The sequence below is a fragment of the Streptomyces sp. NPDC107471 genome, from assembly GCF_055582845.1.
On the sequence record NZ_JBVJPC010000007.1, the window covers coordinates 112,698 to 170,063 of the forward strand.

General features: G+C 71.0%; 49 protein-coding genes and 1 tRNA gene (1 of these 50 cut by a window edge). 12 read left to right on the top strand and 38 right to left on the bottom strand.

What is annotated here, in order from left to right; all coding sequences use genetic code 11:
• Positions 1 to 162 precede the first annotated feature (162 nt).
• From aroB to ACZ66S_RS24045, 9 genes are all read right to left on the bottom strand, one after another.
• Positions 163 to 1,254 (bottom strand): 3-dehydroquinate synthase, encoded by a 1,092-nt coding sequence (gene aroB / locus ACZ66S_RS24005; RefSeq protein ID WP_469903575.1) that lies wholly within the window; start codon positions 1,252 to 1,254, stop codon positions 163 to 165.
• Positions 1,251 to 1,763 (bottom strand): shikimate kinase, encoded by a 513-nt coding sequence (locus tag ACZ66S_RS24010; protein ID WP_469903576.1) that lies wholly within the window; start codon positions 1,761 to 1,763, stop codon positions 1,251 to 1,253. Before ACZ66S_RS24010 ends, aroB begins: the two co-directional genes overlap by 4 nt.
• The gene (gene aroC / locus ACZ66S_RS24015) at positions 1,760 to 2,944 is read right to left on the bottom strand and encodes a chorismate synthase (RefSeq protein WP_469903577.1); all 1,185 of its coding nucleotides are present in this window, start codon (positions 2,942 to 2,944) and stop codon (positions 1,760 to 1,762) included. Before aroC ends, ACZ66S_RS24010 begins: the two co-directional genes overlap by 4 nt.
• 241 nt (positions 2,945 to 3,185) lie before the next feature.
• On the bottom strand, positions 3,186 to 4,025 hold the full coding sequence (locus tag ACZ66S_RS24020; protein WP_469903578.1) for a shikimate dehydrogenase: 840 nt from the start codon (positions 4,023 to 4,025) through the stop codon (positions 3,186 to 3,188).
• Between the two features lie 60 nt (positions 4,026 to 4,085).
• Positions 4,086 to 5,789: an endolytic transglycosylase MltG gene (gene mltG / locus ACZ66S_RS24025; RefSeq protein ID WP_469903579.1), complete on the bottom strand. Its 1,704-nt coding sequence runs from the start codon at positions 5,787 to 5,789 to the stop codon at positions 4,086 to 4,088.
• A 122-nt stretch (positions 5,790 to 5,911) separates the two neighbouring features.
• A complete protein-coding gene (gene ruvX, locus ACZ66S_RS24030; protein ID WP_469903580.1) occupies positions 5,912 to 6,376 on the bottom strand; it encodes a Holliday junction resolvase RuvX in 465 nt (154 codons plus the stop codon).
• A complete protein-coding gene (gene alaS, locus ACZ66S_RS24035; RefSeq protein WP_469903581.1) occupies positions 6,376 to 9,048 on the bottom strand; it encodes an alanine--tRNA ligase in 2,673 nt (890 codons plus the stop codon). The genes ruvX and alaS overlap by 1 nt, the downstream gene beginning before the upstream one ends.
• A complete protein-coding gene (locus ACZ66S_RS24040) occupies positions 9,048 to 9,389 on the bottom strand; it encodes a hypothetical protein (protein WP_469903582.1) in 342 nt (113 codons plus the stop codon). The genes alaS and ACZ66S_RS24040 overlap by 1 nt, the downstream gene beginning before the upstream one ends.
• A gap of 10 nt (positions 9,390 to 9,399) precedes the next feature.
• Positions 9,400 to 9,834, bottom strand: coding sequence for a DUF948 domain-containing protein (locus ACZ66S_RS24045; RefSeq protein ID WP_469903583.1), 435 nt, complete (start codon positions 9,832 to 9,834; stop codon positions 9,400 to 9,402).
• Between the two features lie 152 nt (positions 9,835 to 9,986).
• On the opposite strand from ACZ66S_RS24045, the gene ACZ66S_RS24050 reads away from it, so the two are divergent.
• Positions 9,987 to 12,149: an ATP-binding protein gene (locus ACZ66S_RS24050; RefSeq protein WP_469903584.1), complete on the top strand. Its 2,163-nt coding sequence runs from the start codon at positions 9,987 to 9,989 to the stop codon at positions 12,147 to 12,149.
• A gap of 30 nt (positions 12,150 to 12,179) precedes the next feature.
• On the opposite strand, the gene rpsD is transcribed toward ACZ66S_RS24050, so the two are convergent.
• The 3 genes from rpsD to ACZ66S_RS24065 form a co-directional block, all read right to left on the bottom strand.
• On the bottom strand, positions 12,180 to 12,794 hold the full coding sequence (rpsD, locus tag ACZ66S_RS24055; protein ID WP_020138086.1) for a 30S ribosomal protein S4: 615 nt from the start codon (positions 12,792 to 12,794) through the stop codon (positions 12,180 to 12,182).
• A gap of 295 nt (positions 12,795 to 13,089) precedes the next feature.
• Positions 13,090 to 14,445: a replication-associated recombination protein A gene (locus tag ACZ66S_RS24060; protein WP_469903585.1), complete on the bottom strand. Its 1,356-nt coding sequence runs from the start codon at positions 14,443 to 14,445 to the stop codon at positions 13,090 to 13,092.
• A 42-nt stretch (positions 14,446 to 14,487) separates the two neighbouring features.
• The gene (locus ACZ66S_RS24065; RefSeq protein ID WP_469903586.1) at positions 14,488 to 15,150 is read right to left on the bottom strand and encodes a vitamin K epoxide reductase family protein; all 663 of its coding nucleotides are present in this window, start codon (positions 15,148 to 15,150) and stop codon (positions 14,488 to 14,490) included.
• 145 nt (positions 15,151 to 15,295) lie between these two features.
• Between ACZ66S_RS24065 and ACZ66S_RS24070 the strand changes: the two genes are divergently transcribed.
• From ACZ66S_RS24070 to ACZ66S_RS24085, 4 genes are read left to right on the top strand one after another with little or no spacing between them, the layout of a single operon-like run.
• A complete protein-coding gene (locus ACZ66S_RS24070) occupies positions 15,296 to 16,159 on the top strand; it encodes an ABC transporter ATP-binding protein (protein WP_469903587.1) in 864 nt (287 codons plus the stop codon).
• Entirely contained in the window at positions 16,159 to 16,992 is an 834-nt protein-coding gene (locus ACZ66S_RS24075) for an ABC transporter permease (RefSeq protein ID WP_469903588.1), read from the top strand. Before ACZ66S_RS24070 ends, ACZ66S_RS24075 begins: the two co-directional genes overlap by 1 nt.
• Positions 16,989 to 18,188, top strand: coding sequence for a sensor histidine kinase (locus ACZ66S_RS24080; protein ID WP_469903589.1), 1,200 nt, complete (start codon positions 16,989 to 16,991; stop codon positions 18,186 to 18,188). Before ACZ66S_RS24075 ends, ACZ66S_RS24080 begins: the two co-directional genes overlap by 4 nt.
• Complete coding sequence (locus ACZ66S_RS24085) at positions 18,185 to 18,808, top strand: response regulator (protein ID WP_469903590.1); 624 nt, start codon at positions 18,185 to 18,187, stop codon at positions 18,806 to 18,808. Before ACZ66S_RS24080 ends, ACZ66S_RS24085 begins: the two co-directional genes overlap by 4 nt.
• Positions 18,809 to 18,838: 30 nt before the next feature.
• On the opposite strand, the gene hisS is transcribed toward ACZ66S_RS24085, so the two are convergent.
• A complete protein-coding gene (gene hisS / locus ACZ66S_RS24090; protein WP_469903591.1) occupies positions 18,839 to 20,101 on the bottom strand; it encodes a histidine--tRNA ligase in 1,263 nt (420 codons plus the stop codon).
• An 11-nt stretch (positions 20,102 to 20,112) separates the two neighbouring features.
• Positions 20,113 to 20,820, bottom strand: a complete 708-nt coding sequence (locus ACZ66S_RS24095) for an MBL fold metallo-hydrolase (RefSeq protein WP_469903592.1) — start codon at positions 20,818 to 20,820, stop codon at positions 20,113 to 20,115.
• Positions 20,821 to 20,997: 177 nt separating this feature from the next.
• On the opposite strand from ACZ66S_RS24095, the gene ACZ66S_RS24100 reads away from it, so the two are divergent.
• On the top strand, positions 20,998 to 21,816 hold the full coding sequence (locus ACZ66S_RS24100) for a peptidylprolyl isomerase (protein WP_469903593.1): 819 nt from the start codon (positions 20,998 to 21,000) through the stop codon (positions 21,814 to 21,816).
• Between the two features lie 135 nt (positions 21,817 to 21,951).
• Positions 21,952 to 23,181, top strand: coding sequence for a DUF349 domain-containing protein (locus ACZ66S_RS24105; RefSeq protein WP_469903594.1), 1,230 nt, complete (start codon positions 21,952 to 21,954; stop codon positions 23,179 to 23,181).
• Positions 23,182 to 23,236: 55 nt separating this feature from the next.
• Here the strand turns inward: ACZ66S_RS24105 and ACZ66S_RS24110 are convergent, their stop codons facing one another.
• The 15 genes from ACZ66S_RS24110 to pgsA form a co-directional block, all read right to left on the bottom strand.
• Complete coding sequence (locus tag ACZ66S_RS24110; RefSeq protein WP_469903595.1) at positions 23,237 to 25,765, bottom strand: RelA/SpoT family protein; 2,529 nt, start codon at positions 25,763 to 25,765, stop codon at positions 23,237 to 23,239.
• A 281-nt stretch (positions 25,766 to 26,046) separates the two neighbouring features.
• On the bottom strand, positions 26,047 to 26,586 hold the full coding sequence (locus ACZ66S_RS24115) for an adenine phosphoribosyltransferase (RefSeq protein ID WP_469903596.1): 540 nt from the start codon (positions 26,584 to 26,586) through the stop codon (positions 26,047 to 26,049).
• Entirely contained in the window at positions 26,583 to 27,695 is a 1,113-nt protein-coding gene (gene secF, locus ACZ66S_RS24120) for a protein translocase subunit SecF (protein WP_469903597.1), read from the bottom strand. Before secF ends, ACZ66S_RS24115 begins: the two co-directional genes overlap by 4 nt.
• 2 nt (positions 27,696 to 27,697) lie before the next feature.
• A complete protein-coding gene (secD, locus tag ACZ66S_RS24125; protein WP_469903598.1) occupies positions 27,698 to 29,461 on the bottom strand; it encodes a protein translocase subunit SecD in 1,764 nt (587 codons plus the stop codon).
• A 132-nt stretch (positions 29,462 to 29,593) separates the two neighbouring features.
• Positions 29,594 to 30,103 (bottom strand): preprotein translocase subunit YajC, encoded by a 510-nt coding sequence (gene yajC, locus ACZ66S_RS24130; RefSeq protein ID WP_469903599.1) that lies wholly within the window; start codon positions 30,101 to 30,103, stop codon positions 29,594 to 29,596.
• A gap of 174 nt (positions 30,104 to 30,277) precedes the next feature.
• On the bottom strand, positions 30,278 to 31,348 hold the full coding sequence (ruvB, locus tag ACZ66S_RS24135; RefSeq protein ID WP_365461646.1) for a Holliday junction branch migration DNA helicase RuvB: 1,071 nt from the start codon (positions 31,346 to 31,348) through the stop codon (positions 30,278 to 30,280).
• Between the two features lie 25 nt (positions 31,349 to 31,373).
• On the bottom strand, positions 31,374 to 31,979 hold the full coding sequence (gene ruvA, locus ACZ66S_RS24140; RefSeq protein WP_053849912.1) for a Holliday junction branch migration protein RuvA: 606 nt from the start codon (positions 31,977 to 31,979) through the stop codon (positions 31,374 to 31,376).
• Positions 31,976 to 32,527, bottom strand: a complete 552-nt coding sequence (gene ruvC, locus ACZ66S_RS24145) for a crossover junction endodeoxyribonuclease RuvC (RefSeq protein WP_329261226.1) — start codon at positions 32,525 to 32,527, stop codon at positions 31,976 to 31,978. The genes ruvA and ruvC overlap by 4 nt, the downstream gene beginning before the upstream one ends.
• A 153-nt stretch (positions 32,528 to 32,680) precedes the next feature.
• On the bottom strand, positions 32,681 to 33,433 hold the full coding sequence (locus ACZ66S_RS24150) for a YebC/PmpR family DNA-binding transcriptional regulator (RefSeq protein ID WP_007380718.1): 753 nt from the start codon (positions 33,431 to 33,433) through the stop codon (positions 32,681 to 32,683).
• 49 nt (positions 33,434 to 33,482) lie between these two features.
• Positions 33,483 to 34,088 (bottom strand): pyridoxal 5'-phosphate synthase glutaminase subunit PdxT, encoded by a 606-nt coding sequence (pdxT, locus tag ACZ66S_RS24155; protein ID WP_469903600.1) that lies wholly within the window; start codon positions 34,086 to 34,088, stop codon positions 33,483 to 33,485.
• Positions 34,089 to 34,094: 6 nt separating this feature from the next.
• Positions 34,095 to 35,000, bottom strand: coding sequence for a pyridoxal 5'-phosphate synthase lyase subunit PdxS (gene pdxS, locus ACZ66S_RS24160; RefSeq protein ID WP_351097265.1), 906 nt, complete (start codon positions 34,998 to 35,000; stop codon positions 34,095 to 34,097).
• A 160-nt stretch (positions 35,001 to 35,160) separates the two neighbouring features.
• Complete coding sequence (locus tag ACZ66S_RS24165) at positions 35,161 to 35,703, bottom strand: LemA family protein (protein WP_053851779.1); 543 nt, start codon at positions 35,701 to 35,703, stop codon at positions 35,161 to 35,163.
• 241 nt (positions 35,704 to 35,944) lie between these two features.
• Positions 35,945 to 37,114: a glycosyltransferase family 4 protein gene (locus ACZ66S_RS24170; protein WP_469903601.1), complete on the bottom strand. Its 1,170-nt coding sequence runs from the start codon at positions 37,112 to 37,114 to the stop codon at positions 35,945 to 35,947.
• The gene (locus tag ACZ66S_RS24175) at positions 37,111 to 38,028 is read right to left on the bottom strand and encodes a phosphatidylinositol mannoside acyltransferase (protein WP_469903602.1); all 918 of its coding nucleotides are present in this window, start codon (positions 38,026 to 38,028) and stop codon (positions 37,111 to 37,113) included. Before ACZ66S_RS24175 ends, ACZ66S_RS24170 begins: the two co-directional genes overlap by 4 nt.
• Positions 38,025 to 38,786 (bottom strand): phosphatidylinositol phosphate synthase, encoded by a 762-nt coding sequence (gene pgsA / locus ACZ66S_RS24180; RefSeq protein WP_469903603.1) that lies wholly within the window; start codon positions 38,784 to 38,786, stop codon positions 38,025 to 38,027. The genes ACZ66S_RS24175 and pgsA overlap by 4 nt, the downstream gene beginning before the upstream one ends.
• 273 nt (positions 38,787 to 39,059) lie before the next feature.
• Here pgsA and ACZ66S_RS24185 point away from each other — a divergent pair, with 273 nt between their 5' ends.
• Together ACZ66S_RS24185 and ACZ66S_RS24190 are read left to right on the top strand one after the other, a co-directional pair.
• Entirely contained in the window at positions 39,060 to 41,258 is a 2,199-nt protein-coding gene (locus ACZ66S_RS24185) for an elongation factor G-like protein EF-G2 (protein ID WP_469903604.1), read from the top strand.
• Positions 41,259 to 41,464: 206 nt separating this feature from the next.
• A complete protein-coding gene (locus ACZ66S_RS24190) occupies positions 41,465 to 43,129 on the top strand; it encodes a hypothetical protein (RefSeq protein WP_469903605.1) in 1,665 nt (554 codons plus the stop codon).
• 139 nt (positions 43,130 to 43,268) lie between these two features.
• Here ACZ66S_RS24190 and ACZ66S_RS24195 read toward each other — a convergent pair whose 3' ends face one another.
• Entirely contained in the window at positions 43,269 to 43,829 is a 561-nt protein-coding gene (locus tag ACZ66S_RS24195; RefSeq protein ID WP_469903606.1) for an HIT family protein, read from the bottom strand.
• Between the two features lie 694 nt (positions 43,830 to 44,523).
• Between ACZ66S_RS24195 and ACZ66S_RS24200 the strand changes: the two genes are divergently transcribed.
• Positions 44,524 to 45,135, top strand: a complete 612-nt coding sequence (locus tag ACZ66S_RS24200; RefSeq protein ID WP_469903893.1) for a potassium channel family protein — start codon at positions 44,524 to 44,526, stop codon at positions 45,133 to 45,135.
• A gap of 28 nt (positions 45,136 to 45,163) precedes the next feature.
• Here the strand turns inward: ACZ66S_RS24200 and thrS are convergent, their stop codons facing one another.
• The 3 genes from thrS to ACZ66S_RS24215 form a co-directional block, all read right to left on the bottom strand.
• The gene (gene thrS, locus ACZ66S_RS24205; protein WP_469903607.1) at positions 45,164 to 47,140 is read right to left on the bottom strand and encodes a threonine--tRNA ligase; all 1,977 of its coding nucleotides are present in this window, start codon (positions 47,138 to 47,140) and stop codon (positions 45,164 to 45,166) included.
• Between the two features lie 90 nt (positions 47,141 to 47,230).
• Positions 47,231 to 48,457 carry a serine/threonine-protein kinase gene (locus tag ACZ66S_RS24210; RefSeq protein ID WP_469903608.1) on the bottom strand — a complete coding sequence of 409 codons (1,227 nt, stop codon included), beginning with the start codon at positions 48,455 to 48,457 and terminating at the stop codon, positions 47,231 to 47,233.
• A complete protein-coding gene (locus tag ACZ66S_RS24215) occupies positions 48,454 to 49,020 on the bottom strand; it encodes a DUF4365 domain-containing protein (protein ID WP_469903609.1) in 567 nt (188 codons plus the stop codon). The genes ACZ66S_RS24210 and ACZ66S_RS24215 overlap by 4 nt, the downstream gene beginning before the upstream one ends.
• A 190-nt stretch (positions 49,021 to 49,210) precedes the next feature.
• Between ACZ66S_RS24215 and ACZ66S_RS24220 the strand changes: the two genes are divergently transcribed.
• Positions 49,211 to 49,936, top strand: coding sequence for an exonuclease domain-containing protein (locus ACZ66S_RS24220; RefSeq protein WP_469903610.1), 726 nt, complete (start codon positions 49,211 to 49,213; stop codon positions 49,934 to 49,936).
• 53 nt (positions 49,937 to 49,989) lie between these two features.
• Here ACZ66S_RS24220 and ACZ66S_RS24225 read toward each other — a convergent pair.
• Positions 49,990 to 50,061, bottom strand: a tRNA-Val gene (locus ACZ66S_RS24225).
• Between the two features lie 39 nt (positions 50,062 to 50,100).
• A complete protein-coding gene (locus ACZ66S_RS24230; protein ID WP_469903611.1) occupies positions 50,101 to 50,547 on the bottom strand; it encodes an SRPBCC family protein in 447 nt (148 codons plus the stop codon).
• Between the two features lie 84 nt (positions 50,548 to 50,631).
• Here ACZ66S_RS24230 and ACZ66S_RS24235 point away from each other — a divergent pair, with 84 nt between their 5' ends.
• Positions 50,632 to 53,034 carry an SCO7613 C-terminal domain-containing membrane protein gene (locus ACZ66S_RS24235; protein WP_469903612.1) on the top strand — a complete coding sequence of 801 codons (2,403 nt, stop codon included), beginning with the start codon at positions 50,632 to 50,634 and terminating at the stop codon, positions 53,032 to 53,034.
• Between the two features lie 67 nt (positions 53,035 to 53,101).
• On the opposite strand, the gene ACZ66S_RS24240 is transcribed toward ACZ66S_RS24235, so the two are convergent.
• The 3 genes from ACZ66S_RS24240 to ACZ66S_RS24250 form a co-directional block, all read right to left on the bottom strand.
• Complete coding sequence (locus ACZ66S_RS24240; protein ID WP_469903613.1) at positions 53,102 to 55,837, bottom strand: exo-rhamnogalacturonan lyase family protein; 2,736 nt, start codon at positions 55,835 to 55,837, stop codon at positions 53,102 to 53,104.
• 92 nt (positions 55,838 to 55,929) lie between these two features.
• A complete protein-coding gene (locus ACZ66S_RS24245; protein WP_469903614.1) occupies positions 55,930 to 56,523 on the bottom strand; it encodes a hypothetical protein in 594 nt (197 codons plus the stop codon).
• 10 nt (positions 56,524 to 56,533) lie between these two features.
• A protein-coding gene (locus tag ACZ66S_RS24250) for a carbohydrate ABC transporter permease (RefSeq protein WP_469903615.1) crosses the window boundary here: on the bottom strand, positions 56,534 to 57,366 show its 3' portion. The gene runs 40 nt beyond the window's last position; only the last 833 of its 873 coding nucleotides appear in the window; the start codon falls outside the window, past its right edge; its stop codon occupies positions 56,534 to 56,536.

The window sequence follows — 57,366 nt, forward strand, 5'->3', positions numbered from 1 at the left end:
CGGCTCACTCGCGTCAGGCTGATCGGCGCTGGTTACGGGGTGGTGCATACCCCGTTCGCCATCGAACGGTACCGCCCCCGGCCCATGTTTGGTGAAACGACCGGGGGCGCCCCGAAGTGCCCCTGGGGCAAGGCGAATCAGGCGGAACGCCCGTCGCGGGACTTACTGGCCGACCTCGCCGTACGCGGCGAGCAGGACGGCCGGGTCCGGGCCCTCCAGGACGGTGGGCTTGCCCAGTCCGTCGAGGACGATGAACCGCAGCAGGTTGCCCCGGGACTTCTTGTCGACCTTCATGGTCTCCAGCAACTTGGGCCACTGGTCGTAGCGGTAGTGCAGCGGCAGACCGACCGACTCCAGGACCGTGCGGTGGCGGTCGGCGGTCGCGTCGTCCAACCGGCCCGCCAGACGGCCCAGTTCGGCGGCGAAGTGCATGCCTACGGCGACGGCGGCGCCGTGCCGCCACTTGTACCGTTCGTTCTTCTCGATGGCGTGGGCCAGCGTGTGGCCGTAGTTGAGGATCTCCCGAAGGCCCGACTCCTTGAGGTCGGAGGAGACCACCTCGGCCTTGACCCGGATCGAGCGCTCGATGAGCTCGGCGGTGTGCGGGCCCGCCGGGGTGCGCGCGGCCTGCGGGTCGGACTCGATGAGCTCCAGGATCACCGGGTCGGCGATGAAGCCGGCCTTGATGATCTCGGCGAGTCCGGAGACGTAGTCGTTGACCGGGAGGGAGTCCAGCGCGGCCAGGTCGCACAGGACGCCGGCGGGCGGGTGGAAGGCGCCGACGAGGTTCTTGCCCTCCGCGGTGTTGATGCCGGTCTTGCCGCCGACGGCCGCGTCGACCATGGCGAGCACGGTGGTCGGGATGGCGATCCAGCGCACCCCGCGCAGCCAGGTGGCGGCCACGAACCCGGCGAGGTCGGTGGTGGCGCCGCCGCCGACGCCGACCACGACGTCGGAGCGGGTGAAGCCGGACTGGCCGAGGGCCTTCCAGCAGTAGGCGGCGACCTCGGCGGTCTTGGCCTCCTCGGCGTTCGGCACCTGGATGGCGACGGCCTCGAAGCCCTGCTCGGCGAGGTCGGCGCGCAGCGCGTCACCGGTGTCGGCGAGCGCCTCGGGGTGGATGACGGCGACCCGCTGGGCCTTCTCCCCCACCAACGCACCGAGTTCACCCAGGAGTTGACGTCCCACCAGGACCTCGTACGGCTCGCTGCCCGCGGTGCCGCCGACCTGGATGCGCGTCACTGCCTCGCTCATGCTTCCTTCAACTCCAGTGCGTCCAGCGCGATGTCGGTGACTTCTTCGGGGGTGCGGCCGTCGGTGGCGACGACCGCCGTGGCGATCGACTCGTACAGATGGCGGCGGGCCTCCATCAGCTCGCGCCACTGCTTGCGCGGGTTGACGGCGAGCAGCGGCCGGGCGGCGTTCAGGCCGGTGCGCTTGACCGCCTCCTCGACGTCCATCGACAGGTACAGCACCCGCTGCCCGGCCAGCAGGGCACGGGTGTCCTCGTCGAGGACCGAGCCGCCGCCGAGGGCGAGGACGCCCTCGTGTCCGGCCAGCGCCCGTCGTACGGCGGTCTTCTCGATCGCGCGGAAGGCCTGCTCGCCCTCGTCGACGAAGATCTCCGCGATGGCGCGGCCCTGCTCGGCGACGATGTCGTCGTCGGTGTCCCGGTAGCCCACCGCGAGCCGCTCGGCCAGCAGCCGCCCGACGGTGGACTTGCCCACGCCCATCGGACCGACGAGGACGACCACCGGGCTCATCGGATGGCCAGGTTGTCGAGGTACGACTGCACGTTGCGGCGGGTCTCGGGCACGCTGTCGCCGCCGAACTTCTCGGCCACCGCGTCCGCCAGGACCAGCGCGACCATCGCCTCGGCGACGATGCCGGCGGCCGGGACCGCGGAGACGTCGGAGCGCTGGTGGTGCGCCTGCGCGGCCTCGCCGGTGGTCACGTCCACGGTCTGCAGGGCCCGCGGCACGGTCGCAATGGGCTTCATCGCGGCCCGCACCCGCAGCAGCTCGCCCGTGCTCAGGCCGCCCTCGGTGCCGCCGGAGCGCCCGGAGACGCGCCGGATGCCCTCGGGCGAGTTCACGATCTCGTCGTGCGCCTTCGAGCCCGGCACCCGCGCCAGCTCGAAACCGTCACCCAGCTCGACGCCCTTGATCGCCTGGATGCCCATGAGGGCACCCGCGAGACGGGCGTCCAGCTTGCGGTCCCAGTGGACGTGGGAGCCGAGGCCCACGGGCACGCCGTACGCCAGGATCTCCACCACACCACCGAGGGTGTCGCCGTCCTTGTGGGCCTGGTCGACCTCGGCCACCATCGCCTTCGAGGTGTCCGCGTCCAGGCAGCGCAGCGGGTCGGCGTCCAGCTTCTCGACGTCGGCCGGGGTCGGGTACACCCCGGCGGGGGCCTTCACCGAGCACAGCTCGACGACATGGCTGACGATCTCGACACCGGCCGTCTCCTTCAGGTACGACCGGGCCACCGCGCCCAGCGCCACCCGGGCCGCGGTCTCCCGCGCGGAGGCGCGCTCCAGGATCGGCCGGGCCTCGTCGAAGCCGTACTTCTGCATGCCCGCGAGGTCGGCGTGGCCGGGGCGCGGGCGGGTCAGCGGGGCGTTGCGCGCGAGGCCCGCCAGGATCTCCGGGTCGACGGGGTCGGCCGACATGACCTGGTCCCACTTCGGCCACTCGGTGTTGCCCACCATGATCGCGACCGGGGAACCGAGGGACAGACCGTGCCGGACGCCGCCGAGGAAGGTGACCTGGTCCTGCTCGAACTTCATCCGGGCACCGCGGCCATAGCCCAGCCGACGCCTCGCCAGGTGGTCCGCCACCAGCTCCGTGGTGATGGGCACGCCGGCGGGAAGGCCCTCCAGCGTCGCGACGAGTGCGGGACCGTGGGACTCCCCCGCGGTCAGCCAGCGCAACCTGCTCAACGGTGCTCCTCAGTGCTCGCGCCCTGGTACTGCCCTGCTTACGCGCGTCCTCGCGTGCGGCAACGGCGCGACCAGGTGCGCGGCCCCGGCCGGCCACCTCCGATCCTCCCACGTCCGACGGCGACCACCGGTCACAGGTCCAGCAGACGGACGTCCCGGGCCCGCCGGCCGGTCAGGCCATCCGCTCGGCCGCGCTCCTGATCGCCTGCGGGATCGCCATGTCCCGCTCGGTCACCACACGTCAGCGGGCCGTCAAGGCGTGCTCGCCCGCCGCGCGCATGGCCTCCACGGGCGCGGGACCCAGGCCCGTCATCTGCTCGACCTGGAGCACCGCCTGGTGCACGAGCAGGTCGAGGCCGCTGACCACGGCTCCGCCGATCATCGACCAGCGGGCCGCGAGCTCGGTCGGCCAGGGGTCGTAGAGCACGTCGAAGAGGGCGGCGGGGCGCTCCGGTACGGCGTGGGCGAGGGCGTCCGTGGCCCCTGCGGGGGTGGTCGCGATCACCAGCGGGGCGCGCAGGGCCTCGGCCGCGTCCGCCCAGTCCTCGGTGCGCACCTCGACGTCGAGACGCTCGCCCCACTGCCGCATCTCGGCGGCCCGGGCGTCGCTGCGCACATAGGCGACGACCTCGCCGGTGCAGATCCGGGCGAGCGCGGCGAGCGCCGAGGAGGCGGTGGCGCCGGCGCCGAGGATCGCCGCGGAGTCGACCTGTTCGATGCCCCGCTCGCGGAGGGCGGCGACCATTCCCGGGATGTCGGTGTTGTCGCCGAGGCGGCGGCCGTCCTCGGTGCACACGACCGTGTTGACCGCCTCCACCGAGGCGGCCGTGTCGCTGATCCCGTCCAGCAGCGGGATGACCGCCCGCTTGAGCGGCATGGTCACCGACAGCCCGGCCCACTCGGGGCCGAGTTCCTCGACGAACCCGGGCAGCGCGGCCTCGTCGAGCTCGAACCGGTCGTACGACCAGCCCGTGAGCCCCAGCTCCCGGTAGGCGGCCCGGTGCAGGACCGGCGAGAGCGAGTGGGCGATGGGCTTGCCGAGGACGGCGGCCCGGCGGGCGTCGGTGGCCCGAGCTGTCATGGAATCTTTCCTTGATCCGTTGTCACACGAGGACCACGGCCCGGCTGCGGCCTCCGGTCCTCAGTCCTTCTTCCGTGACGCGTTGAACTCCTGCACGAGCCGGTCGTGCTCGGCGAGCGTCTTCGTGAACTTGCTCGTCGTACCGTCCAGCGAGATGAAGTAGTACCAGCCGTCGTGCGTCGGGTTGAGCGCCCCCTTGATGGCCTCTTCACCGGGGTTGTCGATCGGCCCGGGCGGCAGACCCTTCACGTAGTACGTGTTGTAGGGGTTGTCGTACTGCTTGAGCTCGGCGATCGTCAGGTCGATCTTGCTCTGGTTCTTGACGTAGTTGTAGGTGGAGTCGAACTCCAGGGAGCCGTACGTCTGGGGGTTGCCCGGCTTCAGGCGGTTGTAGACGACCTCGGCCATCTTGCGGAAGTCGTCGTGGCTCGTGCCCTCGGCCTGCGCGAGGCTCGCGACGGTGAGCAGTTGCCAGGGACCGTCCAGGCCCAGCCCCTCGGCCTTCTCCTCAAGCCCCATGGCCTCGTACTTGTCCTTGGCGCGGCTGACCATGTCCTTGAGCACGGCCTCCGGCTTGTCCCCCTTGCTGACCGCGTAGGCGGAGGGGTACAGGAACCCTTCGAGCGGGTCCTTCAGATCGGGGTGACCGAGCGCCCACTCGGGCAGCCCGAGGTCCTTGTACTTCTGCTTCGCGACCTTCGCCGTGGTGCCCTTCGACAGCTTCAGCCGCTCGTCGAGCGCCTTGTAGACATCCGTGTTGCGCTCGCCCTCGCGGATGATCAGGTTGTTCTGGCTCTTGGGGTCGAGCATCAGCGCCACGGCGCTCTCGGCGGACATCTCCTTGTTCAGGAGGTACGAGCCGGCCTGGATCTTGCCCGATTCACCGTTGCGGGCGAAGGCGGCCACGAACGCGTCGACGCTCTTGACGACACCCGCCGCCTTGAGCAGCCGTCCCATCTCCGCTCCGTTGGCGCCCGAGGGGACGGTGATGGCCACCTTCTCGCCGGTGCCGTCGCCCGCGTAGTCCGGCGCCGAGACGAAACGATTTTGGTAGAACTGGTAGCCGAAATACCCGACCGTGCCGATGCCGCCGCCGAACACCAGCACGACCACCAGGCAGGCGCATCCGCTGCGCCGCTTCTTCGGTTTCTTGCCGCCACGGCCCCGTCGGTCGCCCCGGCCGCCCTCGTCGTCGTCGACGTCCTCGTCGTCGCCGCCCGCGAAGAAGGCGTGCTCGCCCTCGTCGGGGCCGGGATCCCAGTCGGTCTGCTGCGGTTCCGGCTCGGCCCGGCGACGGCTCGGCGTCTCCGGCGGCGGATACGCGTCAGGGGTGCCGTAGTAGTCGGGCTGCTCCCCCGTGTTGTAGGCCGCCGCCTGCTGACCGTACGGGTCGGAGGGGTCCGGGTACGGGACGTGCGTGCCGGTGCCCCAGCCGTTGTTGTCGTACTGCTGGTACTGCTGCTGGTGTTGCTGCTGGGGGTACTGCTGCTCGGGGTACTGCTGCTCCGGGTACTGCTGCTGGCCGTAGCCCTGGTTCGGGTCGTACTGCTGCTGCTGCTGCGCCTGACCGTAGTCGCCCTGCTGGCCGGTGCCCCAGTCGCCGTACTGCTCCTGCTGCGCCTGCGGATGGTGCTGCGGCTGGCCGCCGTAGGCAGCTTGCCGGCCCGGGTGAGCCTGCTGCCCTTCCCATCCGCCGTCCCCGTAGTACGGGTCCTGCGGATGCCACGGTTCGGAGCCTTCCTGGCCCCGGCCATACTCAGTCATCGATCCCCTAGAGCCGCGAGGCGGCGGTCGCGCGGCGTGTGGCCCGGCATCCGATCCGCCTCTCTCTGTGCGGCACCTGTTCGAACAGTGTCGCAGTCGCGCGGAACGTTACCGTATCGCGATCAGATGACCACTTCGACGCCCTCGCCGGGTGCTTTGCCTGACACCCGTTCGGATTCCAGGGCCTGCTGGAGAATGATCACGGCCGCTGCCTGGTCGATGACCGATCTGCCCTTCTTGGATTTCACCCCGGACGCGCGCAGTCCCTGACTGGCCGTCACGGTCGTCATCCGTTCGTCGACGAGCCGGACCGGCACGGGCGCGATCCCCTGGGCGAGCTCCTGGGCGAAGCCGCGGACCTTGACCGCGGCCGGCCCCTCGCCCCCCTTGAGGGAGCGAGGCAGACCGACGACGACCTCGATCGGTTCGTACTCCTCGACGAGCTGCTTCAGCCGACGCCGCGCCGCCGGGACGTCCCGGCCCGGGACCGTCTCCACCGGGGTGGCGAGAATCCCGTCGGGGTCGCACGAGGCGACCCCGATCCGGGCGTCCCCGACGTCGATCGCGAGCCTGCGGCCTCTGCGCATTACTTCGCCGACTCCCCGACCGTGCGCTCCACGGCGGCCACGGCCTCACCGATCGCGGCCGGGTTCTGGCCGCCGCCCTGGGCGACGTCCGGCTTGCCGCCACCGCCGCCGCCGAGGGTCTTGGCGGCCGTACGGACCAGGTCGCCGGCCTTGAGACCGCGCTCGCGGGCGGACTCGTTGGTGGCGATGACCGTGAGCGGCTTGCCGTTGTTGACGGTGAACAGGGCGACCACGGCGGCCCGGCCGCCCTGGATGCGGCCGCGCACGTCGAGGACCAGCTTGCGCAGGTCGTCCGGGGTGGTGCCGTCCGGGACCTGACCGGTGACGACGGCGATCCCGCGGACGTCCTTGGCGGACTCGGCGAGACCGGCGGCGGCCTGGAGGACCTTCTCCGCGCGGAACTTCTCGATCTCCTTCTCGGCGTCCTTCAGCTTGCCGAGCATGGCGGAGACCTTCTCCGGAAGCTCCTCGGGACGGCCCTTGATCAGCTCCTGGAGCTGGGCGACGACGGTGTGCTCGCGGGCGAGGAAGTTGTACGCGTCGACACCGACGAGCGCCTCGATACGGCGGACCCCGGAGCCGATGGACGACTCGCCGAGCAGCTTGACCAGGCCGAGCTGCGAGGTGTTGTGGACGTGGGTGCCGCCGCACAGCTCCTTGGAGAAGTCGCCGATGGTCACCACGCGGACCCGCTCGCCGTACTTCTCGCCGAACTCGGCGATGGCGCCCTGCTTCTTGGCCTCGTCGATGCCCATGACGTCGGCGCGGACGTCGAGGTCGCGGGCGAGCACCTCGTTGATCTTCTGCTCGACGTCGGTCATCACGGCCGTGGGCACGGCGGACGGCGAACCGAAGTCGAAGCGGAAACGGCCGGGCTGGTTCTCGGAACCGGCCTGGGCGGCCGTCGGGCCGAGCGCGTCCCGCAGCGCCTGGTGGGTGAGGTGGGTGGCCGAGTGGGCGCGGGCGATGGCGGTACGCCGGCGGCTGTCGATGGAGGCGTGGGCCTTGGCCCCGACGGTCACCTCGCCGAACTGCACGACGCCCTTGTGGACGTAGACGCCCGGGACCGGCTTCTGGCAGTCGCGGATCTCGATGACGGCACCGGAGTCGACCTTGATCCGGCCGGTGTCGCCGATCTGGCCGCCGCCCTCGGCGTAGAACGGGGTGCGGTCCAGGACGATCTCGACCTCGTCGCCCTCGGTGGCGGCCGGGGAGGAGGCGCCGTCGACGAGGATGCCGACGATGGTGGACTCGCTCTCGGTGTCCGAGTAACCGAGGAACTCGGTCTCGCCCGCCTGGTCGGCGATCGCACGGTAGGCGCCCGCGCCGGCGTGGCCGGTCTTCTTGCCCTGGGCGTCGGCCTTGGCGCGCTCCCGCTGCTCCTTCATCAGGCGGCGGAAGCCGTCCTCGTCCACGGACAGCCCCTGTTCGGCGGCCATCTCCAGGGTGAGGTCGATCGGGAAGCCCCAGGTGTCGTGGAGCAGGAACGCCTTGTCACCGGCGAGGACCTTGCCACCGGCCTGCTTGGTCTCGGTGACGGCGGTGTCGAGGATGTTGGTGCCGGCCTTCAGTGTCTTGAGGAAGGCGTTCTCCTCGGCGACGGCGACCTTCTCGATGCGCTCGCGGTCGGTGACGAGCTCGGGGTACTGCTGGCCCATCATGGCGATCACGGTGTCGACCAGGTCCAGCACGACCGGGCCGGTGGCACCGAGCAGGCGCATGTTGCGGATGGCCCGGCGCATGATGCGGCGCAGGACGTAACCGCGGCCCTCGTTGCCGGGGGTGACGCCGTCGCCGATGAGCATGACGGAGGTACGCATGTGGTCGGTGACCACGCGCAGGGAGACGTCCGAGTCGTGGGCGTCGCCGTAGGCCACCCCGGTCAGTTCGGTGGCCTTCTTGATGACGGCCATCGAGGTGTCGATCTCGTACATGTTCTGCACGCCCTGCAGGATCATCGCCAGGCGCTCGAGTCCGAGACCGGTGTCGATGTTCTTGCTGGGGAGCTCGCCGAGGATCTCGAAGTTGTCCTTGCCGATGCCCTCGCCGCGCTCGTACTGCATGAAGACGAGGTTCCAGATCTCCACGTACCGCTCGTCGTTGACGGCGGGGCCGCCCTCGACGCCGAACTCGGGGCCGCGGTCGTAGTTGATCTCGGAACAGGGGCCGCAGGGTCCGGGGACGCCCATGGACCAGTAGTTGTCCTTCATGCCGAGGCGCTGGATGCGCTCCTTCGGCACCCCGACGACCTCGTGCCAGATGCGCTCGGCCTCGTCGTCGTCCTTGTAGACGGTGATCCACAGACGATCGGCCTCAAGGCCGTAACCACCCTTGTCCTGGGGGCTGGTGAGCAGCTCCCAGGCGTACTTGATGGCGCCTTCCTTGAAGTAGTCGCCGAAGGAGAAGTTGCCGCACATCTGGAAGAACGTGCCGTGCCGGGTGGTCTTGCCGACCTCTTCGATGTCCGGCGTGCGCACGCACTTCTGGACACTGGTGGCGCGGTCGAAGGGCGGCTTGACCTCACCCAGGAAGTAGGGCTTGAAGGGCACCATGCCGGCGGGGACGAGGAGCAGAGTCGGGTCGTCCGCGATGAGCGACGCCGAAGGGACGACGGTGTGCCCGCGCTCCTCGAAGAAGCTCAGCCAGCGGCGGCGAATCTCGGCCGACTCCATCAGTGGTCCTCATTCCGGTTGTACGAGTGCGTCTTGTGCGACTTCGTCGGGTACGTCGTGTTCTCGATGGCGGCGATGCGCCGGGGGGCGGGAAGCTCGGGATCCTCGCGGATGCCCAGGGCGTCCGTCAGTTCGGCCTCCCGCTGGGCCATGTTGTCGCGCACGTCGAGGGCGAAGCCGACCGCGCGGTCCCTGAGGCGGCCGCCCGTCTCGATCGCCTTGTTGGCCGCGGTGACGGCGAGGTTCTCGGGGCTGAGCTGCTTCAGCTTGCGGTTCACCTTGGTGGTGGCCCAGACACCCGCGGCCACGCCTGTGGAGAACCAGAAAGTACGGCGGAACATCTCTTGAGCCTCAGTCCTTCTTGCCTCGGCCCCGGGAGACCGCCCGACCCACGATCACGGTACGCCGGGAGGGTTTCGCGGGCACGTCGTCCTTGCGGCCGGTGATCGCGCGGCGCACGCCATAGCCGAAGGCCGCGACCTTGACCAGGGGGCCGCCGAAGGTGGAGGCGACGGTGGTCGACAGCGCGGAGGCGTTCGACGTGACCTCCTGGACGTCCGAGGCGATCGCGTCGACCCGCTCGATCTGGGTCTGCGCGGAGCGCACCGCGGTGGAGGCCTCGGCCAGCAGCGGGACGGCCTGGTCGGTCACGTCCGCCACGAGCTTGGTGGTCGCCTTGAGCGTCTGGACCAGCCTCGCCAGCGCGACGGCGAGGAAGGAGACCAGGATCGCCCAGAAGACGGCCACCAGGATCCCGGCAACCTCTCCACCGGACACTGTGTGCACCCGCTCCCTGAATCCGTGCTGTCTATGGAAAAAGTCTCCGCCGAGCCTATCGCGCCGGGGACGGCGGTCCGCACCGGATCACCCCTTGCCCGCACCCGAGTTGTCCATGACGATTGTACGGAGTGCATACGCTTCAGTACGCTCCGTGTTCCATGCGCAGTCATCAGCCCGACGGCACCGAGGTGCACGGCAATCTCCCGCTGGAGCTCGACGGCTTCGTGGGCCGGCGCGCGGAACTCTCGGCACTGGCACGCGCGCTCGACACCGCACGGCTGGTGACGGTGACGGGACCCGGCGGCATCGGGAAGTCACGGCTCGCGGCACGGGCGGCGGGGGGCCGGTGCGCGCCGCCCGACGGGGTGTGGCGCGTGGAGCTGGCCGCCGTACGCGATCCGGAGTTCGTCGACTACGCCGTCACGGAGGCGCTGGGTCTGACGGACCACACCACGCGGTCGCCCCGCGAGACGCTCCTGGCCCACCTGGCCGGGCGTCGGCTCCTGTTGGTCCTGGACGGTTTCGAGCATCTGGTGGAAGCGTGCGCGGCCCTGGTCGTGGACCTGCTGGGGCGGGTGCCGGGTCTGGCCGTCCTCGCGGTGGGGCGCCGGCCGCTGGCCGTCGCCGGGGAGCGGGTCTTCGCGCTGGGTCCGCTGGACGAGGACGAGGCCGTCGAGCTGTTCGCGGAGCGGGCCGGTCGGCAGGGGGTGACGGCCGGGGACGATCCGCGGACACGGGAGCTGTGCCGGCGCCTGGACGGCATCCCGCTGGCGATCGAACTGGCCGCGGGCCGGCTGGGGGCCCTGTCCCCCGGGCAGTTGCTGGAGCGGCTCGACGACCGGTTCCGGCTGCTGACGGGCGGCGGCCGGGACACGCTCGCCCGCCATCGGACGCTGCGCACGGCGATCGGCTGGAGCCATGAACTGTGCACCCCCGAGGAGCGGTTGCTGTGGTCACGGCTGTCGGTGTTCGCGGGACAGTTCGACCTGGAGGCCGCGGAGTACGTGTGCAGCGGCGGCGGGCTGCACTCCGACGACGTCCTCGACGTGCTGTCCGCGCTGCTCGCCCAGTCGGTGGTGGCCCGCGAGGAGACCGCGACCGGCGTGCGCTACCGGATGCTGGACACGGTCCGGGCGTACGGCGCCGAGTGGCTGGAGGCGACGGGCGACGCGGTGCGGCTACGCCGGCGGCACCGCGACTGGTACGTGGGCCTGGCCACCTGGTGCGAGCTGGACTGGTTCTCGCCGCGCCAGAACGAGGTGGCCGCGCGCATCGAGACCGAGCTGCCGAACCTGCGGTGCGCCCTGGAGTACTGCCTGACCGAGCCGGACGGGGCGGAACTGGCCCGGCATCTCGCGGGCTCCCTCTGGTTCTGCTGGGTCGGCTGCGGCCGGCTCTCGGAGGGGCGGCACTGGCTGGAGCGCAGCGTCGAACTGGAGCCGGGGCATGAGGACGCCCGTCTGAAGGCCCTGTGGGTCCTCGGCTATGTGGCGATCCTCCAGGGCGACACCGTGGCCGCGCTGTCGGCGCTGCACGAGTGCCGCAAGGAGGCGGAGCGGTCCGCGAACGCGACGGCGGTGGCGTACGCCGAGCACCGCACCGGCTGTCTGGCGCTCGTGTCGGACGACATGCCCCGCGCGGAGCGGCTGCTGCGCTCGTCGCTGGAGCGCTACCAGGAGATCGGCGAGCTCAACAGCAATGTGCTGATGGGCCAGGTCGAGCTGGCGATGGCCCGCGCCTTCCTGGGCGATCTGCCGGAGGCGGTGGGGCTGTGCGAGGACGTGCGCCGGGTGTGCGAGGACCACGGCGAGCGGTGGGCCCGGTCGTACGCGCTGTACGTCCTGGCGTACGCGGCCTGGCGCGAGGGGGACCCGGCACGCGCGCGTGAGCTGCTCACCGACTGTCTGACCTGCGCGCACGCCTTCCACGACCTGCTGGGCTCGGTGCTGTCGATCGAGCTCCTCGCCCTGGTCACGGTGACCCAGGGCGATCCGGCCGAGGCCGCGGTGCTCCAGGGCGCGGCGGCCTCGCTGTGGCCGTCGGTGGGCCTGCCCCTGTTCGGCTCGGCCTACTACAACGCCCCGCACGAGCTGTGCGAGGCGACCGTCCGGGAGCGACTGGGCGACCAGCGGTACGAGGAGTGCGTACGGCAGGGCCGGGCGCTCGGGCGGGAGGCCGCGGTGGCCAGGGCGCTGGGCCGGGCCCGTCCGCTCGACGGGCTGCCGGCGCCGCGGGAGTCCGTGCGGCCCGCCGAGGTGTCCCGCGACATGCAACGGCCCGCCGCCTCGCCCACCCGGAAGGGCGGGGAGACGGCGGGCTGAAGTGGTGCGGGTGCTACGGCCTGCCGGTGATCAGCGGGCGTAGTACTCGACGACGAGCTGCTCGTCGCAGATCACCGGGATCTCCTTGCGGTTCGGCTCGCGGTCCAGGCGGAACGCCAGGGCGCCGAGGTTCACCTGGAGGTAGCGCGGGGTCTCACCGTCGGGGGCGAAGCCACCGGCGCGGGCGACCTCGAACAGCGTCTTGCTGCGGCTGCGCTCGCGGACCATCACGACGTCGTCGGGACGGACACGGAAGGACGGCTTGTCGACCTTCTGGCCGTTGACCTCGATGTGGCCGTGGACGACCATCTGCCGGGCCTGGTAGATCGTGCGGGCGATGCCCGAACGCAGGACCAGCGCGTCGAGACGACGCTCGAGCTCGATGATCAGGGCCTCACCGGTCTTGCCCTGAACCTTGGAGGCACGCTCGTAGGCGCGGACGAGCTGACGCTCGGACACGTCGTACTGCGCACGCAGACGCTGCTTCTCGAGCAGACGGACCTTGTAGTCCGAGTTCTGCTTGCGGCCACGGCCGTGCTCACCCGGGGGGTAGGGACGGGCCTCGAAGTACTTGACGGCCTTCGGGGTCAGCGCGATGCCGAGGGCACGCGACTTCTTGACCTTGGGGCGGGACTGGTTCGCCACGATCTCTCATCTCTTGGTGTTCGGCTCGTCAGAGTTATGGGAGGTCGCATCCGCAGCCGGGGAAACCCGCCGGGTCCTCGCGAGGACCTGATGGGCAGCCGCTCCCTGGTCTGGGCACATACGTGCAGCACGCGAGTGGCCCACCGACCGGGTCCGTCGTAGGACGGGGGGTGGTGGGCTGCCCGCGACACCTTTCGAACGGTGCGCGACGCTCCTGGAACCCGCTGGGGGTTCCGGCTGACCGTCCCGTTCTGACTGCACGGGACACAGCACTTCGAGGGATTCTACAGGCTGCTCAGGACCGCTTGCGACCGAGGTGCTTGCGGGTCCACTCCACGGCGTCCGCGTACCGGGCCTCGGCGCCGTGCCGGGTGGGTTCGTAGTACTCGCGGTCCTTGATGGCGTCCGGGGCGTACTGCTGCTCGGCGATCCCCTCGGGCAGGTCGTGCGGGTAGACGTACCCCTGCGCGTGCCCGAGTTTGGCGGCGCCCTTGTAGTGCCCGTCGCGCAGGTGCGGCGGGACCGGACCGGCGAGCCCCTTGCGCACGTCCTCCATGGCGGCGCCGATCGCCGTGGTCGCGGCGTTGGACTTCGGGGCCAGGGCGAGGGCGATGGTGGCGTGGCTCAGCGTCAGCGCGGCCTCCGGGAAGCCGATCATGGCGACGGCCTGGGCGGCGGCGACGGCTGTGGGCAGTGCGGTGGGGTCCGCGAGGCCGATGTCCTCGCTGGCCGAGATCATCAGGCGGCGGGCGATGAAGCGCGGATCCTCGCCGGCCTCGATCATGCGGGCCAGGTAGTGCAGGGCCGCGTCGACGTCGGAGCCCCTGATCGACTTGATGAGGGCGCTGGCCACGTCGTAGTGCTGGTCGCCGTCGCGGTCGTACTTCACGGCCGCGCGGTCGACCGTCTCCTCCAGTGTGGTGAGGGAGATCTCCGGCTCGCCCTTGTCGAGCGCGGCGCCGGCGGCGGCCTCCAGGGCGGTCAGGGCGCGGCGGGCGTCACCGCCGGCGATCCGCAGGAGGTGGTCCTCGGTGTCCTCGGGGAGGGTGACGGCGTCCTTCAGACCCCGCTCGTCGCTCAGCGCCCGCTTGAGGAGTCCTCTGAGGTCGTCGTCGGTGAGGGGTTCGAGGGTCAGCAGGAGGGAGCGGGACAGCAACGGGGAGATGACCGAGAAGTAGGGGTTCTCGGTGGTCGCCGCGATCAGGGTCACCCAGCGGTTCTCCACCGCGGGGAGCAGGGAGTCCTGCTGGGCCTTGCTGAAGCGGTGGATCTCGTCGAGGAAGAGGACGGTCTCCTTGCCGAAGCCACCGGTGGCGCGGCGGGCGCCGTCGATGACCGCGCGGACCTCCTTGACGCCGGCGGTGATCGCGGAGAGCTCCACGAAACGCTTGTTGGTGGCCTTGGAGACGACGTACGCCAGGGTGGTCTTGCCGGTGCCGGGCGGGCCCCAGAGGATCACCGAGGAGGGTCCGGCGGGACCGCCGCTGCCCTCTCCGACGAGTCGGCGCAGCGGTGAGCCGGGCTTGAGCAGGTGCTGCTGGCCCACCACCTCGTCGAGGGTGCGCGGGCGCATCCGGACCGCCAGGGGGCTGCCTGCCGGGTCCTTCTCCTGGCGCTCTTCCGCCGCGGCGGTGAACAGATCGGGCTCCACGTTCAAAACCCTATGTCACCGCACTGACAACGCACCGGGGCCTCAGGCCCAGAGGCTGGAGCCCCAGCGGGTCAGGATCATCATCGCGATGATGCCGCAGTGGGTGACCGGCAGGACCCAGGTGAACTCGGAGAGGAAGCGCTTGAGCCAGCCCGGGGACGCCAGCAGGTCGTTGCGGATGTTGAACGAGGTGACGTACCAGAACATGGTGATCGTGGCGACCCAGGCCAGCGAGCACCACAGGCACAGGGCGTTGATCCGGTACAGCGACTGGAACTGGAGCCAGGTGACGAAGGCCACGCCGAAGAGCGTGCCGAAGTTGAAGGTGAGCCAGTACCAGCGCGGGAAGGTGGCGCGGGCCAGCAGGCTCATGCCGACGCAGATCACGATGCCGTAGGCGACCAGGCCCAGCATCGGGTTGGGGAACCCGAAGGCGGCGGCCTGCTTGCTCTCCATGACGCTGCCGCAGGAGACGATCGGGTTCAGGGAGCAGCTCGGCGTGAACGTCTTGCCGCTGACCTTCCCCTCGAGGATCTTGAACTTGTCGATCGTGATGACCCACGCGGCGAGCAGACCGGCGGCGCCGGTGATCACCAGCAGCAGCGCGAAGGCACGGCTGCCGCCCACGGTCCGGGGCGCGGCACCCGCGCTCGCCGACGAGGGCTCGGGCTCCGTGGAGACGTCTTTCACTGTGGTCTTGCTCATCACGCCGATCCGTCTGCTTGAGAGTTGGACCTTCTTCGGGCAGGGGCCATTGTGCCGCACGCGGGGGCTTGTCCACCGTTCGGTGGACATAAGGAAGTACGCGCGGTGGTCCCCGAGCGTTCGGTTCCGGCCGAGGCTCAAGGGCATGGCCACACACGCGAACGAACCGGCGGTGGACGTTCGAGGACTGCGCAAGCGCTACGGCGACGTGACCGCGGTCGACGGGATCGATCTCGGTATCCGCCGGGGCGAGGTCTTCGGCCTGCTCGGACCCAACGGCGCGGGCAAGAGCACGACCGTGGAGATCCTCCAGGGCAACCGGGACCGGGACGCCGGCGAGGTGCTGGTGCTCGGCGCGGACCCGGCGCACGGCACGCGCGCGTGGCGATCCCGTGTGGGAATCGTCTGGCAGGACGAATCCGCGCCCGCCGAGTTGACGGTCGCGGAGACCGTCCGGCATTTCGCCCGCTACTACCCGCGGCCGCGCGATCCCGAGGAGGTCATCGCCCTGGTGGGCCTGGAGGCCAGGGCCGGCAGCCGGATCAAGGCCCTGTCGGGCGGGCAGCGCCGGCGCCTGGACGTGGCGCTCGGCGTGATCGGCGACCCCGAACTGCTGCTCCTGGACGAGCCGACGACCGGTTTCGACCCGGCGGCCCGGCGGCGGTTCTGGGAGCTGATCCGCAAGCTGTCCGCCGAGGGCACCACGATCCTGCTCACCACGCACTACCTGGAGGAGGCCGAGGCGCTCGCCGACCGGCTGGCCGTCGTCTCGCGGGGCAGGGTGGTCGCCGAGGGCGAGCCGGCCGTGCTGCGGGAACGGCACGGCACCGGTGCCACCGTCGAGTGGACCGGCCCCGACGGCGGCCCGCGCGCGGTGCACACGGACACCCCGACCAGGACGGTCGCCGAGCTGGCGAGTCGCTTCGACGGCGAGATCCCGGGGCTCCGGGTCCGCCGACCCACGCTGGAGGACGTCTATCTCCGGCTCACGGGACAGGAGGACGTGTGATGACCAGGGACACGCACCGGCACGTCGAGGCGCGGCTGCCCGGGGCGTGGGGGCTCGGACTCCGACGGGGCGCCCTGGAGATCAGGCTGTTCTTCCGCCAGCGCGACCACGTGGTGTTCACCTTCGCCTTCCCGGTGGTCCTCCTGTTCCTGTTCGCGTCGATCTTCAGCGACGACGTGGAAGGAGCGGGCATCAAGGCGTCGCAGCTCTACGTGCCCGCGATGATCGCCGCCGGCATCATGTCGACGAGCTTCCAGTCGCTCGGCGTCTCGATCGCCGTGGAGCGGGACGAGAAGGTGCTGCGCCGGCTGCGCGGGACGCCGATGCCCCCGGCGGCGTACTTCCTCGGCAAGATCTGGCTGGTTCTCGTCACCGGCGTCCTGGAGACGGTGATCCTGCTGCTCGTCGGCACCACGCTGTACGACGTCCCGCTGCCCTCGGACGCCGGCAGGTGGTTCGCCCTCGTCTGGATCTTCGTGCTCGGTCTCACGGCGTGCGCGCTGCTCGGCATCGCGATCGGTTCGGTGCCCAGGTCCGGCAAGAGCGCGAGCTCCGTGGTCGTCCTGCCCTTCCTGGTCCTGCAGTTCGTCTCCGGGGTGTACATCGCGATCGACACGATCCCCGGCTGGATGCTGGACATCGGCGCGGTGTTCCCGCTGAAGTGGATGTGCCAGGGGCTGCGCGGGGTGTTCCTGCCGGACTCGGCACAGGTCCTGGAGCCCGCCGGCGGCTGGGAGTTCGGGCGCACCGCCCTGGTGCTGGGGGTGTGGTGCGTCGGAGGATTGCTGCTGTGTCTGCTGACCTTCCGGTGGAAGAACCGGCGCGAGGGATGAGGGGTCCGGCGGACGCCCCGGGCGCGTACTCCTGGGACCGCTCCTTCCGGCTCTGGGACACCTACTTCGCCCTGATCTGGCTGGCCACCCTGGTATTCGTGCTGGGTACGGCCCACCCAGGCCGGTCGGTCCGCGTCACGGCGGCGGCGCTGCTGGTACCGCTGGTCCCGCTGTTCGTACGGGTCGGGCGCCCCCTGCTCCGGCAGGATCCGCCCGACGCGCGCGCGGCCCTCACCTACCTCGGCGCGATGATGGCGCTGTTCCTGCCGTCGGCGGTCCTGGTCGGCGAGACCCGGCTGATGACCTTCGCCCTGGTGCCCCAGTGCTTCATGACCCTGCGGATGCGGTGGGCGCTGACCGCCGTGGCCGTGATCAACCTCGTGCCGGTGCTGGGCTGGGCCCTGGTGTGGTGGCCGGGCGACCGGGACGTCTTCTACAACGGCCTGTTCGCCGTGGTCACCCTGGTCTTCTCGGTCGTCGTCGGCAGCTATGTCGTCCGGATCATCGAGCAGAGCCAGGAACGGGCGGCCCTGATCGCCGAGTTGGACACCAGTCGGCACGAGGTCGCGCGGCTGTCGGCGGCGCACGGGGCGCTGGCCGAGCGGGAGCGGATGGCCCGGGAGATCCACGACACCCTCGCCCAGGGCTTCACCAGCCTGCTGATGCTGGTCCAGGCCGTCGAGGCCGAGCTCGACCACGACGTCCCGCAGGCCCGCCGTCATCTGGCCCTGATGGACGAGACGGCCCGGCTCAACCTCGCCGAGGCACGGGCCCTGGTCGCCGACGGCACCCCCGCCGACCTGGAGGGGGCGACGCTGCCGGACGCCCTGTTCCGGCTGGCGGCCCGGCACTCCGCGAAGCTGGAGGTGACCGGACCGGTCCGGTCACTGCCCGCGGGCCCCGAGGTCGTCGCCCTGCGCACCTGCCAGGAGGCGCTGACGAACTGCCGTAAGCACGCGGGGAGTTCGGCAGCGGTGGGAATCGGCCTGACCTACGCCGACGACGGGCTCACCGTCTGCGTACGGGACGACGGTCACGGCTTCGACCCGGGGGCCGTCCATGACGGCTACGGTCTGGCCGGGCTCCGCGCCCGCGCCGCCGAGGTCGGCGGGACGGTCCGGGTGCACAGCGCGCCCGGCACCGGCACCACGGTCACCGTCCGTCTGCCCGTACCGGCACCGAGGAGTCGTTCATGATCCGGATCGTCCTGGCCGACGACCACCCCGTCGTACGGGAGGGCCTGCGGGCCATGCTGACGGCCGAGCCGGACCTGGAGGTGGTCGCCGACGTCTCCAGCGGACCGCAGGCGGAGGCGCTGGCCGCGGAACTGCGGCCCGACATCGTGCTGATGGACCTGCGGATGCCGGGCGGCTCGGGCGTGGAGTCGATCGTGCGGATGACGAAGGCGGGGCTGCCCTGCCGGGTGATCGTCCTGACGACGTACGACACGGACCGGGACATCCTGCGGGCCGTGGAGGCGGGGGCGGCCGGCTACCTCCTGAAGGACCTGCCCCGCGCCGAACTGGCCCGGTCGGTACGGGCCGCCGCACGCGGCGAGACGGTCCTGGCGCCCACGGTCGCCGCCCGCCTGGTCGACCGACTGCGCACCCGGCCGGAACGGCCCCGGCTCTCGGAGCGGGAGACGGCGGTGCTGCGCCTGGTGGCGGAGGGCTGCACGAACGCGGAGATCGGACGCAGGCTGTTCATCGGCGAGTCGACGGTGAAGACCCATCTCCTGCGCGCCTTCGCCAAGTTGGGCGTCGACGACCGGACGGCCGCGGTGACCTGCGCCATGCGGTTCGGACTGCTGGAGTGAGGGGACACCGGCCCCCTCACTCCGTCGCGCTCAGCCCAGTCGGGACTCCAGCTCCGCCACGATCTCGTTGACCCCGATCGCCGACTGCTCGCCGGACTCCATGTCCTTGAGCTGTACGACACCCTCGGCGAGGTCGCGTTCACCGGCCACGATCGTGTAGCGGGCGCCGCTGCGGTTGGCGTTCTTCATGGCGCCCTTGAGGCCCTTGCCGCCGTAGGAGAAGTCCGCCGCGATGCCCAGCTTGCGCAGTTCGGTGACCTTCGTGAAGAGGATCCGCCGGGCCTCCTCCCCCAGCGGCACCGCGAACACGCTGGTCGCGGAGGGGAGTTCGAGCTCGACGCCCTCCGCCTCCAGGGCGAGGACCGTGCGGTCGACGCCGAGGGCCCAGCCGACGGACGGCAGCGCGGGGCCGCCGATCATCTCCGACAGGCCGTCGTAGCGGCCGCCGCCGCCCACCGCGGACTGGGAGCCCAGACCGTCGTGGACGAACTCGAAGGTCGTACGGGTGTAGTAGTCGAGGCCGCGCACCAGCTTCGGGTCGTCCTCGAAGACCACGCCCGCCGCGGTGATCAGCTCACGGACCTCCTCGTGGTACGCCTTGCAGGCGTCGCAGAGGTAGTCCCGCAGCAGCGGGGCGTCGCCGAGCTGCTTCTGGACCGACTCGCGCTTGTCGTCGAGGACGCGCAGCGGGTTGATGTCCGCCCGGCGCAGGGTGTCCTCGTCGAGGTCCAGGCCGCGCAGGAAGTCCTGGAGCGCGGCCCGGTACACCGGCCGGCACTCCTTGTCGCCCAGGCTGTTGAGCAGGATGCGGAAGTTCCTGAGGCCCAGCGAGCGGTACGCCTGGTCGGCCAGGATGATCAGCTCGGCGTCGAGGGCCGGGTCCTCCGCGCCGATCGCCTCGGCGCCGACCTGCGAGAAGTGCCGGTAACGGCCCTTCTGCGGGCGCTCGTAGCGGTAGTACGAGCCGGAGTACCAGAGCTTGACCGGCAGGTTGCCGGTCTTGTGCAGGTTGGCCTCCAGCGCCGCGCGCAGCACGGAGGCGGTGCCCTCGGGGCGCAGGGCGAGCCGGTCGCCGCCCTTGGTCTCGAAGGCGTACATCTCCTTGGTGACGATGTCGGTCGACTCACCGACACCGCGCGCGAACAGTTCGACGTTCTCGAAGCCGGGCGTCTCGACGTAGCCGTAGCCGGAGGTGCGCAGCGGTGCGGCGATCGCCTCGCGGACGGCCAGGTACGTGGCGCTGTCCGGCGGGATCAGGTCGTACGTGCCCTTGGGGGCCTGAAAGGTGCTCACGAAGTCTCTCGTCACATTCCTCGTCGGGGGGCCTCGGAGGCTCCCTGGCCGGCGGCCACTTCCCGCAGGTACGGGTTGGTGGCGCGCTCCTGGCCGATGGTCGTCTGGGGGCCGTGGCCGGACAGCACCACGGTCGAGTCGTCGAGCGGCAGGCACACGCGGGCCAGCGAGTCGAGCATCTCGGCCATGTCACCGCCGGGCAGGTCGGTGCGTCCGATGGAGCCGGCGAACAGCAGATCCCCGGAGAAGAACACGGACGGGATCTCCGCGGTCTCGGGCATCCGGAAGGTCACCGACCCCTTGGTATGGCCCGGCGCGTGCGCGACGGACAGCTCCAGGCCCGCGAGCTCCAGCTTGGCGCCGTCGGTCAGCTCCTTGACGTCGTCCGGCTCCCCCACGGTGATCTCGCCCATGAGCGGCATCCCGACGGAACGCCCCAGACCCATCGAGGGGTCCTTCATCATGTAGCGGTCCTCGGGGTGGATCCACGCGGGTACCCCGTGCGCCCCGCACACCGGGACGACCGAGGCCACGTGATCGATGTGGCCGTGGGTGAGGACGACGGCGACGGGCCTGAGCCGATGCTTTCTCAGTGCTTCCTCGACGCCTTCGGCGGCCTGGTGGCCGGGGTCGATGATCACGCACTCCTCACCGGCGGCGGGGGCGACGAGATAACAGTTCGTCCCCCAGGCCCCGGCGGGGAACCCGGCAATGAGCACGATCGTCCTCGGTTTGTGTCGGTACGGGCGGTCTTCCGGGCGGCTGCCCCAGTGGTCAGAGCCTACCGGCGCTGCCGATTCCTCAGCGAACCCATATACGGTACGGGGCACACGCAGGCGGCTGCACAGGACGCATGCGTACCGGTCGGCGGACGAGACGCATGAGGAGACAACCCCGTGGTCACCCAGGAACAGCGGAAGCGGCAGCTCGCGCGGGAGAAGTTCTTGCGGCAGCAGCAGCGGCGCACGGCCGCGCGCCGCAAGGCCCGTGTACGCAACTCTGTGATCGCGTCGGTGCTCGGCGTGATCCTGGTGGGCAGCCTGGCGCTCTACACCTCCGGGGTCATGAAGGACGACGACAAGGCCAACGCGAGCGCGGAGGCGACGCCGAGCGCGCAGGCCACCAGCAAGGCGCCGGACCCGTGCGAGAAGGCGGCCGCCGGCAAGGTCAAGACGGAGACCTGGAAGAAGGAGCCGGCGATGTCCATCGACAAGTCGGCCAAGTACACCCTGAACCTCGCGACGACCTGCGGTGAGATCGGCATAGCACTGAAGGCGTCGGCGGCCCCGCACACCGTGAACTCGTTCGACTTCCTCGCGGGCAAGGGCTTCTTCGACCACACCAAGTGCCACCGGCTCACCACCAACGGCATCTACGTCCTGCAGTGCGGCGACCCGACGGGCTCCGGCAGCGGCGGACCGGGCTACACCATCCCGGACGAGAACCTGAAGGACAAGAGCCTCAAGAGCAACGTGTACCCGGCGGGCACCGTGGCCATGGCGAACACCGGCCAGGCGCACACCGGCGGCAGCCAGTTCTTCCTCGTCTACCAGGACAGCCAGCTCCCCCCGAGCTACACCCCGTTCGGCACCATCTCGGAATCCGGTATGAAGGTGCTGAAGAAGATCGCCGCGGCCGGTGAGAGCACCGGAGCGGGCGACGGCGCGCCGAACGCGACCGTCGTGATCAACAAGGCGACCGTCACCAAATCCTGACCGCCAAGTGCGAAATTTCGGTCGCGCGGGATGCGGACAGGCAACCCGCCGGTCGCCTATGTTGGCCGTGACGAAACTGTGGACGATGCCCGGGGGCGAGGAAGCCTCCCGCAGGCATCATGTGGAGGAGGCGCTGTGAGCAGCGACCCGTGGGGCCGCGTCGACGAGACGGGGACCGTGTACGTGCGTACGGCCGACGGCGAGCAGGTCGTCGGTTCCTGGCAGGCCGGCTCCCCCGAGGAAGCCCTGGCCTACTTCGAGCGCAAGTACGAGGGCCTGGTTGTCGAGATCGGCCTCCTCGAGAAGCGAGTCAAGACCACCGACCTGTCGGCGAAGGACGCTCAGGCGGCCATCGACCACATCCGCGAGCAGGTCGACGCGCATCACGCGGTCGGCGACCTGGACGCGCTCAAGGTGCGGTTGGACAAGCTCGTGGCGACCGTCGACAAGCGTCGTGAGGAGCGCAAGCAGCAGCGCGCGAAGCAGTCCGACGAGGCCCGGCACGCCAAGGAGGCGCTGGTCGTCGAGGCGGAGGAGCTGGCCCAGTCCGACCAGTGGCGGGCCGCCGGTGAGCGGCTGCGCGCGCTGGTGGACACCTGGAAGGGTCTGCCGCGCCTGGACCGCAAGTCGGACGACGAGCTGTGGCACCGCTTCTCGCACGCCCGCTCGGCGTTCTCCAAGCGCCGCAAGGCCCACTTCGCGTCGCTGGACGCGCAGCGCGAGGAGGCCCGCAGGACCAAGGAGCGGCTGGTCGGCGAGGCCGAGGCGCTGTCCGGGTCGACGGACTGGGGTCCGACGGCCGCGCGGTACCGCGAGCTGATGGCCGAGTGGAAGGCCGCGGGCCGCGCCCAGCGCGAGCACGAGGACGACCTGTGGAACCGCTTCCGCGGCGCCCAGGACGTGTTCTTCGCCGCCCGCAGCTCGGTCTTCGCCGAGCGGGACGCCGAGCAGACCGAGAACCTCAAGCTGAAGGAGGAGCTGGCCGAGGAGGCCGAGAAGCTCCTGCCGATCGGCGACCTCAAGAGCGCCCGTGCCACCTTCCGTGCGATCAACGAGCGCTGGGAGGCCATCGGCCACGTCCCGCGGGACTCCCGGCCGAAGGTCGAGGGCCGGATGCACGCCGTCGAGCGGGCTCTCCAGGAGGCCGAGGAGACCGAGTGGCGCCGGACCAACCCGGAGGCACGCGCGCGTGCCGCCGGTCTGACCGGCCAGCTCCAGGCCGCCGTGGACAAGCTCAGGGGCCAGATCGAGCAGGCCCGCGCCCAGGGCAACAACGCCAAGGCCGACAAGCTGGAGCGTGAGCTGGAGGGCCGCCAGGCGCTCCTGGACCAGGCGCTCAAGGGCCTGCAGGAGTTCGGCGGCTGACCAGGCCGTACAGCCGAAAGGGCCCCGGTTTTCCCGGGGCCCTTTCGCATGTCCGCTACGACCGGTTCCGCGCCGAGGTCACGCGGTAGACGTCGTACACGCCCTCCACGCCCCTGACCGCCTTCAGGACGTGGCCGAGGTGCTTCGGGTCGCCCATCTCGAAGGTGAAGCGGGAGGTGGCGACGCGGTCGCGGGAGGTCTGGACGGCCGCGGAGAGGATGTTGACGTGCTGGTCGGACAGGACGCGGGTGACGTCGGAGAGGAGCCGGGAGCGGTCCAGGGCCTCGACCTGGATGGCGACCAGGAAGACCGAGGACTGCGTGGGCGCCCACTCCACCTCGAGGATGCGCTCCGGCTCACGGGACAGTGACTCGACGTTGACGCAGTCGCTGCGGTGAACCGATACGCCACTACCCCGGGTGACGAAACCGATGATCGGGTCACCGGGGACGGGGGTGCAGCAGCGGGCCAGCTTGACCCACACGTCCTCGACGCCCTTGACGATCACGCCCGGGTCAGCGCTGGAGCGCCGCTTGCGGCCGCGGCCGCGGCTCGGCGGGACCGACTCGTCGATCTCCTCGGTGGCCGCCTCCTCGCCGCCGAGCGCCTGGACGAGCTTCTGCACGATGTTCTGCGCGGAGACATGGCCCTCGCCGATCGCCGCGTACAGCGCGGAGATGTCGGAGTACCGCATCTCGTGCGCGAGCGTCACGAGGGAGTCGCCGGTGAGGATGCGCTGGATCGGCAGGTTCTGCTTGCGCATCGCGCGGACGATGGCGTCCTTGCCCTGCTCGATCGCCTCGTCGCGGCGCTCCTTGGAGAACCAGGCGCGGATCTTGTTGCGGGCCCTCGGCGACTTGACGAAGTTCAGCCAGTCCCGGGACGGTCCGGCGCCGGGGGCCTTGGACGTGAAGACCTCGACGAGGTCGCCGTTGTCGAGGGTCGACTCCAGCGGTACGAGGCGGCCGTTGACGCGGGCTCCTATGGTGCGGTGGCCCACCTCGGTGTGCACCGCGTACGAGAAGTCCACCGGGGTGGCCCCGGCCGGCAGCGCTATGACGTCGCCCTTGGGGGTGAAGACGAAGACCTCGTTGCGGGAGAGGTCGAAGCGCAGGGACTCCAGGAACTCGCCGGGGTCCTCGGTCTCCTTCTGCCAGTCGAGGAGCTGGCGCAGCCATGCCATGTCGTTGAGGTGGTCGTCCTTGCCGGTGGTCCTCGGCTGGTCGGAGCGGACCTTGGAGGTGCCGGCGACGGCCTCCTGCTTGTACTTCCAGTGCGCGGCGATGCCGTACTCGGCGCGGCGGTGCATGTCGAAGGTGCGGATCTGGAGCTCGACCGGCTTGCCGTTGGGCCCGATGACCGTCGTGTGCAGCGACTGGTACATGTTGAACTTGGGCATCGCGATGTAGTCCTTGAACCGCCCCGGAACCGGGTTCCAGCGGGCGTGGACGGTGCCCAGCGCCGCGTAGCAGTCGCGGACGGTGTCGACGAGGACGCGGATGCCGACCAGGTCGTAGATCTCCGCGAAGTCACGGCCGCGGACGATCATCTTCTGGTAGACGCTGTAGTAGTGCTTCGGGCGGCCGGTGACGGTGGCCTTGATCCGGGCCGCGCGCAGGTCGGACTGCACCTCGTCGGTCACTATGGCCAGGTACTCGTCACGCTTGGGCGCCCGCTCGGCCACCAGTCGTACGATCTCGTCGTACATCTTGGGATAGAGGATCGCGAAGGCGAGGTCCTCCAGCTCCCACTTGATGGTGTTCATGCCGAGGCGGTGGGCGAGCGGAGCGTAGATCTCCAGCGTCTCGCGCGCCTTCTTCTCCTGCTTCTCGCGCTTGAGGTAGCGCATGGTGCGCATGTTGTGCAGGCGGTCGGCGAGCTTGATGACCAGGACGCGCGGGTCCTTGGCCATGGCGACGACCATCTTGCGCACGGTCTCGGCCTGCGCGGCCTCGCCGAACTTGACCTTGTCCAGCTTGGTGACGCCGTCGACGAGCAGGGCGACCGAGTCGCCGAAGTCGCGGCGGAGCTGGTCGAGGCCGTACTCGGTGTCCTCGACGGTGTCGTGCAGCAGCCCGGCCATCAGGGTCGCGGGGTCCATGCCGAGCTCGGCGAGGATCGTCGTCACCGCGAGGGGGTGCGTGATGTACGGGTCGCCGCTCTTGCGCTTCTGGCCGCGGTGCCAGCGCTCGGCGACCTGGTAGGCCTTCTCGATCTGGCGCAGGGTCGCCGTCTCGATCTTCGGGTCGTTGCTGCGCACTATCCGCAGCAGGGGCTCCAGTACCGGGTTGTACGGGTTGGAGCGCTGGACGCCGAGCCGGGCGAGCCGGGCGCGGACGCGGTTGGAGGAGCCGGTGCGGGCGGGCTGGCCCGTGTTCGCGCGGACCGCCGGGGTGGCGGGCTCGGGGGAGGCCGGTTTGGGCCGGGGCGGTTCGGCCGGCTTGTCGACGGGCGCGGACTGGGCGTGCTCGACCGGCCCGCGGGCGTCGTTCGTCGCGGTCTTCGCGTCCGGCGCGAGCTTCGCCGCGGGCGCCGAGGCGGGCTCGGGCTTGGCGGCGGTCAGTGGCTGGGCCTCGTCTGGCAAGAGGACTCCTCGTGCGCGATCCGGGTCCCCCGGTCAGGCTCCGGAGAACCCATGGTAGCGATCCTGCGCCCCGGGATCGCCTGCAGGCCGATGTGAGGGACGTCTACCTCTGGAACACGCGGGACTGCTGTCGGCATTCCGGCGAGTGGAGGAACCGTGAGGGGCGCGGGAAACCACGCGACCAGCCACGACGGCGTGGCAGCCGTCACGGCACCCGGCCCGTTCATGCGAAACGGCCGTCCCGGTGTTCCGGAACGGCCGTTCTCGTACGCACTGCCGGGTCAGACCACGAGCAGGGCCTCCAGCGGAGCACCGGCCAGCGCCGGCTCCAGACGGGCCCGCCCGCCCAGGAAGCCCAGCTCCATCAGGACCGCGAGGCCCGACACCTCGGCACCCGCCCGGCGGATCAGCTCGATCGAGGCCTCGGCCGTGCCGCCGGTCGCCAGGACGTCGTCGACGATGAGGACACGGTCGCCCGCGGACAGGTCCTCCGCGTGCACCTCGATCTCCGCCGAGCCGTACTCCAGGTCGTACGCCTGGCTGAGGGTCGCCCCGGGGAGCTTGCCCGCCTTGCGTACGGGGATGAAGCCGAGTCCCGCGCGGACGGCGACCGGGGCGCCGAGGATGAAGCCCCGAGCCTCCAGACCGACGACCTTGGTGGCACCGGTGTTCGCGGCGATCGCCGCGAGCGCGTCGGTGAGCGCGGTGAACGCCGCCGGGTCCGCCAGGAGCGGGGTGATGTCCTTGAACATCACGCCCGGCTCCGGGTAGTCGGCCACATCGCGGATGCGGCTGAGCAGCAGATCCTCGATGTCGGTCATCGGCGCTTCCCCGAGGGGCGGCCGCGGCCACGGCCCCGGGACGCGGGCTGGGTGCGCGGACCGACGACCGCGTGGGCGGTGTCGTCGTCCGGCTCGTCGTCGGAGACGGGACGGGCGTCGGTCGTCTCCTCCTCCTCGACGGACGCCTGGGCGCGCTTGGCCAGGACCCGCTTCTTGAGGGCCTTCATCGCCGGCTCGCGCTCCTTGAGGTCGGCGACGAGCGGGGTGGCGATGAAGATCGAGGAGTAGGCACCGGCGGCGAGACCCACGAACAGCGACAGCGAGATGTCGTTGAGGGTGCCCGCGCCGAGGAAGCCGCCACCGATGAACAGCAGGCCCGCCACCGGGAGCAGCGCGACCACCGTGGTGTTGATCGAGCGCACCAGGGTGCTGTTGATCGAACGGTTGGCGATGTCGCTGTAGGTCCAGCGGGTCTGCTTGGTGATGTCCTTCGTCTGCTCCTTGAGGGAGTCGAAGACGACCACCGTGTCGTAGAGCGAGTAACCGAGGATGGTCAGCAGACCGATCACCGTGCCCGGCGTGACCTCGAAGCCGACGAGGGCGTAGATGCCGACGGTGATGGTGATGTCGTGGATCAGGGCGACGAGCGCCGCGATGGCCATGCGCCACTCGAAGGCGATCGCCAGGTAGATCACGACGAGGACCATGAAGATCGCCAGACCCTGCCAGGCCTTGTTGGCGATCTGGTCGCCCCAGCTCGGTCCGACCAGGTCGGCGGCGATGGTCTCCGGGTCGACCTTGAAGTCCTTGGCCAGGTCGGTCTTGATCTGGTCGGACTGCTGGGTGTCCATGCCGGCGATCTGGATGCGCAGCGTGCCGTTGCCGAGCTTCTGCACCACGGCGTCGTGGCCGGAGGCCTCCTTGGCGTACTCCTCGGCCTGGGAGACCGAGACGCTGGTCTTCTCGGTGGTGAAGACCGCGCCGCCCTGGAAGTCGATGCCCATGTTGAGGCCGCGTACCGCGAGGCCCACGATCGCCGTGATGGTGATCAGGATCGAGATGCCGTACCAGAGCTTGCGGTGACCGATGAAGTCGTAGCTGATCTCGCCACGGTGCAGTCGGGCGCCGATGTTGCCGAGTTTCGACATGCTCACGCCTCCTTCGTGTGGGCGGGGGCGGGGCGGCGGGTGCGGCGCAGCGGCGGCTTGGCACCCAGGCTCTTCGGGTCGAGGCCGGACCACTTGCTGCCGCTCGCGAAGAACTTGCGGCGGGCCAGCAGCGTCATGAGCGGCTTGGTGAAGAAGAAGACCACGACGACGTCGAGCACGGTGGTCAGACCGAGCGTGAACGCGAAGCCCTGGACCTTGCCGACCGTCACGATGAACAGCACCGCGGCGGCGAGGAACGACACGAAGTCGGAGACCAGGATGGTGCGCCGGGCACGCGGCCAGGCCCGCTCGACGGCGGGGCGCAGCGAGCGGCCCTCGCGGATCTCGTCCCGGATGCGCTCGAAGTACACGATGAACGAGTCCGCGGTGATACCGATCGCGACGATGGCACCGCACACGGCCGGCAGGTTCAGCGCGAAGCCGATCGTCGGGCCGAGCAGCGACATGATCACGTAGGTGAGGATGCCGGAGACGAGGAGCGAGGCCATCGCGACGAGCGACAGGCCCCGGTAGTACGCCACCAGGTAGATCACGACCAGCAGGAGGCCGATGGCACCGGCGAGGAGGCCGGCGTGGAGCTGGTCACCGCCGAGCGCCGCGGTCACGGTGGTCACGCTCTGCTCCTGGAAGGAGAGCGGGAGCGCGCCGTACGACAGCATGTTGGCGAGGTTCTGGGCCTCCTCCTGCGTGAAGCTGCCGGAGATCTGGGCGTTGCCGCCGGTGATCGAGGAGCTGACGTAGGGGCTGGAGACGACCTCGCCGTCCAGGACGATGCCGAACTCGTTCTGCGGCTGGGCGTTCTTCGCGAGCTGGCCCGTGATGTCCGCGAACTTCTTGGCGCCCTTGCTGTTGAAGGTCATGGTGACCTGCCAGCCGGCGGCGGTCTGGGTGTCGAAGACCGCCTGGGCCTTCTTGACCTCGGTGCCGTCGACGGCGGCCGGACCGAGCAGGTACTTGTACCAGACGCCGGAGATCTCGCCGCAGCCGACGGTGGTCTCGCCCGGCTTGGCGCCCTCGCCCGCGGTGGTGCGCTGGGCCTTCTTGGAGCAGTCCAGGGCGGCGTACTGGGCCTGGAGCTTGGCATCGCCGGAGGAGGTGCCGGTGCCGCCGCTGGCGGAGGCCGACGGGGAGGCGGAGCTCGACGCGCTCGCGGACGCCGACGGGGTGGAGTCGGCCTTCAGCGCGTCGGTGACGGCGCGGCCCTGCGAGGTCGCGGTGGCCGACGGGGAGGACGACGAGGTCGCCTTCTCGCCCGTGGAGCCGGACTTGCTCGCGGAGGGGCTCGGAGAGGCGGTCGAGGAGCCGCCGGCCGACGGGGTGGGCGAGGTGGCCGCGGCGCTGCCGGTGGCCTCCTGGGCCAGGACCGGACGGAAGTACAGCTTGGCGGTGGTGCCGACCTGGTCGCGGGCCTCCTTGGAGTTGGTGCCCTTGGGGATGTTCACGATGATGTTGCGATCACCCTGGGTCTGCACCTCCGCCTCGGAGACGCCCAGGCCGTTGACACGGCGGTTCATGATGTCGACCGCGGTGTCCATGTTGGCCTTGTTGATCGCGGACCCCTGGTCGGCCTTGGCCTCCAGCGTGATGCTGGTGCCTCCGGCAAGGTCGATGCCGAGGCGCGGGGTGGTGTGTCCGGAGAGGAACATTCCACCGGTGAGCGCCACGATGGCGATCAGGATCAGGGCCAGCGCGCGCCCTGGCTTGCTCTGGGCACTCGCGCTCCGGCCCCTTTTAGGTGCTGCCACCTTCTCGTACTCCCTCTCGGGCCGCTCTCGCGCCGGATCGGCGGGCGGGCGGCCATGACTGGTGTCGGGATCCCGTGCGAGCCGCGCAGGTCCGGGGCGCGCCGAGCTCGTGGCACGCGCCCCGGAGTGCGACTACTTCGCGCCGGTGTCGCCGTCGGTCTTCTTCGGCTCGTCGTCCGACTTCGCCTCGGCGGCCTCGGCGGGCGCGTCGTCGGCGGGCTCCTCGGCCGTGTCCTTCTTACCGAGGTCGACGGACTTCTCGTCGGAGGCGGCGGCAGCGTCGTCGGCGGACTCGTCGGTCTCGGTGAGGGAGGAGGCGTCGTCCGGGACGACGTCGGAGTCGGACTTCAGGTCGTGCTCGATGCCGTGGACGATGCGGTTGTACTCGTCGTCCGTCAGTACGGCACCGATGGCGTTCTTCGCGAAGAGGAGGTCCACGCCCGGGCCCGCGTCGAGGAGGACGGTGTCGTCGTTGACCTCCTTGACCGTCGCGTACATACCCCCGATCGTGCGGACGCCGCTGCCGGGCTGCATGTCGTTCCGCATGCTGGCGGCCTGCTGCTGCTTCTTCTTGGCAGACCGGGTCATCAGGAACATGGCCCCGATGAGCACGATGAACGGGAGGAGGGTCACGAGACTCACGGGTCGGAACTTCCTTCACGCGACCGCGATGGTGAGCGGCCTGATGGTTGGGGGTGTGTGCACCGCCGTCGAAGGCGGCATCGGCGGAGTCTAAGCGAGTCCGCGCGCATGGAACAACGCTCAGCATCGCACCTGGGTTCCGGACCGGGCCAATGCTTCGCCGTCACAAAGGCATCACGTCCCGAACAGGTCCTGTTGTCCGTTTCCCGTGGAGGCCGAGCGGGGCGGGGTGAGGCCGAGATGCGCCCATGCGGCGGGAGTGGCGACCCGTCCGCGCGGGGTACGGGCGAGCAGACCCTCCCGTACGAGGAAGGGCTCGGCCACTTCCTCCACGGTCTCGCGCTCCTCCCCCACCGCGACGGCGAGGGTGGACAGGCCGACCGGGCCGCCGCCGAAGAGCTTGAGCAGGGCCTCCAGGACTCCGCGGTCGAGGCGGTCGAGGCCGCGGGCGTCGACCTCGTAGACCTTGAGTGCCGCGGCGGCGATGTCGCGGGTGATGATCCCGTCGGCCTTGACCTGGGCGTAGTCGCGGACGCGGCGCAGCAGGCGGTTGGCGATACGGGGCGTGCCGCGGGAGCGCCCCGCGATCTCGGCGGCGCCGTCGGAGCCGATCTCGACGTCGAGCAGGTTGGCCGAGCGGTGGATGACGCGCTCCAGCTCGGCCGGTTCGTAGAACTCCATGTGCGCGGTGAAGCCGAAGCGGTCGCGCAAGGGGGGCGGCAGCAGGCCCGCGCGCGTGGTCGCGCCGACCAGGGTGAACGGGGGCAGCTCCAGCGGGATGGCGGTGGCGCCGGGGCCCTTGCCGACGATGACGTCGACGCGGAAGTCCTCCATCGCCATGTACAGCATCTCCTCGGCGGGCCGCGACATGCGGTGGATCTCGTCGAGGAAGAGGACCTCGCCCTCCTGGAGGGAGGACAGGATCGCGGCGAGGTCGCCGGCGTGCTGGATGGCGGGGCCGGAGGTGATGCGGATGGGGGCGCCCATCTCGGCCGCGATGATCATCGACAGGGTGGTCTTGCCGAGGCCGGGGGCGCCGGAGAGCAGGACGTGGTCGGCGGTGGCACCGCGCGCGCGTGCGGCCCGCAGGACCAGGTCGAGCTGTTCGCGGACCTTCTCCTGGCCGATGAACTCGTCCAGGTCCTTGGGGCGCAGCGCGGCCTCGACGGCCTGGTCCTCGCGGTCGGCGGACGCACCGACGAGCCGCTCGGCGGCGGTGTCGTCGGTGGTGTCGTCCCAGTTCATGTGGTGTGCCTCTGTGTCGGGTGGGTCAGCGGGCGCGGTTCAGGGTCTGGAGGGCCGCCTTCAGCAGTTGGCCGACCTGGGGGGTGCCCTCGGCCGCCTCCGCCTGCGGGGTCACGGCGGTGACGGCCTCGTCGGCCTCGCGCGTGGCGTATCCGAGGCCGATCAGGGCGGCGTGGAGTTGGTCGCGCCAGCCCTGGGTGACCGGCGCACCGATCGCGGGGGCGCCGATCGGCTCGCCGAGCCGGTCCTTGAGCTCCAGGAGCAGCTTCTGGGCGCCCTTCTTGCCGATGCCGGGCACGGCGATCAGCGCCTTCTCGTCACCGGTGGCCACCGCTCGGCGCAGCGCGTCCGGCGCGTGCACGGCCAGCATGGCCTGGGCGAGGCGCGGGCCGACCCCGCTGGCGGTCTGGAGCAGCTCGAAGACCTGGCGCTCGTCGTCGTCGACGAAGCCGTAGAGGGTGAGGGAGTCCTCGCGGACGACCAGCGAGGTGGCGAGCTTGGCGGGCTGGCCGAGGCGGAGGGTCGACAGCGTGTTCGGCGTGCACTGCACCGCCATGCCGACACCGCCGACCTCGAGCACCGCGGTGTCGGGAGCGAGTGCGGCGACTGTGCCGCTCACGAAGGCGATCATGCCGTACGGCCTTTCCGTGCTGTGGTCCGTGCTGTGGCTGTGTGCAGGGCGACGGCCTGCTGGAGTCGGTTCTGGGCGGGGGCGCGCCAGATGTGGCAGATGGCGAGCGCGAGGGCGTCGGCGGCGTCAGCCGGCTTGGGCGGTGCGTCGAGCCGCAGCAGGCGCGTGACCATGGCGCCGACCTGGGCCTTGTCGGCGCGGCCGCTGCCGGTGACGGCGGCCTTGACCTCGCTCGGGGTGTGCAGGGCGACGGGGATGCCGCGGCGGGCGGCGCACAGCATGGCGACGGCGCTGGCCTGGGCGGTGCCCATCACCGTACGGACGTTGTGCTGGCTGAACACCCGCTCCACGGCGACGAATTCGGGCCGGTGCTCGTCCAGCCACTGTTCGATGCCCTGCTCGACGGCGACGAGCCGCTGGCCCAACTCGGCGTCCGCGGGCGTGCGGACGACTCCGACGCCGATCATCGTGAGCGGCCGACCCGCGACCCCCTCGACCACGCCGACACCGCACCGCGTGAGACCGGGGTCCACCCCGAGTACCCGCACCGCGCCCCTCCTTCGATCTCCCCCGGCTTCGCTGGGGTTCCCCCAGTTCGTGCAGGCTATCGGGTGCCACCGACAACGCCCGCCAGCAACGCCCGGCAAAGCAACGGGCCGACGGGTGTGCCCCGTCGGCCCGTTGGAAGCTGAGCGGTTGGCTCAGGCGTCCACCTTCTCCATGACCTCGTCGCTGACGTCGAAGTTGGCGAAGACGTTCTGGACGTCGTCGCTGTCCTCGAGGGCGTCGATCAGTCTGAAGATCTTCCTGGCGCCCTCCTCGTCCAGCTCGACCTGCATGGTCGGGACGAAGTTGGCGTCGGCGGAGTCGTAGTCGATCCCGGCCTCCTGGAGGGCGGTGCGGACCGCGACCAGGTCGGTGGCCTCGCTGAGGATCTCGAACGACTCACCCAGGTCGTTGACCTCCTCGGCGCCCGCGTCCAGGACGGCACCGAGCACGTCGTCCTCGGTGAGCTCGCCCTTGGGGACGATCACGACGCCCTTGCGGTTGAAGAGGTACGACACCGAGCCGGGGTCGGCCATGTTGCCGCCGTTGCGGGTCATGGCGACCCGCACGTCGGAGGCGGCGCGGTTGCGGTTGTCGGTGAGGCACTCGATGAGCACCGCGACGCCGTTCGGGCCGTAGCCCTCGTACATGATCGTCTCGTAGTCGGCGCCGCCGGCCTCGAGACCGCCGCCACGCTTGATCGCGGAGTCGATGTTCTTGTTCGGAACGGACGACTTCTTCGCCTTCTGCACGGCGTCGTACAGCGTCGGATTGCCGTCCAGGTCGACGCCGCCCATGCGCGCCGCGACCTCGATGTTCTTGATCAGCTTCGCGAAGAGCTTGCCGCGCTTGGCATCGATCACGGCCTTCTTGTGCTTCGTCGTGGCCCATTTAGAGTGGCCGGACATCTGCCTGTCTCCTTCGCGTAACCCATCTCTGCAACCAACGCCTGAGATCCTACAAGGACTCCCGCGTCCGGTACGCGCGCACCATGTCGACAAAGAGGGAGTGCACGCGGTGGTCGCCGGTCAGTTCCGGGTGGAACGACGTGGCGAGCGCGTTGCCCTGGCGGACCGCGACGATGTGGCCGTCGTGCTCGGCGAGCACCTCGGCCTCGGCGCCGACGGACTCGACCCAGGGGGCGCGGATGAAGACGCCCTCCACAGGGTCGCCCGGAACGCCCTCGACGTCCACGGCGGCCTCGAAGGACTCGTTCTGACGTCCGAAGGCGTTGCGGCGCACGATCATGTCGATGCCGCCGATCGTCTCCTGGCCCGAGCGCGGGTCGAGGATCTTGTCGGCGAGCATGATCAGGCCGGCGCAGGTGCCGTAGACGGGCATGCCGTCACGCACGCGCGCGCGTAGGGGCTCCATCACGCCGAACAGGACGGCCAGCTTGGAGATGGTGGTGGACTCGCCGCCGGGGATGACGAGGCCGTCCACCTCGGCGAGTTCGTCGGGGCGCCGCACCGGCCTGGCCACGGCGTCGGCCGCGGCCAGGGCGACGAGGTGCTCCCGGACGTCGCCCTGGAGGGCCAGGACGCCTATGACAGGAGTGCTCATGACTGGTTACCAGCCGCGGTTGGCGTAGCGCTCGGTCTCGGGGAGGGTGTCGCAGTTGATGCCGACCATGGCCTCGCCGAGGTTGCGGGACGCGTCCGCGATGATCTTCGGGTCGTCGTAGAAGGTGGTGGCCTTCACGATGGCGGCGGCGCGCTTGGCCGGGTCGCCGGACTTGAAGATGCCGGAGCCGACGAAGACGCCCTCGGCGCCGAGCTGGCGCATGAGCGCGGCGTCGGCCGGGGTGGCCACGCCACCGGCGGAGAACAGCACGACCGGCAGCTTGCCGAGCTCGGCGACCTCCTTGACCAGCTCGTACGGGGCGCGCAGCTCCTTGGCGGCGGCGTACAGCTCGTGGTTGTCGAAGCCGCGCAGGCGGGCGATCTCGTTCTTGATCTGGCGCAGGTGGCGGACGGCCTCGACGACGTTGCCGGTGCCGGCCTCGCCCTTGGAGCGGATCATGGCCGCGCCCTCGGCGATGCGGCGCAGGGCCTCGCCCAGGTTGGTGGCACCGCAGACGAAGGGGGTCGTGAACGCGAACTTGTCGCTGTGGTTGACCTCGTCGGCCGGGGTGAGGACCTCGGACTCGTCGATGTAGTCCACGCCGAGGGACTGCAGGACCTGGGCCTCGACGAAGTGGCCGATGCGGGACTTCGCCATGACCGGGATGGAGACGGCCTCGATGATGCCCTCGATCATGTCCGGGTCGGACATGCGGGCGACGCCGCCGTCCTTGCGGATGTCGGCCGGGACCCGCTCCAGGGCCATGACGGCCACGGCGCCCGCGTCCTCCGCGATCTTCGCCTGCTCCGGCGTGACGACGTCCATGATCACGCCGCCCTTGAGCTGCTCAGCCATGCCGCGCTTCACGCGCGCGGTGCCGGTCTCGGGAGCCTGGTTCTCGGTGCTGGACACGGGTTGACCTCGCTGAAGTGAAAGGGGATTACTGCAGCACCGAGGAAACGTCACCGGAGCAGTCCACAGCAAGGGCCAATGAGGAGGCGGTGGATCGTTTTTGCTGGTCTGGGAGCGGTGGGGCGCGGATCAGCGTGACGCGCCCGGTGCCGGTCGTCGCCTACGCGGCGCGGTCCACCAGGGCCGCCGGCGGTTCGTCGTCCATCTCGAAGGCCATCGGGAACGGGGCGTGGCCGGCCAGGCGGAACCAGCGGACCTTGCGGTGCTGGCGGAGCCGACGGGCCGCGCCGACGGCGTCGTTGTGGAAGCGGCGGGCCATCGGCACCCGGCGCACCGCCTCGGTGAGCTCGTGGGCGGCCGCCTCTCCCCCGGGCGCCTCGCGCACCGCCTCCACCTGGGCCGGCTCCGCGAAGACCGCCCGCAGCGCCTGGCTCAGTTCGCTCTCGGCGACCTCCCGCTGCTCCTCCTCGGCCTGCCGGGCGGCGTGCGCGGCCTCGTACAGGACGATCGACGCGGCCGGGTCGAGCACGCCCGAGGTGGCCAGTTCCTGGGCCACCGAGGCCCGGCGGAGCAACTGCGCGTCCAGGCCCGCGCGCGTGGCGTCGATCCTGGCGTGCAGCCGGTCGAGACGGCCCGCGGTCCAGCTCAGGTAAAGGCCGATCGCGACGAGCGCGACGAGGATCCAGATGAGGGTGGGAGTCACGGGCAGCAAGGCTATCGGGGCGGGTCGGCACGGTAGGGCGAGGGCGCTCTTGGGGGTTCGAACGCACGGCGCCCGCACCCCGCCCGGCTCGCGGAGGCGGCCCACATCGGCGTGCCGTCGGCGGTTCGGACGGCACGGCGTCTTCACCCGACGACCGAAAGACCCTCGTCCGTGTCAGCCCCGCACCCCGCCCGTGGTGCGCGCACACGCTCCCGCACGGTCCCAGGGGCCCGCCAGGCGATCAGTCCCGCGCCAGGCCCAGCCGCGCGCGTAGCCCCGGCCCCCGCTCGTCGTCCGCCGCTGCCACCGCCGCCGCGCCCGCCGTCACCGTCTCGTAGACCGACAGGATGTCCGCGCCGACGGTCGACCAGTCGAACCGGCGGACGTGCGCGCTGCCGCGCTCGCGGAGTTCGGCCAGCCGCTTCGGGTCGCCGAGGAGCCGTACCGCCGCTTCCGCCAGCGCGTCCGCGTCCTCGTTGGCGAAGAGTTCGCCGGCCGACCCGTGGTCCAGGACCTGGGCGAAGGCGTCCAGGTCCGACGCCAGCACCGGGGCGCCCGCCGACATGGCCTCGACCAGGATGATCCCGAAGCTCTCACCGCCGGTGTTGGGGGCGACGTACAGGTCGACGCTGCGCAGGAAGCGGGCCTTGTCCTCGTCGCTGACCATGCCGAGGAACTCCACGCGCGCGCGCAGCTCCTCGGGGAGCGACTCCACCGCCTCCTTCTCGTCGCCGCGCCCGGCGACCAGCAACCGGGTCTGCGGGCGCTCAGCCAGGATCCGGGGCAGGGCCCTCATCAGGACCGGCAGACCCTTGCGGGGCTCGTCGATGCGGCCCATGAAGCCGATCGTGTCGCCCTGCCACTCGGGCTTCGCCTCCGCCTTGGCGAAGAAGTCGACGTCGACGCCGTTGGGAATCACCACCGCGTCACCGCCGAGGTGTTCGACGAGGGTACGGCGGGCGTACTCGCTGACGGCGATCCGGGCGCTGATCTTCTCCAGGGCGGCCTGGAGGATCGCGTACGCGGCCACCATGACCCGCGAGCGCGGGTTCGAGGTGTGGAAGGTGGCGACGATCGGCCCCTGCGCGATCCAGCAGGTCAGCAGACCGAGCGACGGCGAGGACGGCTCGTGGATGTGGACCACGTCGAACTCGCCGTCGTGCAGCCAGCGGCGCACCCGTGCCGCCGACAGGAAACCGAAGCTCAGCCTGGCCACCGAGCCGTTGTACGGCACCGGCACCGCGCGGCCGGCCGAGACGACGTACGGCGGCAGCGGGGTGTCGTCGTCGGCCGGGGCGAGGACGGACACCTCGTGGCCGAGGCGGATGAAGTACTCGGCGAGGTCGCGGATGTGGAACTGGACGCCGCCCGGCACGTCCCAGGAGTACGGGCAGACGATGCCGATCCTCACGGGCGGGCCCCGTCCGACGGCCGGGGTTCGAGGTCCTTCAGCCACAACCGCTGCAGCATGTGCCAGTCCTCCGGATGGTCGGCGATCCCGGTGGCGAAGGCATCGGCCAGCGCCTGTGCCATGACAGACGTCTTTTCGGCCCGCGTACCTGACTCGGGCACCTCGACCGGGGGATGCACCCTGCCCTGCATGACGGGCGAGTCGTCGTACCAGAGTGTCACCGGGAGCAGCAGCGCGCCCGTCTGCTGGGCCAGCAGGGCCGGGCCCGCGGGGATGCGGGTGGCCTCGCCGAAGAACCGCACCTCGACCCCGGACGACGACAGGTCGCGCTCGGCGACCAGACAGACCAGGCCGCCGTCCCGCAGTCGCCTCGCCAGCGTGCCGAAGGCGGTGCCGCCGCTGTGCGGGAGCACCTCCATGCCGAGGCCCTCGCGGTAGGCGACGAAACGGTCGTACAGGGTCTCCGGCTTGAGCCGTTCGGCGACCGTGGTGAACGGCGTCTCCAGCTTGGTGGTGACCCAGGCGCCGGCGAGGTCCCAGTTGGCCATGTGCGGCAGGGCGAGGATGACGCCCTTGCCCGCGGCGAGCCCGTCGGTGAGGTGGTGCAGGCCCTTGGGGTCGAATCCGTTCCTGATGCGCTCCTTGCTCCAGGCGGGCAGCCGGAACGACTCCATCCAGTAGCGCAGGTACGACCGCATGCCCGCGCGCGAGAGCTCGGCGAGACGCTCCGGGCTCGCGTCGGGCACCACGCGCGCGTAGTTGCTCTCCAGGCGGAGCACGCCCTTGCCGCGTCGCTTCCAGGCCAGGTCGGCGATATTACGGCCGAGGCGCACGGCGACCGGCTCGGGGAGCTTCTTGACCACGCCCCAGCCGAGGCCGTACAGCGAGTCCGTCAGCCGCTCCTGGGCGCTCACTTCGCGGCCTCGCTCCCCTGCTGCCGGGACTGCTCCCCGGCCACGTCCGGCTCGGCCCCGTTCGACCCGGCGGCACCGGAGGCTGCGTTGTCCGATACGGCGCCCGGCTCCCCCGCGGTCTCCTCGGCCTCCTCGGCCTCGGCCGACTCCCGGCGGACCGTGACCACCCGCTGGATCAGCGTGACGAGGCTGCCGACGGCGACGACCCACAGGGCGATCGGCAGCAGGTACTGGATGCCCGGCACACCGAACTTGTGCAGGCCCGCGAGCCCGGCCGCGACCAGCGAGATCACCAGCCGCTCGGCGCGCTCCACCAGGCCGTTGACGGCGACCGGCAGTCCGATCGACTCGCCCCGGGCCTTGGTGTACGACACCACCTGGCCGCTGGCCAGGCAGAAGATGGAGACCGCGCACAGGGCGATGTCGTCACCGCCGCCCGCGTACCAGAGGGCGAAGCCGCCGAAGATGGCGCCGTCGGCGACCCGGTCGAGCGTGGAGTCCAGGAAGGCGCCCCAGCGGCTGGAACGGCCGAGCTGACGGGCCATGTTGCCGTCGACGAGGTCGGAGAACACGAACAGCGTGATCACGACCGTGCCCCAGAAGAACTCCCCCATGGGGTAGAAGACCAGCGCGCCCGCGACCACTCCGGCGGTGCCGAGGAGCGTGACCGTGTCGGGGCTGACGCCCCTTCTGATCAGAAACGAGGCGAACGGAGTGAGAACACGCGTGAAGAATGCACGCGCGTACTTGTTCAGCATGGCCTTCCCGACGGTCGGTGTGGCCGGCTCGGCCCCTGCTGGCCACCGGCTGGCCCATCGTAGCCACGCGCGCGCGTGGTCGGCGGCCGGGCACCCGGAGCCCGTGTCACGGCCTCGCGGCATCCCGGTCACGGCGCGATCGCGTCCGTCGTATGGACGCACCGTGACGGGAGTGGAAAGCTCGAAGGACCGCGGGCGTCACCGGAGCCGCACCGCACGCGGGTCCGCATGTCCGCGCCCACAGAGACCTCACCGTGCACGGGAGGCAAGGCCATGGGCGACAAGGCGAACGCACACCCCGGAGCCGCCGGCAGGGCAACAGCGGCCGACCACCCCGCGTCCGTACGGAATGTGGTGCTGGTCGGCCACTCCGGATCGGGCAAGACGACATTGGTGGAAGCTCTCGCGCTCACCGCGGGGGCAGTGAACCGGGCAGGCCGCGTGGAGGACGGCGGCACCGTCTCGGACTACGACGAGATCGAGCACCGGCAGCAACGCTCGGTACAGCTCTCCCTGGTGCCCGTCGAATGGGACGGGTACAAGATCAACCTTCTGGACACCCCCGGATACGCCGACTTCGTCGGGGAACTCAGGGCCGGTCTGCGAGCGGCGGACGCGGCCCTTTTCGTCGTCTCGGCCTCGGACGGCGTGGACGGCTCCACCCGCATGGTGTGGGAGGAGTGCGCGGCCGTCGGGATGCCCCGGGCCATCGTCGTCACGCACCTGGAGGCCGCCCGGGCGGACTTCGAGGAGATGACACGGATCTGCGCGGAGGCCTTCGGCGGCGACGACCCCGACGCCGTGCTCCCGCTGTATCTGCCGCTGCGCGCTCCACAGGGCCCCGACGGGCACGCGCCCGTGACGGGGCTGACCGGACTGCTGTCGCAGAAGCTGTTCGACTACTCGTCCGGGGAGCGCAAGGAGTCCGAGCCCGGCGAGGACCTGCTGCCGGGCATCGAGGAGGCCCGCAACCGGCTCATCGAGGGGATCATCTCGGAGAGCGAGGACGAGACCCTCATGGACCGCTATCTGGGCGGCGAGGAGATCGACTTCAAGACGCTCGTGGAGGACCTGGAGCGGGCCGTGGCACGCGGGGTCTTCCATCCGGTCCTGGCCGCCGCCCCCGCGGCCGACGGCGCCCGGCAGGGGCTCGGCACGGTCGAGCTGCTGGAGCTGATCACGGGCGGTTTCCCGACCCCGTTCGAGCACCCCACGCCCGGTGTCACGACCATCGACGGCAAGCCGCGCGAGATCAAGGCGTGCGACACCGAGGGGCCGCTGGTCGCGGAGGTCGTGAAGACGGCGTCCGACCCGTATGTCGGCCGGATCTCGCTGGTCCGGGTCTTCTCCGGGACCCTGCGTCCCGACGAGACGGTCCATGTCTCCGGGCACGGGCTCGCCGACCGCGGGCACGAGGACCACGACGTCGACGAACGCATCGGCGCCCTGTCCGCCCCCTTCGGCAAGCAGCAGCGCCAGCTCTCGCACTGCATCGCGGGCGACCTCGCGTGCGTGGCCAAGCTCAGCCGCGCGGAGACCGGCGACACCCTCTCGGCCAAGGACGACCCGCTTCTCATGGAGCCGTGGGAGATGCCCGACCCGCTGCTGCCGCTCGCCATCCAGGCGCACAGCAAGGCGGACGAGGACAAGCTCTCGCAGGGGCTGGCCCGGCTGGTCGCCGAGGACCCGACCATGCGACTCGAACAGAACCAGGACACCCACCAGGTCGTCCTGTGGTGCCTGGGCGAGGCACACGCCGACGTGGCCCTCGAACGGCTGCGCAGCCGCTACGGCGTGCAGGTGGACGTCGTACCGCACCGAGTGCCCCTGCGGGAGACGTTCGCCGGCAAGTCGGCCGGGCGCGGGCGGCACGTGAAGCAGTCCGGCGGGCACGGGCAGTACGCCATCTGCGAGATCGAGGTGGAGCCGCTGCCCGGCGGCTCGGGCATCGAGTTCGTGGACAAGGTCGTCGGCGGCGCGGTGCCGCGGCAGTTCATCCCGTCCGTCGAGAAGGGCGTACGGGCGCAGGCCGCCAAGGGGGTCGCCACCGGCCACCAGCTCATCGACGTCCGGGTGACGCTGCTGGACGGCAAGGCGCACTCCGTGGACTCCTCGGACGCCGCGTTCCAGACGGCCGGGGCGCTGGCGCTCAGGGAGGCGGCGGCCGACGCCAGGATCCATCTCCTGGAGCCGGTCGCCGAGGTGTCCGTCCTGGTCGGCGACGACTACGTGGGCGCCGTGATGAGCGACCTGTCCGGGCGGCGGGGCCGGGTGCTGGGCACCGAGCAGACCAACGGCGGGCGCACGCTCATCAAGGCCGAGGTGCCCGAGATCGAGATCGGCCGGTACGCGGTCGACCTCAGGTCCCTGTCGCACGGCACCGCGCGCTTCAGCCGCTCCTATGCCCGGCACGAACCCATGCCGCCGCAGATCGCCGAGAGGATCCGTGAAGAGGCACGCGTCGCCTCGTAGTTGGGTCCGGGCGCCGCACAAGTGGCGTTCGGGGCCCCACGGGTGACGTTTTCGGAACCCTTCCTTCCGAATCGGCGGGCGGCTTCGGCCGTCCGCCGATTAATGTCAGTGCGTACGGATACGCTGATGACCTGATCAACAGGTGTGCGAAGCAAGGAAGTCGGGAAAGCCGCAGTGGGTGAGTCCGGCGGCGATCGGGGGCGGGAATGACCGTTGACGGCGGTTACGCGGACATCTTCGGTCCGCAGGTGCCGCGCACGGGCGACGAGGCGCAGACGGCGACGTTCGCGCTGGCCTCGGCGGCCTATCGGGACAATCCGGTGGAGGAGATCCTCAAGGCCAACAACGAGTGGCACGAGTCGACCGTCAAGGGCGGCCGCAAGTGGGCGAAGATCTTCCGCCCCAACCTGGGCGAGGCCTTCTCGACGGCGGTGATCACCCGCATGCTCGGCGCGGGCCGCAAGCCGCTCATCCAGTCCTTCGGCGCCGAGCCGCAGGTCGTGGTCGAGCACTGTCTCGCGGCGAACAACATCCGCCGGGACCGGGACAACTGGCTGACCGCCGTCATGGTGCTGTGCGGGGTGCTCTTCCTGCCGGGACTTCTCGTCTGGCTGCTGGTGTTCACGCTGCGCACCAACATCGCCAGGCGCGAGGACAACAAGCAGGCGGGCGCGTTCGCCACCGCACTGCTCGTCGCGATGGGCGCGCTGGCCGTGCTCTTCCTGCTCAAGATGCCGTTCACCGGCTTCTGGGGCTGGTACGCACGCGCGTGCGTGGTGCTCCCCGTGGTCGGCTGGTTCTGGGCCAAGCAGATCTGCGAGCGCACCGCGAGGGATCTGCGGGAGCGCTGGGCCAGCCTGCTGGCCGGCAGCAGCGTGGGCGCCAAGGTGCCCGAGGCCGTGCCGAGCAACCCCGGCGAGACCGCGGCCGAGCAACTGCGCCAGTCCCTGGCCACGCTCAGCGCCGAGCAGCAGTCCAACTCGGTCTTCTACGCCGGCCCCAAGGGCATACTCGGCATGGGCACCCGGTGGGGCAGTTGGCAGCTCGCCGAGGACCTGGTGTCCGCCGATCCCACCCGGGAGATCCACCCCTTCCGTAGCTGGGACGTCATCCGGTCCATCCACGACCAGCTCCGCATGCTGGAGCGCAACACGATCAACACCGGCGGCTTCCCGAAGCCGTCCATACGCCACTGGGTCGTCACCCCGATCGCGGAGGGCGCGAAGGAGGTCTCCCGGCCCGGCGGCACCGACGTGGACGCGTACCAGGTAAAGACCCACGCGATACAGGACATCTGCAACAAGCAGCAGTTCGGCGGCGGTGACCGGCACTACCTGGGCGTGCAGTGGACGCTGTGGGAGGGGCAGCTCGTCATCACCATGCTGATCACGGTGACCGTGCTGCACGAGACGCTGCGCATCGAGGTCACCGGGCACGCGCTCGGTCCGGTGCACGGCCTGTTCACCTCGAAGCCGGCGGCCAAGGAGAAGGAGGTCGCCAAGCAGGTCAGGTTCTGGGAGACCAAGAAGATCAAGCTCCCGCTGGTCGACGCGGACGAGGTGGTCCGCCTCGCCGCCCGGGCTCCCCTGACCTGGTACCCGCCGCTGCTCAACCATCTCGGCGGCTCGCTCGCCCTGCCGGAGCCGTTCGGCCTGCGGCACGCCTGGGCGGACAAGCCGTGGCGGCACCGCTTCATGGCCGACGACGCGCTGCGCGCCGCGACCCCGGTGCTGCGGGTCGTGCACTCCGCGGCGATCCGAGTTCTCCAGGAGAACGGCGTGGACACCGAGAAGTTCGGCACGCGCGCGGGCTTCCTGAGCACGCAGGTGCAGGACGTGTCGCCGCGCAAGGCGGACCTCTACGACGCGTAGGCCTCCGGCGGTGGGGCGGGGTTCGGGTGCGGGTGGGTCTGGGTTCCGGCTCTGGGGGCTGCGCCCCCAGACCCCCCTTCGGCCTGGCGGCCTCGTCCTCAAACGCCGGACGGGCTGAAGCTGCCTTCTTGGGCCGGGATCAGGCCGTCGGCCAAGCCTCCGCCAGCATCTTGCGGGTGTCGCCGAGGAGCTGCGGCAGCACCTTGGTGTGGCCGACGACCGGCATGAAGTTCGTGTCGCCGCCCCAGCGCGGGACGATGTGCTGGTGCAGGTGGGCGGCGATGCCGGCGCCGGCGACCGTCCCCTGGTTCATGCCGATGTTGAAGCCGTGCGCCCCGGAGGCCGTCCGCAGGGCCGTCATCGCCTGCTTGGTCAGCGCCGCCAGCTCGGCGGTCTCCGGCTCGGTCAGGTCGGTGTAGTCGGCCACGTGACGGTAGGGCACCACCATCAGGTGGCCGCCGGTGTACGGGTAGAGGTTGAGCACCGCGTACACCAGCCGGCCGCGCCGGACGATCAGGCCGTCCTCGTCTGACTTGGCGGGAATCGAGCAGAAGGGGCAGCCGTCGTCGGCACCCGGGCCGGTCGGCTTGTTCTCGCCCTGGATGTAGGCCATCCGGTGGGGTGTCCACAGACGCTGGAACGCGTCCTGCGTCCCCACTCCCAACTGCTGCTCCGGCTCACTCGTCATGCAAAGCAGCATATGGCTTCGCCCGTTCGCGCCGTGTCGGCGGGGTTGTGCGAAAAGCGGCCCGGGTCAAGCTGGGCGGGTGGACGACGACAGCGGCACCCGCCCCGGCGGCGACGGACACGGAACCGACGACGACGGGCAGGCAACCGACGACGACGGCACCCACCCGGCCCACGGCACGGGCGGGAACGAGGGGCACGGCACGGGCAGGCAGGAGAGTCAGGGCACGGGCGGGAACGGGGGCCACGGCACAGCGGGTCATCGGAACCCCAGCGCCAGCGGGAACGAGGGCCACGGCACGGCCGGGCACGACAGTCACGGCACCGACGGGCACGAGGGCCACGGCGTGCGCGGGAACGACGGTCACGGCACAGCCGGTCACCGGAGCGCCAGCGCGGCCGGGCACGACGAGCACAGCACAGGCGGCAACGACGAGCACAGCACAGCCGCCCATCGCGGCCCCGGTTCGGACGAACCAGAGACCCACGGCACTGCCGCTCACCGCCAACCCGCCACGCCCGACCCAGAAACCCACGGCCCCGCCAACAACCGAACCCCCGCCACGTACGACCCCGAGACCCACGCCACCGCCACCGCCACTCAGCGGCTCCCCAACACCCGCGAACCCGGGACCCCCCGCACCCCCCGCCACCCCTCCCCCACCGCACCGGTCCGCCGCCGAGCGCACTGGGAGCAGCGCACCGAGATTCCGCTCGCCGTCGCCTCGCTGGCCTTTCTCGCCGCCTACGCGTTGCGGGTGCTGGCCCGCGGGCTGCCGGACGTCGTGCTCGATCTCTGCCTGGCGGTGACGCTGGCCGCCTGGGCGCTGTTCGCCGTCGACTACGCCGTGCGCTGGCGGCTGAGCGGACAGCGGCTGCGCTTCGTACGGACGCATGCGCTGGACACCGTCGTCCTGCTCCTGCCGCTGCTGCGGCCGCTCAGGGTCGTGAAGCTGTACGAGGCCGTGCAGCGCCGGCACGGACGGCCCCGGCTCGCGCTGCACGCACGCGTGATCGTGTACTCCGGTATGTCGACCCTTCTGCTGGGCTTCACCGGTGCCCTCGCCGTCTTCCAGCAGGAACGCGACGCCCCCGGTACGACCATGCCGACCTTCGGCGACGCCGTCTGGTGGACCTGCGCCACCCTGACCACCGTCGGCTACGGCGACGTCGTACCCGTCACCCCGCTGGGACGCCTGATCGCGGTCGGCGTGATGATGATCGGGATGGCCCTGCTGGCCGCCGTGACCGGCACCTTCGCCTCCTGGCTGCTCCAGGCGTTCTCCCGGGAGGACGACAAGAGGCCCCCGGGAAGCTGAACTCCCCGAGGGCCCCGCCGCGCAGGGATCAGACCTGCGTCCGCTCCTCCACGACCTTCACGATCTTCGCGATGGCCTCGTCGAACGGGATGCCGTTCTCCTGCGAGCCGTCGCGGTAGCGGAAGGAGACCGAGCCGCCCGCCATGTCCTCGTCGCCCGCGATGACCATGAAGGGCACCTTCTGCTTCTGGGCGTTGCGGATCTTCTTCTGCATCCGGTCGGACGAGGAGTCGACGTCGACCCGCAGGCCCTTCTTCTTGGCCGCGGCCGCGAACTTCTCCAGGTACTCGACGTGCGCGTCGCCGATCGGGATGCCGACCGCCTGGACCGGGGCCAGCCACGCCGGGAAGGCGCCCGCGTAGTGCTCCAGGAGCACCGCGAAGAACCGCTCGATCGAGCCGAACAGCGCGCGGTGGATCATGACCGGGCGCTGCTTGGAGCCGTCGGGCGAGGTGTACTCCAGCTCGAAGCGCTCCGGGAGGTTGAAGTCGAGCTGGATCGTCGACATCTGCCAGGTGCGGCCGATCGCGTCCTTGGTCTGGACGGAGATCTTCGGGCCGTAGAAGGCGGCGCCGCCCGGGTCGGGCACGAGGGGCAGGCCCTGCTTCTCGGCGACCTGGCGCAGCGTCTCCGTGGCCTCCTCCCAGGCCTCGTCGGAGCCGACGAACTTCTCCGGGTCCTTGGTGGACAGCTCCAGGTAGAAGTCGGTCAGGCCGTAGTCGCGCAGCAGGCCGAGGACGAAGGTGAGCGTCTTGTCGAGCTCCTCCGACATCTGCTCACGGGTGCAGTAGATGTGCGCGTCGTCCTGCGTGAAGCCACGCGCACGCGTGAGGCCGTGCACCACGCCCGACTTCTCGTACCGGTACACGGTCCCGAACTCGAAGAGGCGCAGCGGCAGTTCGCGGTAGGAGCGGCCGCGCGCGTCGAAGATCAGGTTGTGCATCGGGCAGTTCATGGGCTTGAGGTAGTAGTCCACGCCCTCGTCGAGCTGCATGGGCGGGTACATGCCGTCGGCGTACCAGTCCAGGTGCCCGGACGTCTCGAAGAGCTTCCCCTTCGTCGCGTGCGGGGTGTAGACGAACTCGTAGCCCTCCTCCTCGTGACGGCGGCGCGAGTAGTCCTCCATCACACGGCGGATGATGCCGCCCTTGGGGTGGAAGACGGCGAGGCCGGAGCCGATCTGCTCCGGGATGGAGAACAGGTCGAGCTCGCTGCCCAGCTTGCGGTGGTCGCGCTTCTCGGCCTCGGCGAGGAAGTCGAGGTGCGCCTTCAACTCGTCCTTGGTCGGCCACGCCGTGCCGTAGATGCGCTGGAGCATCGGGTTCTTCTCGCTGCCGCGCCAGTAGGCGGCCGCGTTGCGCATCAGCTTGAAGGCCGGGATCGCGCGGGTCGACGGCAGGTGCGGACCGCGGCAGAGGTCCTTCCAGCACAGGTCGCCGGACTTGGCGTCGAGGTTGTCGTAGATCGTCAGCTCACCGGAGCCGACCTCGACGTCCGCGCCGTCGTCGGAGGAGGCCGAGCCCTTGAGGCCGATCAGTTCGAGCTTGTACGGCTCGTCGGCGAGCTCCTCACGGGCGGCCTCGTCGGTGACCACGCGGCGGGAGAACTTCTGCCCCCGCTTCTGGATCTCCTGCATCTTCTTCTCGATGGCCTTGAGATCCTCGGGCGTGAACGGCTTCTCGACGTCGAAGTCGTAGTAGAAGCCGTCCTTGACCGGCGGGCCGATGCCCAGCTTGGCCTCCGGGAAGAGCTCCTGAACGGCCTGGGCCATCACGTGCGCGGTGGAGTGGCGCAGGATGTTGAGACCGTCCTCGGAGGAGATCTCGACGCCCTCGACGGTCTCGCCGTCGCTCAGCTCGTACGCGAGGTCCTTGAGCTCGCCTCCCACGCGCGCGGCGACGATCGAGCGCTCGCCGGCGAAGAGCTCGGCGGCCGTAGTGCCCGTCGTCACCACGCGCTCTTCCCGCTCGGAATCGCGTTGGATGATCACACGGACGTCTGACACCGGTCTCTCCTGACTGAAGGTGGGTGCGGCGCCATACCGGGAGCGCGCGCAATAGGGGATCGTACCGACCCGGCACCCACCTCCGCGAAATCAGTCCCCCTCGCAGGACCCTTCGCAGGCCTCCTCGAAGAAGTCGAGATTCTCCTGGAGGGACTTCATCAGCCGGTCCCGCTCGGCCTCGTCCACCTGGACGGGCACGACGTCGGTGACCCCGGTGAGCCTGCGGAAACCGCCGCGGCTCTCCAGCCTGCCGTGCACCCGGACCGGCAGTCCGACGAGGTGGGCGTGCCCGGCGATGCGGTACGCCTCCTCGTCCAGGGTGAGCCGCAGGTGCGGTATCTCGGCGCCGGCGATCACCCGCAGCCGGACCGACCCGTCGCCGCGCGGGCCCGACCTGCGCATCCGCACCACCGTGCCGGTGATCCGCACGGCGACAGGGGGCTCCTCGCGCAGGAAGCGGGCCCCGGCCTCGCGCAGCACGGGCAGGTCGCCGGGCGAGAACTCGACGGCCTCGGCGGCGGCCGCGCACCCGTCGGGGACCCCGGCCGCGGGTGCCCACTCGACGGCGACACGGGCGCCCTCGGTACCGCGTACGAAGGCGATCAGCGCCTCGGTGAGCTCCCGGCTCACGCCTGCCTCCACGGCCCCGTCGAAGGCGTCCATGCCGCCGGTGGCCCGCTGGTAGTCGATGGCCTCGCGGGTGGCGCAGAGCGCCTGGTGGAGGCGGACGGCGAGCGGGCGGGCGGTGCCGACGGGCACGAAGGCGGTGAGCCGGCGGCCACCGGCGGCGGAGCCGACCAGGACGGTGTCGAGGGACGCGGCAGCCGTACGGCGGTAGCGGGCGCCGTAGTAGCCGGCACGCGCGCGGGTGGCGAGCGCGCCGGCGAGCAGCATCTGGCGGGCGGCGCCGCGCAGGTGCTCCTCGACGGTCCAGGGCGTGGCGTCGGCGGGGCCGGCCGGGACGTCCCGCCACCAGCGGATCTCGTCGCTGGGCACGGCGAGGGCGACGAGCACCTCACGCGCGGAGGGCGTGCCGCTGCGGGAGAGGGCGACGAGGGCGTCGCCGAGGAGGTCCTCGCTGTCGGGGAAGGCGCGACTCTCGGGCACGAGCAGGCTGGTTCCGCCGCCGCCGGGTCCCGGCGGGGTCCAGCGGCCGTAGCGTCCGGGGGCGCCGCCGCGCCGCTGCCAGCCGTGCCGGTGCAGCAGGGCGCTCAGGACGGCGGGGTCGACCTCGTCGGGGCTCGGCGGGCGGTCCCAGTGGGCCTCCGGGTGGGGGCGCACCGCGCGCAGTGGCTCCTCCAGCGGGCGGTGGGTCATGGTCTGCCTCCCGTCCCGACCCGCGTCATGATCTCGCACAGGGCCCGGTCGTCGAAGATGCGGTTGGTGGGGATCCGCACGGTGGTCCGGGTCCGGCCGGTGAGGGGGTGGCCGGCCAGGTTGACCCAGTAGCAGCAGTGTCTGAGGTCCAGGCGGTCGTGGCCGGCGCGCAGCCAGTCGTCCTGGCTTCGGGGCACGAGCATGACCACCAGGATCTTGTGCACGGACACCGGGGTGCGGGCGAGCTTGCGCAGGTGGTCGTTGTCGAGCGTGAAGGAGAAGAAGCGCCCGGCCGGGTTGGGGGCCACCTGGTAGGTGCACTTGAGCTGCACCTTGATGGTGACCTCGTCGTCGACGGTGTGTCCGGGCGAGCCGTGGCTGACGTGCCAGTCGATGCCGTTGTCGGGGAAGGGCTGCGACAACGAGCAGCCGGCCGCCGCCGCGACGGCGTGCAGATAACCCACCTGCAGGGTCTCCATGCAGGCGGTGGTGGCGAGCGTGCCGCGAAGGGGGCTCGTGCGTTCGGGCAGCAGCCCGCCCCGCTCGGGCTGCGCTATCGCCATGACCAACAGCCTTCCCAGCCAAGTGACATGCCCGCACACGGGCCACAGGAATCGCACACCGGGCCGCTGAACTGCAAAGACCCGCACTCCTGTTGTGTCCTTCCGGCGTACGTCGCAAACAGCCCGGGTATCACCAAACGGGCAGAAGACGGTGCGTCAGACTGCCGTGGGTGAACGAGGGGTTGAAGCTATGACGTGCTGGTACGAAGGGCCCCTGGCCGCTTTCGACACCGAGACCACCGGCGTGGACATCGAGACCGACCGGATCGTGTCGGCCGCTGTCGTCGTCCAGGACGCGGCGGGCACCCGGCCACGGGTGAGCCGGTGGCTGGTCAACCCGGGTGTGCCGGTGCCCGCGGGGGCGACCGCGGTGCACGGGCTGACCGACGAGCACCTCCAGCGCAACGGCCGTTGGCCGGCGCCGGTGATGTTCGAGATAGCCGAGACACTGGCGGAGCAGGCGGCCGCGTGCCGTCCGCTGGTGGTGATGAACGCGCCGTTCGATCTGACCGTCCTGGACCGGGAGTTGCGCCGCCACCGCGCCTCGTCGCTGGACCGCTGGCTGGATCCGGCGCCGCTGCTGGTGCTGGATCCCCGGGTCCTCGACAAGCACCTGGACCGCTACCGCAAGGGCCGCCGCACCCTGACGGATCTGTGCGAGCACTACGGCGTCACGCTGGACGGCGCGCACGACGCCGCCGCCGACGCCCAGGCCGCGCTGGATGTCGTACGGGCGATCGGGCGCCGGTTCGCCGCCCGGCTGGAGCGGCTGGAGCCGACGGAGCTGCACAGCCTCCAGGCGGTGTGGCACGCGGCCCAGGCGCGGGGCCTGCAGGCCTGGTTCGCGCGCAGCGGCTCGGAGGAGTCGGTGGACCCGGCGTGGCCACTGCGCCCGGATCTGCCCGCGGCGGCCTGACGCACCCCGGACACGAAAAACCGGCCTGCGCATGCAGGCCGGTCCTTTCCGGGTGGGCGATACTGGGTTCGAACCAGTGACCTCTTCGGTGTGAACGAAGCGCTCTCCCACTGAGCTAATCGCCCGGGAACGCACTGAACAATACAGGGCCCCGCGGGCTTCCTTCAAACCGCTTCCAGGTGGGCGACCAGCCCGCGCCGTCCGGCGTGCATCATCCAGCGGTGGTTGGCCAGGAAGACCGGCCGTCCGGGCACGGCGAAGCGGCGGAGCAGCGGTTTGTTCACCTCGGTGAACTGCTCGTAGCGGGCGAGGCTGCCGTCCCCGTCCGCGGTGATCGTCCAGCGCGCCCAGCCGTCGAGATCACCGTTCATCGCGATCTCCAGCACCCCGGCCGCCGGGTCCCGCCGCACCTCGCGGGCGGTGAAGACCAGGTCGTACGGCAGCACGGCGCGGATCGTGATCACACCGCTGGTGTCGTCGATCCTGCGCACCTCGCGCACCTGGGGCCACCAGCGCGGATACTCCTCGGCACGCTCCAGCGCGTCGTAGACGACGGCGGGCTTCGCGGGCAGGGACCACAGGCTGCGGAAGCGGTATCGGCTCCAGTCCATGGGGAGAGTCTGGCATCGGATACGAGTACGTTCTGAGTACGTGTACTCATGTCGTGCCGCGTGACCCAGCCCACACTTCAGGGCATGACGCACATCCCGCCCCCGGCCGAGGAGCTGCGGCTCCTCGACGCCGAGCTGTGGCAACTGGACGCCCGCCGGGCCCAGTTGCTGGCCCGCCGGGCCTGGTTGGTCGCCGCGCTCCAGTCGAAGTGGCAGGCGCCGCACCCGTCAGGCCCGACCCCCGCCGCACCGCCTCGTCCCGAGGCGAGCGCACCGAGCGTGCAGAACGTCCTGCTGGTGCTCGGCGGTGTCCTGCTCACCGTCGCGGCGATGGTGTTCACCCTGGTGAGCTGGGGACACCTGGGAATCGCCGGCCGCTCCGTGGTGCTCGGCGCGGTCACGGCGGCCGCGCTCGCCGCACCGCTCCCGCTGCTCAGGCGCGGGCTGCGCTCGACGGCCGAGTCGGTGGCGGGTCTGGGCCTGGCCCTGACGGTCCTGGACGCGGTCGCGCTGCACGGGGCCGTGTTCCCGGGGACCCCCGGGGCGCCGTACACCGCGGTCGCCTCGGCCCTGCTGGCGGGGCTCTGGGCGGCGTACGGCCTTCTGCCGCGCACCGCCGAGCTGCGTCTGCCCCGCCCCGCCGCCGTGGTCGCGGCCCAACTCCCGCTGTTCTTCTGGGCCATGGCGGCCGATGCGGGCTCGTACGGGCTGACGGCCGCGCTCCTGGTGACGGCCGCGGCCGACACGGTACTGGCGCTCCGGATGACGTCCGGGTCCCTGCGCGTGGTCGCCGCGATCGGCGCGTACGGAACGGGTTCCTGGGGCGTGCTGGCCGCCGGCTGGCTGACCTGGTCGGCCTCCGGCCCGAGCGCCGCCGCCCGTGCGGCGGCGCTCCTTCTCCTCGCCGGCGCGATCGCGCTGACCGCCGGCTGGCGCGGCGGCCGTGGACCGGCGGACGGCGCCGGCCGTCCCGCGGAGGTGAACGGTCAGGCCCTCGGGCTCGCCGTCACCGCCGGACTGCTCGCGGTGGCCGCGCTCGGCGGCACGGCACGGTCGCTGCTGCCCGCGGTGTGGACGGTCCCGGCCCATCTGGCCTTCGCGGTCGCCCTGTTGGCGGCGCTGCGGCTCGACCGGCTGCCGGACACCGTACGGCGGGGTCTGGCCTGGGCCTCCGCGGCCGTACAGGCGCTGTCCCTGCTGTGGGCTCTGCCGGTCGTCGGGGTCGTCCTGCTGGGCCCGCTCGCCTGGACCTCGCGGGCGTGGACCGGCGCTCCGTCCGACGCGCGTACGGCGGTCACCGTGGACGTGACCTGGCCGCCGTACGCGGAGGCGGCGCCCCTGGTGCTGGCCACCGTCGCGGGTGTGCTCGTCCTGGCGGTACGGGAGGCGACCTGGCGTCCGCGGGCCCTGTCAGGGGCGCTGGGCCTGACCTGGGCGACCGCCCTTACCCTCCCCGCCGTGCTCGAACTCCCCTACGTCATCGCCCTGTTGGTCCAGGCCGTCGCGACGGCGGGCGTCCTCGCGGCAGCCGTCGTGTTCCCGCGGCAGCGCCTGACCGCCCTGATCCTGGCGCTCGGATCCTCCGCGAGCCTCGCCCTGTCGGCGCTCGCCTCGCAGACGGCGACGCTCGTCGTGCTCGGCGGCCTGGTCGCGCTGTTCACGGCGGCCTCCTGGCGCCTGGCCCCGTTCACCGCACCGGCCGCCCTGGCCTGCGGCACCGCGCTCGCCGCGGCGACCGGAGCCGCCGCCCACTGGTCGCCGTCGCACACCGCCCTGCTGGTCCTGGTGGTGCCCGCGACCGCGGCCCTCCTCGCCGGGCGCCTCGGCGACGCCAAGGCCACCGTGCCGGTGGAGGCGGCCGGAGCGGCGGCGGGGCTGCTCGCGATCGCGCTGGCGGCCGGCGACCTGCCCCTGCTCGCCACGGTCCTCGCCCTGTGCGCAGTGATCGCTGCGGGCAGGGCGATCCGTGCGGACCGCCGCCCTGTCGGCTACGCGGCCGCGGCCCTGTTCGTCCTCGCCGCCTGGGTGCGCCTCGCGGCCTGGGACGTGAGCGCCCCCGAGGCGTACACGCTCCCGGTCACGATCCCCGCGCTGCTGGTCGGCGCCCTGCGCCACCGCCGCGACCCGCACACCTCGTCCTGGACGGCGTACGCCCCCGGTCTGGCCGCCACCCTCGTGCCGAGCCTCCTCGCGGCCTGGGGCGACCCGCACTGGACGCGCCCCCTGCTGCTCGGCCTGGCAGCCCTGGTGGTCACCCTCGCGGGCGCCCGCCACCACCTCCAGGCCCCGCTCCTGCTGGGCGGCGCGGTACTGCTCCTGGACGCCCTGCACGAACTGGCCCCCTACCTGGTCCAGGTGACGGACGCCCTCCCCCGCTGGGTACCCCCGGCCCTGGCCGGCTTGCTCCTGCTCGCGCTCGGGGCGACGTACGAGCGACGCCTGAGGGACGCCCGAAGGATGCGGGAGTTCCTGGGCAGCCTGCACTGACCCCACCAGGGTCGTGGGGACTGCGCGACCGGCCACGACGGACGCGCAGTCCCCACGACCCGTACCCCTACGGCATCTTGTCCCCGAGCAATGCCAGGTTCTCGATGGCGGCAAGCCCGTACAGCGCCGTGTCGTTGGTCGACACCCAGGCCGCCTCACTGCCCGCCACCAACGCGACCGGCCCGCTCAGCGCCTCCGTCTTCCAGGGCGCCGACTCCTTGTAGCCGTCGGAGTTGTAGAACTTGTCCCACGCGCGGGCGGAGAGCTTCGCGTCCCCGGTCTGCACGGCGGCGTACGCGTCGAGCCGTGAGTGTCCCTGGAACAGCAGCAGCGAGCCGAAGTTGGACCCGTAGCGCGCCGCCTGCTCCGCCTTGGTCGCGTTGAAGTAACGGCAGTAGTCGAAGTACGCCTCGTTGAACTTCGGCATGTCGACCAGGTCGATCAGCTCCGCGCAGAGCTCGTTGAGCCCGAACACGGCGGACAGGTGGGACACGCCCACCACCGGCGTCGCGGCCACCGCGAACTCGCCCGTGTCGAGGTCGTACAGGCCACTGCCCTGCACGAACCCGTTGGGCTGGGCGGCGATGCCCTCCATCGTCGACAGCACGCGCGCCCTGGCCTTCTCCCACTTGGGGCCCTTGCGCTCCCATTCCGTCAGCCAGGCCGAGACCAGCCCGCTCCAGTCCGTGCCGAAGCCGACCGACAGGGCGTGCCGGTCGGGCGTGTACGGGTCGGTGCGCACCTTGCGCAGCGGGTCGAGCACGAGGAACGTCTCGTCGGAGTCGACGTTGGCGTGCATGAGGTCGCCGACCCGCTCGTCCGCGGTGAGGAAGTAGTAGTAGCGGCGGTACGTCGTGTTGGCGATCCGCTGCTGCTTGGCGCTGTCGGCGTAGTGCTGCACACCGTGCCGGGTGCCGAGTCCGGCCCACTGGCCCAGGTGGTAGACGTCGACCTCGCCGGTGTGCCGGGTCATGGACTCGGCGAACCGGAAGACGTCCGCGCGCCCCGACCGGAGGTACGCGAACCACAGCCAGAGGTCGGGCGAGAGCTCGGAGTTGTCCCAGGCGTAGCCGCCGATGTCGTACCGCCACTGGTGCCTGACGGTGTCATAGGTGTGCATGATGTCGCCGTGGTCCCAGAAGCCGTACCAACGGCGTTGCTCCACCTGGTCCTTGTAGTAGGTGAAGAGGAAGTCGAGGTGGTCCTCGATCTTCGCCTTGGCCGGGGTCGAGCGGTCCGGCTCGGAGTAGAGGCCCGGCCCGAAGACCTTCGCCTTGATGAGCTGCTTGGGCGGGGCGGCGAGCTGCGGCAACACCCGTACGGCCGCCACCTGTTCGGCCAGGACCTCCGGGGTCGGCGTCGACTCGTTGGCCCAGAACAGCAGTTCCGAGGTGCGGGCGATGCCGTAGGGCGTGCCGAACTCGGGCTCGTAGTCCTCGTAGGTGATGTTGAGGCCCTCGAGCTGTTCGGCGAAGGTGTCCTGGCCCATGCCGTCGTGGTAGAAGCGCAGGTCCATGGGCTGCGCCTCGGGCGACCAGAGCCAGAGGGTGACCTCGGCCTCGTCGGTCTGGGCGTCGCGGATGTCGAGCTGGGAGGGGTGGCGCTCCCAGAAGTCCCGCAGTCCGAAGGAGAGTCCGCCGCTCGCGCCGCCGACGTAGCCGAAGCCGGAGGCCCGCCGGCCGCCGCCCGCGCCGATCCAGCCGTGTCCCTTCTTGGTGCGCTTGCGCACGGTGAAGCCGTCGGCGGAGAGCTGGGAGAGGGTGTAGTCGCCCCACTCGGGGATGTACTGGAGCCGGGTGGTGACCCGCTGGTCCCAGGTGGCCGGGTCGGGCAGCTTCTGGCCCGCGTACTGGGCCTCCTGCACGGCGATGCCGGGGTCGCGGCGCAGTCCGGTGATGCCCTTGACGGCCTCGCGCAGCAGGCCGGTGCCCTCGCCGCCGAGGCGGATGTGGCGGTCGTAGGACTGGTCGCGCATCGGCACGTCGAAGCGGACGCCGAGGCCGCGGATGAAGTCGCCGCTCGCCTTGCCGGGCTCCTGGGTGCCGTCGTAGGTGACGGTGTGCACCATGCGGAAGGAGTCGGCGCCCGCGTAGAAGTAGAGGCGGATCGAGAACGGCAGCCAACTCCGCTTGCCCTTGCGGTGCTTGCCGTCGATCTTGACGACCGCGCGGACCGGGCCCGACTGCTCGACGGTGACCTCGGAGACGGCTCCCTCGAACCGCTCGGTCCTGACCGCGCCCTGGTCCTCGTCCTCGATCTCGGGCTGGCGGATCAGGACCAGCCGGCCGTTCCTGGCGATCTCCGTGGAGCCGCGGGTGACCGACTCGACGAGGGTGGCGCCCGACGTGCCGATCCTCGCGGTGATCACGCCGGTGGAAACGGTGATCGCGCCGCCGCTCCTGTCGACGGTGACCTTCTTGTCGGGCACGGCGGCTTCACCGGCGCTCAACGACAGCTTGCCGTTGCCCGAACTGACCGCGTGGGCGGTCCACTTGAGCGATCCGTCGGGCCAGTAGGCGATCGGCCAGGACTGCACGGGCACGGCCTTGCCGTCGGCGTCCGTGACCGCGAACTTCTGGCCCTCCTGGTGGACTCCCTTGGGCCAGGGGACACCGACGGTGGAGCCGGGCGCGGCACCGAGACCGCCGTCCTCCAGCCAGTTGAGGGTCACGGGCGAGTCGTCGGCCTCGGCGGCTCCGGGCGCCGCCTGCGCGTCCTTGGCTCCCAGCGCCCAACTGAACTGCGCGGCGGCACCGGCGACGGCCGCCGCCTTGAGGATGGACCTGCGGGGGATGGGGGACATGGCCATTCCTTTCCATGGACAGGCTGGTCAGGGGCATGACAGAGAGAGGTACGACGCCGAGGGCGCCGACCTAGTGCTGAGAGCGCCGCCCGTCAGCGGCGCCGGTATCGCTCCTCCACGGCCACGGCCGCCGCCGCGACGGCCCCGAGAACCGGGACCGCGAGCGGCGCGACGAACCCCGCCGAGAGGGCCACGACGGCGAGGCCCGTGACGATCAGGAAGGACCCGGCGGGGTCGCGCAGGGTTCGGCGTACGGCGTCCGCGAACAGCGCGCGCCAGGACGCGTCCGGCGTCCAGACCGCCGCCGCGCGCAGCCCGGCCACCACGAGGCCGATCAGCGCGAACAGCCCGACCGCCCCGACCAGCGGACCGCCGGGGATGCCGGCCCGCGCGGCCTGGACGTCCACCCACACCGCGGCCGCAGCGGCCCACCCGGCGACCCCGACGAGCCATCCGCGGCGCACGGCCGCACGGAAGTCCGCGACGAACTCCCGCCAGCCGCCCGCCTGATGGCTCGTGCGACGCCGCAGATGCCGGGCGCCGGCGGCGAAGGCGGCGGGACAGGTGACCACGCCGAGGCAGGCCACGGCGATCCACACCCCGGTGAGCAGGGACTCGGCGAAGACCGCGAAGCGCTCACCGCCGAACACGGACGCCTTACGGGCCTTCACACGTGCTTGCGCCACGCTGACCGCCTCACTTCAGTCCGGAGGTCGCCATACCGTCGATCAGATACCGCTGGAAGGCCATGAAGAAGGCGATGACCGGCACCAGCGCCACCAGCGACATCGCGATCATGCTGCCGTAGTTGGAGACGCCCTCCTGGTCGCGGAACATCATCAGACCGAGCGAGACGGTGTACTTGGAGGGGGTGTTGAGGTAGATCAACGGCCCCATGAAGTCGTTCCACGCGTTGATGAAGGTGAAGATCGCGCTGGTGATGAGGGCGGGCCGGCACAGCGGCAGCACGATCGACCAGTAGGTCCTCAGGTGCCCGCAGCCGTCGAGCTTGGCGGCCTCGTCCAGCTCGCGCGGCAGCCCGCGCATGAACTGCACCATCAGGAAGACGAAGAACGCCTCCGTCGCCAGGAACTTGCCGGCCACCAGCGGCACCAGGGTGTCGACGAGCTCCAGCTTGCGGAACATCACGTACTGCGGGATGAGCAGGACGTGGTACGGCAGCAGCAGGGTGCCGATCATCATGGTGAACAGCAGGTTCCGCCCGGCGAAGCGGATCTTGGCGAAGGCGTACGCGGTCAGCGAGCTGGAGAGCACGACACCGGCCACGGCGAGGCCCGCGTACAGCAGCGAGTTCATGAAGAAGCTGCCGACGGAGATGCCGGAGATGCCGTCGGCGAGGCCGGAGAAGTTCGCCCAGACCGGCTTGGCGGGCAGCAGGTCGATGCTGGCGATGATGTCCTTGCTCGGCTTGAACGAGGCACCGAGCACCCAGACCACCGGGTACAGGATGACCGCGAGGATGACGAGCGCGCCGAGGTGCCAGGCGATCGATCCGAAGCGCCGCCGCT

What these genes read in the sequence shown, in the direction of transcription:
- ACZ66S_RS24050 (WP_469903584.1), top strand. Translation starts at nt 9,987, where the DNA reads ATGCGCAGTCATCAGCCCGACGGCACCGAGGTGCACGGCAATCTCCCG.
- alaS (WP_469903581.1), bottom strand. Translation starts at nt 9,048, where the DNA reads ATGGAGTCGGCCGAGATTCGCCGCCGCTGGCTGAGCTTCTTCGAGGAG.
- pdxT (WP_469903600.1), bottom strand. Translation starts at nt 34,088, where the DNA reads ATGAGCACTCCTGTCATAGGCGTCCTGGCCCTCCAGGGCGACGTCCGG.
- ACZ66S_RS24185 (WP_469903604.1), top strand. Translation starts at nt 39,060, where the DNA reads ATGGGCGACAAGGCGAACGCACACCCCGGAGCCGCCGGCAGGGCAACA.
- ruvA (WP_053849912.1), bottom strand. Translation starts at nt 31,979, where the DNA reads ATGATCGCCTTCGTGAGCGGCACAGTCGCCGCACTCGCTCCCGACACC.
- secF (WP_469903597.1), bottom strand. Translation starts at nt 27,695, where the DNA reads ATGTCGAAACTCGGCAACATCGGCGCCCGACTGCACCGTGGCGAGATC.
- ACZ66S_RS24040 (WP_469903582.1), bottom strand. Translation starts at nt 9,389, where the DNA reads ATGTTCCGCCGTACTTTCTGGTTCTCCACAGGCGTGGCCGCGGGTGTC.
- ACZ66S_RS24195 (WP_469903606.1), bottom strand. Translation starts at nt 43,829, where the DNA reads ATGCTGCTTTGCATGACGAGTGAGCCGGAGCAGCAGTTGGGAGTGGGG.
- ACZ66S_RS24215 (WP_469903609.1), bottom strand. Translation starts at nt 49,020, where the DNA reads ATGGCGATAGCGCAGCCCGAGCGGGGCGGGCTGCTGCCCGAACGCACG.
- ACZ66S_RS24020 (WP_469903578.1), bottom strand. Translation starts at nt 4,025, where the DNA reads ATGACAGCTCGGGCCACCGACGCCCGCCGGGCCGCCGTCCTCGGCAAG.
- ACZ66S_RS24065 (WP_469903586.1), bottom strand. Translation starts at nt 15,150, where the DNA reads ATGAGCAAGACCACAGTGAAAGACGTCTCCACGGAGCCCGAGCCCTCG.
- ACZ66S_RS24230 (WP_469903611.1), bottom strand. Translation starts at nt 50,547, where the DNA reads ATGGACTGGAGCCGATACCGCTTCCGCAGCCTGTGGTCCCTGCCCGCG.
- ACZ66S_RS24075 (WP_469903588.1), top strand. Translation starts at nt 16,159, where the DNA reads ATGACCAGGGACACGCACCGGCACGTCGAGGCGCGGCTGCCCGGGGCG.
- ACZ66S_RS24220 (WP_469903610.1), top strand. Translation starts at nt 49,211, where the DNA reads ATGACGTGCTGGTACGAAGGGCCCCTGGCCGCTTTCGACACCGAGACC.
- ruvB (WP_365461646.1), bottom strand. Translation starts at nt 31,348, where the DNA reads ATGAACTGGGACGACACCACCGACGACACCGCCGCCGAGCGGCTCGTC.
- ACZ66S_RS24080 (WP_469903589.1), top strand. Translation starts at nt 16,989, where the DNA reads ATGAGGGGTCCGGCGGACGCCCCGGGCGCGTACTCCTGGGACCGCTCC.
- ACZ66S_RS24010 (WP_469903576.1), bottom strand. Translation starts at nt 1,763, where the DNA reads ATGAGCCCGGTGGTCGTCCTCGTCGGTCCGATGGGCGTGGGCAAGTCC.
- ACZ66S_RS24235 (WP_469903612.1), top strand. Translation starts at nt 50,632, where the DNA reads ATGACGCACATCCCGCCCCCGGCCGAGGAGCTGCGGCTCCTCGACGCC.
- ACZ66S_RS24190 (WP_469903605.1), top strand. Translation starts at nt 41,465, where the DNA reads ATGACCGTTGACGGCGGTTACGCGGACATCTTCGGTCCGCAGGTGCCG.
- ACZ66S_RS24085 (WP_469903590.1), top strand. Translation starts at nt 18,185, where the DNA reads ATGATCCGGATCGTCCTGGCCGACGACCACCCCGTCGTACGGGAGGGC.
- pgsA (WP_469903603.1), bottom strand. Translation starts at nt 38,786, where the DNA reads ATGCTGAACAAGTACGCGCGTGCATTCTTCACGCGTGTTCTCACTCCG.
- ACZ66S_RS24210 (WP_469903608.1), bottom strand. Translation starts at nt 48,457, where the DNA reads ATGACCCACCGCCCGCTGGAGGAGCCACTGCGCGCGGTGCGCCCCCAC.
- mltG (WP_469903579.1), bottom strand. Translation starts at nt 5,789, where the DNA reads ATGACTGAGTATGGCCGGGGCCAGGAAGGCTCCGAACCGTGGCATCCG.
- ACZ66S_RS24070 (WP_469903587.1), top strand. Translation starts at nt 15,296, where the DNA reads ATGGCCACACACGCGAACGAACCGGCGGTGGACGTTCGAGGACTGCGC.
- ruvX (WP_469903580.1), bottom strand. Translation starts at nt 6,376, where the DNA reads ATGCGCAGAGGCCGCAGGCTCGCGATCGACGTCGGGGACGCCCGGATC.
- ACZ66S_RS24240 (WP_469903613.1), bottom strand. Translation starts at nt 55,837, where the DNA reads ATGTCCCCCATCCCCCGCAGGTCCATCCTCAAGGCGGCGGCCGTCGCC.
- ACZ66S_RS24150 (WP_007380718.1), bottom strand. Translation starts at nt 33,433, where the DNA reads ATGTCCGGCCACTCTAAATGGGCCACGACGAAGCACAAGAAGGCCGTG.
- aroB (WP_469903575.1), bottom strand. Translation starts at nt 1,254, where the DNA reads ATGAGCGAGGCAGTGACGCGCATCCAGGTCGGCGGCACCGCGGGCAGC.
- ACZ66S_RS24115 (WP_469903596.1), bottom strand. Translation starts at nt 26,586, where the DNA reads ATGACCGACATCGAGGATCTGCTGCTCAGCCGCATCCGCGATGTGGCC.